We start from the raw sequence: 57,179 nt of genomic DNA on the forward strand, positions 1-57,179 counted from the left end.
CGGGGTAATGATACAGGAAAAATATGGCAGCGCAGGGCACAATAGGCCCAACGGTTTGTTTGGACGCCAATCCGTTACTTTGGGCTATGGCTGATTTTCTGCGTGAACTGATTCGCCCGGCCGCCGAGCTACTCGTTGCCGACGTATGTCTGGTAGGTCTACCGCTCGATTTCGGGACGGTGCTGGAAGGCGGCCGGGGCGGGGCCGCGCACGGCCCGAACGCCATCCGGGCCGAGCTGCGGCGCTACCACAAAACCTACAACCTCGAACACAACACCGACCTGCGCCGGCTGCGGATAGCCGATGCGGGCAACCTGCCGCTGCGCGCCGCCCGTCACGCCGACAACCACGAAACCATTGCCACCGAACTGGCCCGGCTGCTGGTGCAATATCCGCGGGTAGTGGTGCTGGGTGGTTCGCACGATGGATCTTACAGCAGCGTACGGGGCCTGCACGCCGCTACCGGCAGCCAGCCGCTGGGCGGCATCAACCTCGATGCCCACGCCGACGTGAAAGACCGCCCCGGCCTGCTCAGCAGCGGTACGCCCTTCGGAAAGCTGCTGCGCGAAGGTCTGGTAGTCGGGGCCCGCTTCACGGAAATCGGGCTGCACTCCAACCTCAATACGCAGGCCGATAGTAGCTTTCTGCGCCAACAGCAGGCCCATGTAGTGCCGCTGGCCCTATTGCAGGCCGAGGGGATGCCCGCGCACATGGGCCGGGCGCTGGCGCGGGCTACGGCAGCCGGCCCGGCCTTCGTGAGCTTTGATATTGACTGTTGTGCCCAGGCCTATGCGCCCGGGGTAAGCGCGCCCAGCGCCGACGGCCTGACGCCACGCCAGGCCACCGAGGCTGCCTGGCTGGCCGGTAGTACCGCTGGTGTGCGCCTGTTCGAGGTAATGGAACTCAATCCGCTCTTCGACCGCGACCAGCAGACGGCGCGGCTGGCAGCTACCGTTGTGGCGGCGTATCTTACGGGAGTGGCCGCCGCACTGGTCCGGTAGTACCCGCTCCTCCGGCTTCCCTGTTGCCTTTGTCTGCTCTCCTCTTATTATATGAAAACGACCCTGCTATTCCTGCTGCTGGCTGCCGGCCCGGCTATGGCCCAGAAAACGACACCGCCGAAAGCCCCGGCCGCCAAAAAAAGCTCTCCTACAAAAGCTGCCCTGCCGGCCGGGCCCGCTCCCATATTTTCGCTCGATTGCGCCACCGACCTGCCACCCGCTGGCCCGTTGCAGAAAACGCACTGCGAAATCCGCCACCTGACGCTGCCCGCCCCACCCGCCGACATGCCCCTGACGGTGGATGCGCGCACCAACGGCAGCATTAGCGTGCGGGCCTGGGCCGGGGCAGATGTGCGGGTGCGGGCGCGTGTTACGGGCAAGGCAGCCACCGCCGAAACCGCCCGGGCCCTGGCTGCCGCCGTGCGCCTGATTGCCACCGCCCATACGGTGCGGGCTGCGCTGGCCAATGGCTCGGTAGAGGGCTGGGCCGTGAGCTACGAAGTGCTGGTGCCGGCCCAGACCAACCTGGTACTGACGGCCGTGAACGGGGCGCTGACGCTGGAAAACGTACGTGGCCAACTGCGCCTGACTACCACCAACGGGCCACTCGTGCTACGTGGCGTGTCCGGCGACGTGCGCGCCCAGACCACCAACGGCCGCATCGACCTAAGCCTGAGCGGCGACACTTGGACTGGTCCGGGGCTGGACGTGAGCACCGTGAATGGCGACATCAGCTGGCAGCTGCCGGCCGAGTATACTGCAACGATACTGGCCCGCACTACCCGCGGCCGGGTGGCCGCCGAACTCAATACCAAGCGCCTCAACCTGCTGCCCCACAACTTAGCCGCTACGCTGGGCAAAGGCGGAGCGCAACTTAAAGTGAGTACCGTAAACGGCAATGTGCGGGTAACGCAGCCGCAACCCGCCCCCGCCGCTGCTCCCGACACCCTCGACGTGGAGTAGGCCTGCTGGCTGTTCGCAATGTAACCGACCAGCAGGTTTACCTATTACTCTTCGCCGGCCATTACCTGAACGTGGCTGAGCACGGCGACCAGCGTAACGCCGCCGATAATGTTGCCCAGCAGAGCCGGAACTACAAAATTGCCCAGCACCTGTCCCCAACTGGCCCCGCCCACGGCCGCTACACTGAACACTTCAATCGAGCCCGCAATAATGTGGCTGAAATGTGCCAAGCCTACCAGGTACGTCATCAGGATAATAACCCACACTCGGGCCGATTCGGCGAACGGTAGCAGCCAGACCATCAGGGCAATTATCCAGCCGGCGAAAATGCCGCGTAGCAGCGTAGTGCCAAAACCAAAGGCCATGGCCTTCTCGCCCATCCGCACAAATTCAGTCTTAACATCGTCATCAAAAGCAGTGCTGTGCATAGCTACCAATGAGAGAATTAGGGCCCCAAGCAGGTTGGAAACCAGCACCACGCCCCAAAGCCGCAGGACGTTGAGCAGGGTGTCAACGTCCTTTTTGGCCAGTAGCGGCAGGATGGGGGTCAGCGTGTTTTCGGTGAATAGCTGCTGGCGAGCCAGAATTACAATCAGAAATCCAAAGCTGTAGCCAAACTTAGCAACCAAGGGCCGCCAGGGAGCATCGGGCAGGTAGTGGTTGAGCAGGCCTTCGCCAATCATGGAGAAACCCATCGAAAGGCCTGCCGCGAGTCCCGACCAAAACAGGGCTACCGTCGGGCGCCGCAACTCCATCTCGCCCTCCTGCATGGTGGTGCGGTAAAGCACTTTGCCCGTGGGGGCCTTGCGCTCATTCACCTCGCGCTGCTCGGCACGCTCTTGCTTGATTTCCTGCTGTTTGATTTTCTCGTCTTCTTCTTGCATGGCAAGCCTTAAACGCAGCCGCTTAAATTAGGCCGAAACAGGCAGCTGAAATAAACTGGTCGCACAAATAATAACTCCGCAACCGCCTGAATACATGGTGTAAACGGAAAGTCGCGGAGTTGTTATTTTTCGCTGCTGGTAGCGTTGGCAGCCGAATCAACTATGAAAGGGAGCGAACTATACAACGCAAAAGCCAGCTGGAAAGCGCCATTGGCTCAGGGTTCAGCGAGCTACCTCCTCGGTGCGGAAGCGCTTGGGTTCACCGGCTTTGGGGCGCGGGTATTGATTCTGCTGCTTTTTCTGGTACGATTTCACCAGCCAGGCTGCACCTACCAGCCCCACTAGAGCCGCAGCTGCAAGGCCAAATTTAGCCTGAATCGGGTCGTTGGGTGCGGGGGGCAGGTAGGCTACGCCGTTGGCATCGAGGCGGGCGGGGTGCTGCACGTAGCGGCCGTGGGCTGGTACGCAGAACTCATCGGCCAGCCGGCGCAGGCCCGCGCCTGCACCAGGGCCTGGCATGGCAGGGCCGTGGCCGCAGCCAATGGCCTCGGGCCGCAGGTCGGCCAGCTGCCGGATCGATTCGCCTACCTGCTGCCAGTCGTAATTAAACGGAGCTCCCGCGATGCTGATGTCTTCCAGCTGCAGCAACACCGCCGGCACCGACTCGTGGTTGCAGGTGGCAAACGCGTCGGCTCCCAGCAGCGTACGGTCTTTCTCGCGGAACAGCGCTACCTGGCCCGGAGCGTGCCCGGGTACGTGGTGCCACTGCCAGTCGGGCAGAAAGGGTGGGTCGAGGTCGTTGGCGGGCAACTGTTGCACGTAGTCGGAGAGCTGAAACGACTGGGGCGGGAAGAACCGGGCCGCGAAGGCCAGCGAGCCACCGCCGGCCACTGTTGGGTCGGCGGGCGGATACACGGCCCGGGCCGTGAGAAAGGGCAGTTCCAGCTGGTGTGCCAGTACCGGTACCTTCCAGTGCTCGGCTAGCGCCTGCGCCGAGCCGGCATGGTCGAGGTGGCCATGGGTGAGGATGATGGCCTCGGGGTGAGTGCCAGGATAAAACAGCTCGTCGGCAGCTGCCACTATGGCCTGCTCCGACCCCGGCAGGCCGGTATCAACCAGCACCCACTCGCCGGGCCGGCCGGTTTCAACAAAATACACGTTAACAAAGCGCTGAATAGTAAGCTGATTAACGCCGGGAGCTACTTGTTTCATAAGAAGGTAATGAGGTAGAAGGATGCAATCTGTACGCGCCCGCCCCCTATTTTGATTTGCCTTGCTGACACCGCCAGCCCGCCAGCATAATGATTCAGATCGGACAATCCGCTACTTTAGCGCCTTCACCCGGCCGTCAGAACCTCATATTGGCGGCTTTAAGGCATCTATGGTTACCAGCTCCGACAAAACTGCCCGCTTTCTGGAAACCCGCCAGCAACTGGAAATTGATGGTTTCCGAATCAGACACGAGGACCTGGCCCGGCCCTGGGGCGGTTTCTTTGTGCTTGATGAAACGCAGACTCAACGATTCGCCAACCAATACTTTGCCGGCCTGGCTATAGATGAACTGCGGATTGCCGGCCAGCTGAGCCCCAAAATTCTGCTCGTAGCCCCGCAGCAGCGTCTTTCGTGGCAGTACCATTACCGGCGGGCCGAAATCTGGCGCATCGTCAGCGGCCCGGTAGGAATTATTATCAGCGACACCGACCAGGAAGGGGAGCTGAAAACATACAGCGCCGGTGAGCAAATCACGCTCCGGCAGGGCGAGCGGCACCGCCTCGTCGGCCTCGATAGTTGGGGCATCGTGGCCGAAATCTGGCAGCACACCGATGCCGCCCATCCCTCCGATGAGGAGGACATCGTGCGCGTGCAGGACGACTTTAACCGCTAGAACCAGGGCGAAGGCCGGCCACCCGAATCAATAAGGCAGCACGCAAAAGCGCCCCAACTACTACAGCCGGGGCGCTTTCGTTTAACAACAGCAAGCCGTCTAAGCCAACACTTGGTTCAGGCGCTTCAGCAACTCGGCCAGGCCGGCCTCGGCGTTGCCGCCGCCCAGATGCACCCGTAGCGTGCGGCGGCCATAGTCCTGTAGGGCCTGCAGGTCGCCGGCCGCCTGGGCGTTCTGGAAGGTGCCGAAGGTGTAGGGGCGGCCGGGCAGGGGTAGGTCGTGGGGATGGTCGGTGGTGAGCTGCAGGAACAGGCCGGTATCGGGGCCGCCCTTGTGGTACTGGCCCGTAGAGTGAAGAAAGCGCGGGCCGTAGCCGGCCGCCGTAGCCAGATGGAGGCGCTGCTGCACAAGGGCACGCAGCGCATCGAGTTCGGCGTTGAGGGCCGGTGTTTCCATCAGGTAGGCCTGCACACAGAGGTAGTCGCCCGCCTTAGCCTGCCCAAAAAAGGCCTTTAACACAGCTTCGGTGCTGGTGCCGGTTACGCTGGCGTAGTAGTCGAGGCCGTTTTCAGAGGCGTTGGGGTAGCTGGTCTGGGGTAGCTGGCCCTGCTGCTCTACCACTTCCATGAGGCGGTTGGTAGCGGTTTTGGCAGCCTGCACATTAGGCTGGTCGAAGGGGTTGATGCTCAGCACCGCGCTGGCTACGGCCGTGGCCACTTCCCAGCGGAAGAATTCGGCTCCCAGATCCAGCGCATCGCGCAGTAGAATAGTGATGATGGGGTGGCCGGCGGCTTGTAGCGCGGCTACTTTCTGGCGGTTTTCCTCATCGGGCTGGTTTTCGTAGCCCACATACACAAACACCCGGTCGGAGCCGTACACGGCCGGCGCGCTGAGTGGGTCGCCGGCCAGCGGCAGGATGCCAGTGCCTTGCTTACCGGTGCTTTCGGCCACGAGCTGCTCCAGCCACAACCCGAAATCCGAAAGGTTTTCGGGTACCACCAGCGTCAGCTTGTCGCAGCCCTGCTGGGCTAATACACCTAGGGCCGCGCCCAGCTCCAGGCCGGGATTATGGTCCGCCGGGCCTTCGGCTCCGCAGGCTCGCATCATGGTTTGGGCGCGCTCCAGCAAGGTTTTAATATCGATGCCGAGCAGCGCGGCAGGTACCAGGCCGAAGTAGGAGAGGGCCGAGAAGCGGCCGCCCACATCGGCGAAGTTGAGGAAGATACGGCGGTACTTCTGGGCCGTAGCCTGCGTTACGAACTGCGAGCCGGGGTCGGTAATGGCCACAAAATTCTCGCCGGCCCTGTCGCCCTTCAACTCCTGCATCCGGGCGAAGAAATAGTCGCCGAAGGCCAGCGGCTCGGCCGTGGTGCCCGATTTGGAGGCTACTACAAACAGCGTTTCAGCCAGCGGCACGGCCGCTTCAATCTCGCGCACCGAGCCGGGGTTGGTGGTGTCGAGCACCGACAGTGGCAGGCCGCCGGCCAGCTGCCCGAACGCTTGGCGCAGCACAATGGGCGTCATCGAGCTGCCACCCATGCCCATTACCACCACGTGGCGGAAGCCGGCGGCTTTCACTTCCTCCACAAACTGCTCTATTTCGGGCACGGCGGGCAGCATATCGTCTACTACCCGCAGCCAGCCCATGAAACTACGGATACTTTGCTGCCCCTCAGCATCGGAAACCCACAAATCGGCCTGTTTCTGCCAGAAGCCGGTGGTGAAGTTCTGCGTCTGGAACTTGGCCAACTGGGCGTCGGCGGCGGACTGGTAAGAGCCGAGCTGCAGGGTTTGGGAGGCAATGGAGGAAGTGGACATCGGCAAAAAAACTAAACGAGCAAAAACAAGGGCGGCCAACCAACCGGCTGGCCGTGGAACGGGCAAAGATATGGAAGCCCGCTTACCCGACACATCGGCTGCTAGCCGCCCAAGCCTCGTCCCATTCCTGCTCCAAAGCAAGTTGGGTGCTAGGGTCCTGGAAGCTGAGCAGCCAGTCGAGGGCGGCATGCGGCGTATGAAAAAACTGCACTTCGCAACTGATAAAGTGCCGGGCGGCCCGGTGCAGCATTTCAACAGTCATCTGATTGTAGAGGCCATTCTTGGGGATGATAAACGCGGCGTGCTGTACCGCCGGCACCGCTATCCGCGGCAGCCAGTGCGTGGCTATCCACAGCTGCTGGGCGATGGTGAGGTCGGGCAGGCCGTGCAGGTCGATAAGGCTCTCGGCCACGGTGTTTTGCTCGATCAATTGCGCAACGCCCTGCACGCTGCGCTGAAACGCCGCCATATCGGCTGGGGGGCGATGAAACTGTAGCCGCACCAGCGCTGACTCCGGCACGTATTGAAGGCAGATGTCGTGCAGATGAAGTAGCATGGTGCTTGTGGGGCAGGGTGTGGCGGAGATATGGCTCGGCTAACGGGATGAGACAGGCAGTGGTTCCGCGGCCGCAGGGATACGAAAGCGAGCTGGCCTCTAACATTTCACAACGGTCTTTCTTCTGATCGGGTAAATCAACGCTTCCCCGCCGAAGTACGTAACCGCTCCTCGCCCGGCAAAATGCCGGATATTTGTACCCATGACTTCGCCTACAACCACAATCCGACCCGCCGAGGCATCTGTTATTCCGGCGCAGCCGCTTGGCCTGGCGCTGCTGCGCCTGCAGTTCCGGCTGCAGGCCGCGCTTTCCACCCAATGGGCCTTTCGCTCGGCCTGGCGACTGTTTACCACGCCGCGCCGTCTGCCCGAAAAGGCCTGGGAAGCCGCCGTGCTGGCCGAGGCCCGCCGTTTTGCGGTGCCCGGCCCCACCGGCGCGCTGGCTGCCTACGAGTGGAATCCGACCGGCACGCGCACGGTGCTGCTGGTGCATGGCTGGGAGCATCGGGCCAGCTTCTGGGGGGTGCTGGTTCGGGCATTGGTGGCGGCCGGCTACCGGGTGGTGGCCTTCGATGCGCCGGGCCACGGTGCCTCGGCGGGCCACCGTCTGACGCTGCCGGCCTACGTGGGGGCCGTGCAGGCCGTGGCCGACATGCTTGGCCCGCTACACGCCGTGGTGGCCCACTCGCTGGGTGGGGCTACGGTGGTGGGCGGGCCAGTCCATTTCAATACTGATACCACTGCAACCTTGCCGCGGCTGGTGCTGCTGGCCGTGCCCGCCAGTACGCCCGCCGTAGCCCGCCGCTTCGCCGAGATGCTGGGCCTGCCGCCGGCCGTAATGGCCCGCATGGGCCGCTACATTCGCGAGCAGCACGGCCGCGACGCCGAAAGCTTCAGTCTGACGCAGGCCGGGCCGGTTTTCCCGGTGGGGCGCGCACTGCTGCTGCACGACGAACACGACGAGAGCATCCCGTTTGCCGAGGCCCGGGAACTGGCCGCCGCCTGGCCCGATCTGGAGTTCGGGGCTACCAGCGGACTGGGCCACAACCGTATAATGCGCGAACCAGCTGTGTTGACCCGCATCGTAACGTTTCTGAGCTGAGCTGGCATACCCGTTGGGCAGGAGCCGGGCAGCAGGGAAAGCCTCAGATTTTCGACAGAATTAGCAGCTACCTTACCTGTGAATCAGCAAGTCTGTTTCAGGAATTCTGAAGATTTGAATTATAGTAGTCTATCTATACTTGCTGACTTGCCAGACAGCCTCAGCGGCTCACTTCAGTTTTATTCATTCACTTAGCTGTTCCCATCCGGTGCTTAAATCGTTGTTATTCCGTCTGGTGCTGGTCCTCTCGTTGGGTAGCGCCACGCTGCCGGCCGTGGCGCAGGTGCCGCTGGCCACCCCTGCCGATACCACCCTCAACAAGTACCAGACCCCGGCCGGAGCCGCTAAGAAAGCCTGGTACAAGGGCAAGCTGGTGCGAGCCAGCCTCGTGCCAGCGCTGCTTATCACCTACGGAGCCATTACGGCGCAAGGCGACGCGGGTATCAACCGCGAGATCCGCACGTTCGTCCGGCAGCAGTTCCGGCCGGTGAGTACCCGGTTTGATGACGCGCTGCTGCTTGCGCCCTATGCCGAACTGGGCCTAGTGGCGCTGGCAGGGGTGGAGTCGCGCTCCGACCGCATCAACACGCTGCTGGTTATTGTTAAAGCTGAGGCTATTATGCTGGCCAGCGTGTATGCGGTGAAAAGCCTAAGCCGCGAAACCCGTCCCGATGGAGATGATAATTACTCGTTTCCGTCGGGGCACACGGCGCAGGCGTTTCTGGCGGCCAGTATCGTACACACCGAGTTTCGCGACAAAAGCCAGTGGTACGGTGTGGGGGCCTACACCATTGCTACCAGTGTGGCGGCCCTGCGCATGATCAATGACAAACACTGGCAGAGCGACGTGGTAGCCGGGGCCGGCTTCGGTATTTTATCGGCTCACCTGGCTTACCTCACCCACCGCAACCGCTGGGGCCGCCAGCCCCGGCTTCTGCGCGAAACCAGCCTCTCGCCCACCTACGTGCCCGGTGGTGGCATGGGCCTGGGGCTGGTATGGCGGCCCCGCCGATAGCGCCCAGCTGTCTACTGCTATTGTTAGGCGGGCTTCCAGCCGCCTTTAGGCCTCTATTTCTTCCCCCACCACTTCGCCCCGAATAAAACGGGCTACCAGATCGGGCTGGGTAATGGGTAGCATGTGGCCGCCTTCAACCAGCTGCAGGGTGGCACCGTCTACCTGTTCAACTAGTGCCCGGCCATTAGTGGCCCAGTCGAGTACGGCATCGTGGCGGCCGTATAGTACGCGCACGGGCAGCTGTAGCTCGGGCAGGCGGGCCGTGAGGGTGGGCAGGTAGGTGGGCAGGGCTTCCAGATCGGCAATGGTGGCCAGAAACTGGGCGGGCTGCAGGCTGAGCATACCGCCCGCTCTGGTGGCGTAGTCGTGGGGTGGGGTTTCGGGCCCGAACAGGGCCTTCATTACCTGGGGGCTGCGGCGCATGGAAAGCGGCGTGGCCACCGTCCAGGCGACAAGCTGCTGCTGCCAGCGCGACGTAATCATCAGGCGCTGAAATATGGGCGGCACCGTTTCGGGCAGCGCCGACAGCGGCGCAACCAAAGCCAGACCCGCCACGCGGCCGGGGTGGTTGAGGGCCAGCGCCAGGGCCACGGCCCCACCCAGCGAGTGGCCCACTACCAGCGGCCGCCCTAGGTCCAGCTTGTCAATCAGGGCCGCCAACGTGTCGGCTTGGCTAAGCAAATCGGCGCTGGCGGGCCGCTGCGAGTAGCCCGAGCCCGGCCTGTCGACTACCACCACTCGATAGTCAGCCGCCAGCTTTTCCAGCACCTGGTAGGTGAACTGGCCCATCTGGCCACCCAACCCATGCACCAGCAGCAGCACCGGCCCCGCGCCCTGCTCGCGCACGTGCAGTCGCCCGCCCGGCAAATCCACGAACGAGCCGCTGGGAGGCAGCGCCGCCCGCACCTTGCGGGCCGTACGATGCGTGAACAGCACCAGCCCGCCCAGCGTTGCGCCGCCCAGGGTTAGAATCGAGTAAGCAGTAGTCCTGAGGTGCTTCATGTTGGTGTCCTAAGAAGAGGGAGATTTGGTAAAAGGAAGCTGTTTAGAAAGTTATGAACAGCAATGAGCTCGTCATGCTGAGCGGAGTCGAAGCATCTCTACCGCTTCGTTGTAGTAGTAATGCAACGAAGCGGTAGAGATGCTTCGACTGCGCTCAGCATGACGTTCTTTTGGCTTTCTAAACAGCTTCAAGATCTTAACTTAAGCGCTAGTTGACCGGCATTCGCCCGGCTGGCCCTAGTTGCAGCGTGCCGTCGTTGATGCGGGTGTAGCGAATATTGAGCAGGTCCTTGAGGTAGTTCTGATGAACGAACCAGGGGCGGCGGGAGCCCTGCCGGGGCAGCTCGCCGCCCGCCCGCTGTACGTAGCCCGACGAGAAGTCGAGGAGCGGCCGGGCCAGCAGGTCGGTGGGACGGCGCGGTACGGCAATGGCCAGCTGGTGGCGGTCGAGGTAGCGCAGCAGGCGGCAGAAGTAGTTGGCCGTCAGGTCTACTTTCAGCGTCCAGGAAGCATTGGTGTAGCCGAAGGCCATCAGCAGGTTGGGTACGCCGCTCAGCATCATGCCCCGGTAGCTAAGCGTTTCCGATGGCTGCACTGGCTGGCCATCGACCGTGAGCTGAATGCCGCCCAGTAGCTTGATTTTGAGTCCGGTGGCCAGCACCACTAAATCGGCGGGCAGCTCTCGGCCCGATTTCAGCTGCAGGCCGTTGGGCGTGAACCGCTCAATTTCGTCGGTAACCACCGCGGCCCGGCCCTTGCGAATGGCACGGAACAAGTCGCCGTCGGGTACCAGACAGATGCGCTGGTCCCAGGGGTTGTAGCGCGGCGTAAAATGGGTGGCAACATCGTAGTCGGGGCCGAGCTGGCGGGCCGCCAGGCGCACGAGCTGCTGCTTAACCAGCGCGGGCCGGCCCCGGGCAATGGCATACTGCACAATGCCTAGCAGCACGTTTTTCCAGCGCGTAAGCCGGTGGGCCAGGCTGCCGGGTAGCCATCTCCGGAGCCGGTTGGCCAGCTTATCTTCGGAAGGCTGGCTGACCACAAACGACGGCGAGCGTTGCAGCATGGTAACGTGGGCGGCCGATTTTGCTATGGTAGGAACCAGGGTAACGGCCGTGGCCCCGCTGCCCAGCACGACCACTTGCTGGCCGTCGTAGTTCAGGTTTTCGGGCCAGAACTGGGGCTGCACAATGCGGCCCCGAAAGTCGGATTCGCCGGCGAATTCGGGCCGGTGGGCCTGCTCGTAATCGTAGTATCCGCTGCAGGCATACAGAAACCGCGCCTTTAATTGCTGCTGCTGCCCGTTGTGCGCAACCGCTACGGTCCAGCAGGCTTCCGCACTCGACCAAGCGGCACTTAGCACTTTGTGACCGAACCGAATATGCCGGGTAATGCCGCCTTCCTCAGCCGTTTCGCGCAGGTAGTCGAGGATGGCCGGACCGTCGGCAATGGCCTTGGGGTTGGTCCAGGGCCTGAACGAGTAGCCCAGCGTGTGCATGTCGGAATCGGAGCGCACCCCCGGGTAGCGAAACAGGTCCCAGGTGCCACCCAACGCCTGGCGGGCCTCCAGAATCTGGTAGGTTTTGCCGGGGCAGCGCCGCTGCAGCACATGCGCCGCCCCAATGCCCGAAAGGCCGGCCCCCACAATCAGCACATCAAGCGGCTCGTTTTCTGTTGTCATGAGTGCTGATTTTGACTTTTGTTCTAGCCCCTGGCAGGCAGTGGGCTCAATAACCGAAAAAATAAACCGGCCCGTCTACCGTCGTGTTCAGGCAGGAAAACGAGTTGATACGGTCCTCTGCCAGCTAACCCAAATTGCGACGTAAGGGTGTTGCACGCTGTAGGGGCGGGGCTTGTCCCCGCTCGCCGCTATAACGTGCATTATGGGACCTCCAAACAGCTGTTCAATACATACGTGCTGACGGCGGGCGGGGGAAAGCCCCGCCCCTACAGCGTTTTACGCAACTTTAGCTGGCTATACTGTGTCGTGGCCCTCGGTGGCCAGCTCGCGCAGCAGCTGGCGCAGGCCGGCCGGCTCCTGCAGCAGCAGCAGTACTTGGGCCAGGTACTCGGCCTCCGCTTTCAGGTGGCGCTTAAGCTGCCTGATTTCCTGTTCGCGCTTTTTGCCGGTGGTAGCGCCCAGGCCGTTCTCGCCGTATTGCAGCGCCTGAATCTGCTGCTTTAGCTCGTTTTGCTGCTGTTGCAGGGCTTGGGTATAGCGCGTCAGCAGCGTGTCATCGGTCTGGTCGGAGGGGGCGGTTTCGGACAGCAGCTGCAGCAGGGTGTACAGGTCGTTGGCTTCGTAGGCCTCCGTGATGCGCTGCATAAGCTGGGTGCGCTGCCCATGGGTGCTTTCGTCGCGGCTCAGGTCGGGATGATGGGCGCGGGCCAGCTGGCGGTACAGGGTTTTGGTGTTGGCCAGTAGCGCCTGCTCCTGGATGCGCGCGGCCTGGGCGGCCGCTTCCTCGGTTCGTTGTTGCTTGGTTTTGCGCCGGGCCCGGGCTGCCTCGGCGGCCTGCTCGTGCGGGGCCTGACCGGTTGTGTTGGCTGGCGGCGGCACGGATGCTTCCAGGGGGGGCTGCTGCTCGTCCTCGTCCGCATCAGCGGCGCTGCGACGCGGGGCGTATTTGCGCAGCATCTCGGCGGCATCTTCCCCAAACCGGTCCTGCAGGGTGCGGGCGTTGCCCAGCAGCAGGGCCGTAATCTGCTGCTGCTCCAGTCGGCTGAAATAGCCCAGCAGCAAGGCCTCTTCCAGGGGCGCAAACAGCGCCTGCCGGGCCTGCACTACGGTTTCGGCGGCCGGGCCTACCTGCTGCCAGTAGCGGCGGCGCGCCTCGGCCTGTGCTTCCTTCAGCTCCCGTAGCCGCTGCCGCAACCCTTCTACCCGCGCTACGGCTTCGGCAAAGGCCTGTTGCGCCGGTGTACCGGGGGCCACCGAGGCCAGAGCAGGCAGCGAGTTGGCCGCGGGGAGGTCGGTATAGGGGTTGTGCAGGTGCATGGTGGGCGAGTAGTGGAGTGAGCCGGGCAAAGATACGGTCAACCCTTCGCCGCCTCAGCCCCATAGTTCATACGCCACCCGGAACGTATTGCAATGTGCGTCTACAATGTCGGCCAGTCGCTCGGAGTAGCCGCCGCCCATGCTTACGGCCACAGGCAAGTGGTGTTGGTAGCAGAGGCCGAGCACGTACTCGTCGCGCTGGCGGCAGCCGGCGGCAGTGAGGGCCAGCTTGCCGAGCTTGTCGGTGGCCAGCACATCCACCCCGGCCAGGTAAAATACGAAATCGGGCTGCACCTCGGCCAGCAGCCGGGGCAGCGTGGTGCCCAGCGTCCGGAGATACTCGGCGTCGGTGGTGCCCAGGTCCAGGGCTACGTCAAGGTCCGACTGCTCCTTGCGCAGCGGATAGTTGGCCCCGGCGTGCATCGAAAACGTAAATACGCGCGGCTCATCCCGGAAAATGCTGGCTGTGCCGTCGCCCTGGTGCACATCAAGGTCCACAATCAGCACCTGCCGGGCCAGGCCGTGCTGAAGCAGGTGGGCGGCGGCAATGGCTATGTCATTGAGCACGCAAAACCCCTCGCCCCGGTCGCGGAACGCGTGGTGGGTGCCCCCGGCGAGGTTAAGCCCGATTCCCTCACGCAACGCCCGCTTTGCTGATTCGAGGGTGCCGGCCGAACTGCTCAGCGAGCGGCGCGTTAGCTCGGGGCTTTGCGGCAGGCCCAGGCGGCGCACCTCGGCCGCGCTCAGTTGCTGGTCGCGCACCTTGTGCCAATAATCGGCCGAGTGTACGCGCAAAATATCCTCTTCGGAGCAGAAGCCGGGGTCGTAAAAATCAGCTTCGGCCGCTATGCCCTGCCACAGCAGCTGCTCCCGAATCAGGCCGTATTTGGCAATCGGGAAGCGGTGGCCGGCAGGCAAGGGTAGCGTGTAGCGGTCGGAGGTAGCAAGGTGCATACAGGATGACTGACTCCGGCCGCAGTTAGACCTTAGGTAACACGGCCACCCCGTCCCCAACCCGAACTAATCCGCCCTGGAGAATGCGGGCCGTGAGGCCGCCGTGGCCGCGCATGGCGTTGTAGCCGCCGGGCCCAAGCTCCTCTTCCATACGTGAGCAGGGGTGGCACTCCCCCGTAATTTCGAGCACAACTTCGGACCCGATGCGGATCTGCCGGTTTTTCAGGGCCAGCAGGTTCAGGCCGCTCACCACCAGGTTACGGCGTAAACGGGCCGGATCGAGCGACCCGGGCAGACCCAAAAAGCCTGCTACGGCGGCCAGGTGTTCATGCTGAATGAGGGTGATTTGCCGCTTGCCGCCGGGGCGGGGGCGGGCATGGTCGCCCAGCAGATGGCGGTCGGTTTCCGCCTCAGCTTCGGCTACCACCTGCATGGCTTCGCGGCGCACCGGGCGCAGGCCAATCCACTCGATGCGGCCTTGCTGGGGCAGCGTGCCCAGCAGCCGGGCAATGGTCGATTTATCGTCGCCGAAGTAAGGAAAGGGCATTTTGTAAACTCAGAAATTGAATACTCAGAATGATGGACGGCTTTACCTCGCAACCCAATCTACAACCCTAAAAAATCCCAGCCCACAATTAGCCTGGCTACCCCGTAGGCTGCCCCGGCGGCCAGCGAGCCAACGCCGGCCATTTTGAGTGCCCCCCACACGGGCGGCTGGCCAGTAAGGCGGCTGCGCAGGTAGCCGAAAATCAGCAGGCACACCAGCGTTATCAACGCCGACCAAACCAGGCCTTCAGCGGGTGTAGGCGTGAAAAAGTAGGCGCTCAGCGGAATCAGCCCGCCCACTACGTAGGCCCCGGCAATGGTATAGGCGCTTTTGGGAGCTTGGCGCGGGTCGGGCTTTTCGAGGCCCAGCTCGTATTTCATCATGAAACGCACCCACTGGTCGGGGTCGGCGGTCAGCTCGTGCACGGCTAGGGCGCGGGTGCTTTCCGACAAACCGATTTCAGCCAGCAAATCGTCTACCTCGGCCCGCTCTACCTCGGGTACGGTGGCTACTTCGGCATACTCACGTTTCAGCTCAGAATCGTAATGTTCCACTTCGGTGCGGCCGGCCAGGTAGCCCCCCAAGCCCATGGCAATGGAGCCGGCCACAATCTCGGCCAGCCCGGCCGTAATTACCAGGCCCGACGAGTTCACGGCCCCGCTAAGGCCGGCGGCCAGCGCAAACGGCACCGTCAGCCCGTCGGCCAGCCCGATAACAATATCCTGCAGCACTGCCGAACTGCTCAAGTGGTTTTCGTCGTGTGGGTGGATGTGCGGGTGTGCCATACGCAACGTCTGGAAAGTGGATAAAACGTGCACCGGATAACTAACCTACGCCAGTGTCCTACGTATGCTAAACCAACCGGACGGATTCGTGCCGGCATTATTTTTCTGATTTTTTCTGACCTCTCTACTTATGGCTAAGTCAAGCGCCACTACCAAAACAAAAGACACGCAAACCAGCGGCCCTGCGTCCAGCATCCAGCCCATCATGAATCAGCAGTTCGATGCGCCCAAGCCGCTCCAGAAGTACGGAACTGTATCGCAGCGGCTGCCCATCGGCCTCGATGAAAAAACGCGTCAGCAGAGCGTAACCCAGCTCAACCAGCTGCTCGCCGATACCATGACGCTGCGCGACATGTACAAGAAGCATCATTGGCAGGTGGTAGGCCCCACGTTCTATCAGTTGCACCTGCTCTACGATAAGCACTACGAGGAGCAAAGCACGATTGTAGATACCATTGCCGAGCGCATTCAGATTCTAGGCGGCGTAGCTATTGCTATGGCCCACGATGTAGCCGAGCTGACCACTATCCCGCGTACGCCCCGCGACCGGGAGGAGGCCCCAATTCAGGTGTCGCGCCTGCTGGAAGCCCACCAGATTATCCTCAAAAACTGCCACGACTATGCTAAGCAGGCCGATGAGGCTGGCGACGACGGCACCAACGACGTGGTAGTAAGCGACGTAATGCGGACCAACGAACTACAGGTGTGGTTTGTATCGGAGCACGTGGTAGACACGCAACTCGTTCGCTCTGAATAGGTAATTCCTGCTGAATAAGTAGAAAAGGCCTCTTCCCGCAGCGGGAAGAGGCCTTTTCTACTTATTCAGCAGGAAGTGTAGCTTGGCCACCTCGATGGTGACGGCGGTGGCGGCGCTTTTTTAAGTGATTTTCCTCGGCTTCCTCTATCGAGTGCGTCCGGCCGAGGTTGTGGTCCCGACGGGCCTTTTCAGCCAGCAGGCAGAAGTAGTTGTGGAGCATGTGGATTTCTTCCTCCGAGAAATCCTGCGCGTTGATGAGCCGGTTGCTGGCTCCTTTATGGGAAGCCAGCAGCTCATTAAGTTTGAGGTGAAGCACCAGCGAATCTTTGTTCTGAGCCCGCTGAATGAGAAACACCATCAAAAAGGTGACAATTGTGGTGCCGGTGTTGATGACCAGCTGCCAGGTTTCGGAGTAGTGAAACAGTGGCCCTGTAACGGCCCAGGCCAGTATGGTAGACAGCGCCAGGCAAAAAGCCGCCGTACTGCCCGACCAAGTGGTGACCCGGGCGGCAAACCGGGCAAAAAAGGGCGTGGTGCCCGCCAGCGCTACAGAAGAGAGGGGCTGCATACGAGAGGGGGGTAGGAGAGGCGGCAGAAGCGGGAGTTACTACTAAATATAAGTCCATTAAATGAATGCGGAACGAAATTTTTACGCCTGACAATGAGCCCTAACCAGTGTGCCGACGCATTATCTGACGGAAAAACGTGCCCCGTGCTTGCACCCTGACTTCCGACCCCCTACTTTTGTCATCGATTCGCCGCCTCAGCGAGTCCGGAGGCTTCGGCTTTTGAACAAGAAAGAGTGCTTGCCAACAACTGCGCACGTGGTGAAACTGGTAGACACGCCATCTTGAGGGGGTGGTGCCTTCGGGTGTGGGAGTTCGAATCTCCCCGCGCGCACTCTTGCAGGAAAATCCGCTTCGGCCTTGGCCGATGCGGATTTTTTGTTTTTAGGCATATTTCGTTTTCTGGCGCAGGCAGGAAACTTTGGCTTTCTTGGCGCGGCAAATAACGCCTATCCTGCCCCTGCTATGCAATTGCCCTCCCTGCACACTTGGCCGCCGAAACGGCCCGAGTGGCCCGCCGCTTCCCGCTCACGCTGCTGTGCGCCTTCGTACTGTGCGGCGCGGGCTTCTATCTAATCCAGCGCGATACATCTGCAGGTCCGTAGGAAAACGAATTATTATGGCTGTTTCCATTGCTGTCGGCGGCGGGGCTGGGGCTGCCGCTCACGCTGGCCCTGGCCCTCACGGCCGAGCGGTATAGCTGGCGGCCGGGTATGCTCATGGCGGGGCAACTGTGGGCATTAGCGCTGCTGGGGCTCTGGTACGCACTGGCCCCCGCCGAGCCCAATATCGTTTGGGCGCTACGGTTAGTGTTACTACTACTGGCGGCCCATTTGGCCGTGGCGGCCGGCCCTTACCTGGCCGAGCTGCGCGGCACGGCCGATACGCCGGGCTTCTGGCGCTACAACAAAACCTTGTTTCTACGGATTCTGACAGCCGGGCTCTACTCGGGTGTGCTGTTCGGGGGCTGCGCGCTGGCGTTGCTGGCCATCGATAACCTGTTTGGCGTGGAGCTGGACGGCCGCTGGTATGGCTACCTGTTTGTGGGGCTGGCCACGGTGTTCAATACCTGGTTTTTCCTGGCTGGCGTGCCCATTAGCTTTGCAGCTCTGGAGCAGCCAACGCCCTACCCCAAGGGCCTGAAGGTTTTCACCCAGTTCGTGCTGCTGCCGCTGGTTGTGCTCTACTTCGCGATTCTCTACGCTTACCTGGGCCGCATTCTGCTCACCTGGATACTGCCGCAGGGCTGGGTTTCGGTGCTGGTGCTGGCATTGGCGGTGGCCGGCATCTTCGCGCTGCTCCTCATTCACCCCATCCGGGAGGCCGTCGAAAATGCCTGGATTAGCACGTTTGCCCGCTGGTTCTACCGGGCGCTATTCCCGCTGCTGGGGCTGCTGGCCGTAGCCATCGGCACCCGCATCAGCGAGTACGGCATCACGGAGGAACGCTACTTCGTGCTGCTGCTGGCCGGCTGGCTGCTGGGTATGGCGACCTACTTTCTGTGGCGCCGGGGCCAGGGCATCATCTGGATTCCGGCCTCGCTGGGGCTGCTGGCCCTGCTGGCTGCCGGCGGGCCCTGGGGCGCGTTTGCCGTGGCCGAGCGCAGCCAGCTCGGGCAGCTGCGCGAAATCAGCCAGCAGTTCAACCTGCTGCAAAATGGCCACCTCGACAGCGCCGCCCAGCGGCAGCCGAATCTCCCTTTTAAGGCGCGGCAACGTTTAAGCTCCGTTTTCGATTTTTTTGCTGACCGTGACGCGCTATCTACCCTGCAACCGTTGTTCGTAGCCTCGCTCACGCCGCCCGATTCGGTGCGCCGCAAGCCCAATAGGCTGGAAAGCAACTGGCGTCAGAACCGTCTGTTTACCCTCACGGGCTACGACCGGGTTTCGCGCTATGTGACCGAAAGCAGTTCCCGCGAGTCAGCCCAGCGGGTAAATTTTGGGACGGAAAGAAATGACGATACCAGCGAAGTGTACGACTTGGGCAACGGCCGCTACTGGCTCAACGATATCAATGTGCACGAATATAACGGGGGTACTGCTGCAGGTAAGGTAGTAGCCCGAATTCGGGTGGCCGGGGCCGATAGTTTCCGGTTACGGGCGCTCCGTTACGGGCAGCAGTTGTTAGTAGAGCAGCGCCAGGGCATGGGCCGCTGGCAGCCGCGCTTGTCGGTGTCGCCGGGTGCGCTGGCCGATTCGCTCGCTGCCGTCCATGGCCGTAGCCTCGTCGATTACCGCGTCAATTTGACCGTGAAAGACCTTAACCTCCGCGCCGCCAGCTCCACCCTCAGCCTGCAGCTTTACCTAACCGATTTAACCCGCGAGCAGCAGGGCGACACGGTACGCTACAACTACCAGGCCCGCGCGCTGCTGGAGGTGAGGTAAGCCAGTGCCGGGGCGGCGCGAAAACCAAGCTGTTGAGTACGCTGGGCTTGGAGCCATATTTTTCAAGCCTTTTTTTACTCATTATCCGCTCGTTAATAAGCTGATAATGTCTCTGATTTTTTGGACGTTAGCTTCTGCTTCGGCACGTAGGTGGGGCAGGAGTTGGGGCCCATAATTGCGCTGGCAATCCGCAGCCGCATAATGGTCGTAACTTTCGCTGGACAGTGCGGAATTAGACGCCAGCTGGCCGTTGGGACAGTGGCACCTTTTACGCTGGCGCTTACCTGAAAACCATTCGCCTATTCCCGTGCTTACCAGCGCATTCCTCCTTTCATTCGACTTCCTCTCTCATGGAGCAAAATATTCAGCAGCAGGTACAGGACTATTACGGCCGCGAACTGACCACCAGCCAGGACCTGAAAACCAACGCCTGCTGCACCGATGATATTCCGACCGCCCACAAGCGAATTCTAGCCACGCTGGAGTCGGAGGTGCTGGAGAAATACTACGGCTGCGGCGTGTGCGTGCCCTCGGCCGTGGAGGGCCTCACGGTGCTCGACCTGGGCTCGGGCTCGGGCCGCGACGTGTACTTGCTCTCGAAGCTGGTGGGCGAGCAGGGCCGCGTAATCGGGGTGGACATGACGGAGGAGCAGCTGGCCGTGGCCAACCGCAACATTGCCGCCCACACCACCAAATTCGGCTACGCCAAGCCCAACGTGGAATTCCGCCACGGCTACATCGAAGACCTGGCCTCCGCCGGCATCGAGGACAACAGCGTGGACCTGGTGGTGAGCAACTGCGTACTCAACCTGAGCACCGACAAAGCCGCTACCTACCGCGAAATTTTCCGGGTGCTGAAGCCCGGCGGCGAGCTATTTATTGCCGACGTATTTGCCGACCGCCGCATTTCCGAGAGCCTGCGCCAGGACCCGGTGCTCTACGGCGAGTGCCTGAGCGGTGCCCTCTATACCGAGGATTTCCGCCGCCTGCTGCGCGATTTGGGCGTGAATGATTACCGCCTCATGAGCCAGCGCCGCCTCACCATCGACAACGAGGAAATCGAGCAGAAAGTGGGTAACATCAAGTTCTACTCGCTCACGGTACGCGCCTTTAAGCTGGCCCTGGAAGACCAGTGCGAGGACTACGGCCAGGTGGCCACCTACCTCGGCACCCTGCCCGACGAGCCCAACGGCTTCACCCTCGACGACCACCACCACTTCGAAACCGGCCGGCCTATGCTGGTGTGCGGCAACACCGCCGACATGCTCGCCCTCACCCGTTTCGGTGCCCACTTCCGCCTCGACGGGGCCAAGGACCGGCACTTCGGCTTGTTTCCCTGCGGGCCGGTAGCCACCACGGCCAGCAGCTCCTCCGACGACACCACCGGCAGCTGCTGCTAAGCCGGCTGCGGCCGGCGGCACGTTGCTGCGGCGCTTCCAACTTTTTCTCTCCCTGAGTCTATGATTAAGTCCCTCAAGGCCACCGGCAACCAACTGGCCGACTCTGCCTTCCAACTCACCGTGCTCAGTCGGGAGGAAGCCGATACGCACCACCAACCGCGCTTTCACGAGAAGCTGCGCGGTGCTGGATTTTTTCCGCTGCGGCCGGTGGCGCCCGCCGTAATGCAAATCAACGTGGGCAAAATGTGCAACCAAGTGTGCAACCATTGCCACGTAGATGCCGGCCCCGACCGCAAGGAAATCATGACCCGCGAAACGATGCAGCTCTGCCTCGATGCGCTGGCCCAGACCGACATTGCCACGGTAGACCTCACCGGCGGCGCTCCGGAAATGAACCCCGATTTCCGCTGGTTTGTGGAGCAAATCAGCCTGCTGGGCCGCAAGGTGCTGGTGCGCTGTAACCTCACCATCATCGTAGCCAACAAAAAGTACCACAGCCTGCCCGAGTTCTTCAAGCTGCACGGCGTAGAAGTAGTGAGCTCGCTGCCGTGCTACACCGCCGAAAACACCGACAAGCAGCGCGGCGACGGCGTGTTTGAGGATTCCATCAAAGCGCTGAAAATGCTTAACGCCGTGGGCTACGGCCAAGAGGGCTCAGGCTTGGTGCTGAATCTGGTGTACAACCCCGTTGGCGCGTCGCTGCCCGGCCCGCAGGCCGGTTTGCAGGCCGATTACAAGCGGGCCCTGTCGCGGGATTTCGGCATCGTCTTCAACGAACTGTATGCCATCACCAACCTGCCCGTGAGCCGCTACCTCGACTACCTCATCGAGTCGGGCCAGTACGCCGGCTACATGGAAAAGCTGGTGAATGCCTTCAATCCGGCGGCGGCGGCCAGCGTGATGTGCCGCGACACCATCTCGGTAAGCTGGGACGGCGGCCTCTACGACTGCGACTTCAACCAGATGCTGGACCTGCACGTGGCCAGCCCCTCGCGCCACATCCGCGACTTTGATGCCGCCGCCCTTGCCGGGCGCGCCATCGTGGTAAACCAGCACTGCTACGGCTGCACCGCTGGTGCGGGCTCCAGCTGCGGCGGCACCGTGGTATAAGCAACCAGTTGCATTAATTGGTATGAGAAAGGCCGACCAGTTCTACTGGTCGGCCTTTCTTTTTTACGGGTATTGGCGGCGGCGCTAAAAACCCAAACGACCACAAACCAGAACGTCATGCTGAGCGGAGCCGAAGCATCTCTATCGCTTCGCTGAACAACTGTAACGAAGCGGTAGAGATGCTTCGGCTCCGCTCAGCATGACGTTCTTTTTGCTGCGGATGCTTTCGCCTGAGAACCGCGCTAATTAAACGAGTAGCGCAGGCCCAGCTGCCCCTGCCAGCGCGAGTTGATGGGGTCGGTTTGCCAGGGCGTGCTGGTAGGCTCTTTGAACTGGTACACCGGCTTGTTGTTCTCGATGCGCAGGAAATTGAGCAGGGCGTAGCCCGAGTTGTTGATGTTCGGCACGAAGTACTGACGGCCCCAGTCGTTGCTTAGCAGGTTGCCCAGGTTAAGCACGTCGAGGGTGATTTCCAGGCGCTGGGTGCCGGCTTGAGTGAGGGGCAGCTTGGCGGTGAGGCGCAGGTCGAGCTGCTGGACCCAGGGCGTGCGGGCCGCGTTGCGCTCGGCGTAGCTGCCGCGGCGGCCCGACAGGTAAGGGCTGTTTTTGATATACTGGTCGAGCTGGTCGTATTGCTGCGCCGCCGACACCGGCGCGGAGCCCGTGATGGGTGCCAGCACGATGTCTTCGGGACTGCGTGGAATAAACAGCAGGTCGTTTTTGGCCGAGCCGTCGCGGTTCACGTCGCCCTCATACACGAAGGAAAACGGACTGCCCGAGCGCGCAATGTACACCAGGCTGGCCCCGAGGTTGACCCTCCGCACGTTCAGATTATAATACACGTTGCCGATGAACTTGTGGCGCAGGTCGAAGTTGGAATAGGCCAGGGCGGGGCTGTTGGCCACCAATGATTGGTTCCACTCGTAGTTGGCGGCCGGCGACACGCGCACGCCGTTCACCAGGTCCTTGCTCTGGCCATAGCTGTAGCCGGCGTAGGCTTCCAGGCGGTTCTGGATGCGCTTGCTGAGCGTGAAGGTGGCGTTGTAGTTGTAGCCTTGGTCAGTGTTGCGCATGACAAAGACGTTGGTAAACGCGGGGTCGATTTTGGCCGCGCTGCCGGTGTTGGTGAAGTAGGGCCGGTTGTCGGCGCCGGCGAAGGTGGATTTGGCATCCTTGAAATTGATGGACTGAAACAGCATGCCCGCCACCACTTTCGAGTACAGGCCCTCGACTGTGAAGGTGAAATCGTAGGGCAGCTTGACATCAAAGGCCAGCGTGGATTTCCAGTCGCGCGGCAGCTTGAAATCGTTGTCAACCAGGTTGATTTCGGCAATGCCGGGCTGCACCGACTGCAGCGCCGACAGGTCCTCGGCAATGGGCAGGGCGCCGGTGGGGCGGAAGTCGATGTTGTTGTAGCGGTTGCCCGACACGTAGTGCGCGTAGGCGTACCACACAAACGGAATGCGCCCCGTGAACAGCCCCGAGCCCCCGCGCACCTGCACGGTATTGGCCTCGTTGAGCTGATAGTTGAAGCTGAGGCGGGGGTTGAACTGCGGCACGCCGCCAAACTTGTTCTGGTACTGCGCAAACTCCGGGTTCCGGGCCACGGCTGGGTTCACGGGTATCTTATCGGGGTGCAGCTGCATGTCGAGGCGCAGGCCCAGCTGCAGGCTCAGGCGGTCGGTTGGGCGGTAGTCGTCCTGGGCGTAAGCGCTGAGCAGCAGCACCCGGTAATCGGCCGAGGGCTGGGTTTTGTTGAAGGCCGCGTCGTTGTTTTCGGTGTTGTACACGCCGCGCACGCGGTTGGGGCGGTTGGCCAGGAACGCATCTACCGAGGGGTATTGCCAGCGGCCATTGAAGGCCGTCAGGAAGCGGTATTCGATGTTGTTAAGCTCGTTGGAAGTGCCGAAAGTGAGCGTGTGCTTGTCCTTGAAAATCGTCAGGTTGTCGGTCAGTTGCGTGGTGCTCACGCTGGAGCCGTAGATGGCCGCCTCGCGGTAGGTGCCCGCGTAAATGATGGTGGAGGCGTTGTAGTTGATTTCGAGGTGCGGAAACAGGCGGTTCTGGTAGCTGCGGTCTTCGTTCACGGTGTTGTAGCCGGCAATCAGCTGGTTCGAAACCCGGTTGTTGAACGTACTTTTCAGCTCGGCCACCAGGCTGTTGGTGCGGCTGTTGTGGCGGAAGCCCTGGTTGCCGTAGTTGAGCACCGTGGGCGAGCGTTCGAGGTTGTCGGCGAAGCCGGCCACGTAGTTGTCGCGCAGCGTGAGACGGTGCTTGTCGGAGATGTTGTAGTCGAAGCGCAGCAAAAACTTGTCGCTGTTGCGCCGGATAGATGCGCGGCCAAACGTGCCGGGGTCGTAACCGTATTCCGACTTCAAAAAATCGCTCACCTGCTGGGCCACCTCCAGCGGCACGCCGGCGTCGGGGGTGCCAGGCGCGAAGGATACCGGCTCCTCGCGGCGCTGCAGCTCGTAGTTGCCGAAGAAAAACAGCTTGTTTTTGATGATGGGCCCACCCAGGCTGGCGCCCGACTGGATGTCGTAATACTTGTCGATGGGCGTGCGCAGGCCGTCCACGCTCCGGCCCGTGAGCACTTGGTTGCGGCCGTAGCTGTACACGCTGCCGGCAAACCGGTTGGTGCCGCTCTTGGTCACGGCGTTGATGTTGGCCCCCGTGAAGTTGCCCAGTGTGACGTTGAAAGGCGAAATCACGACCGAAATTTCGTCGATGGCATCGAGCGAAATGGGCTGGGTACCAGCCAGCGCGCCGGGCGTGCCCGCCGCTACCGAACCCGCCGCGCCGCTCGACGGCTCCTGAAACCCGAGCACGTCGTTGGTGGCCATGCCATCAATGCTCAGGTTGTTGAAGCGGTAGTTGGAGCCGCCGAAGGAGTTCTTGTTGCCCTGCGGCATCAGCTTGGTGAGGTCGCCGAGGCTGCGGTTCACCGTGGGCGTGTTCTGGATGGCCGTCTGCCCCAGGTGGTAAGCCTGACCGTTTTTGTCGGTCGTAAAAGGGTCACTTTTGTTGGCTGTCACCTGCACGTCGGCCAGTTCGGTGCTAGTTTCGCGCAGCGTGAACGTCTGGCGGGCCACTTTGCCCAGGCTCAGGTATAGCTCCGTTTTGGTTTCGGTGGTGTAGCCCACGTAGCTCACCTGCACCTGGTAGGGCCCGCCGGGTTTGAGGTTGTTGAGCTGGAACTTGCCGCTCGGGTCCGACTGCGTGCCGCTACGGGTGCCCGTGGGTACGTGCGTCAGCACCACCGTGGCGCCGGGAATACCGCTTCCGTCCTGGCCTTCCACCTGGCCCTCAAAAGCACTGGTTGTGAGTTGGGCGAACGTGAGCAGCGGTAGAAAGGCGGCCAGCAGCAGGAGTAGGAGTGTTTTCACGCGAAAGGGGTAAGTAGGGGAGGGAATTGAGTCGGCGTGTCATGCTGAGCGCAGTCGAAGCATCTCTACCGCTTCGTTGGATTACTACCGCAACGAAGCGGTAGAGATGCTTCGACTGCGCTCAGCATGACGTTCTGTTTTTGGTCTTTAGAAGGCCCATCACTGGCCCAGCGTGTGGAAGGCGTAGTAGAAGCCCGCGCTCAGCAGCGCGGCCACCGGCAGCGTGAGCAGCCACGACAGCCCGATTTTGGCAATCTCGCGGGAGTTGGCCGTGCCGTTTACCAGTCCGATGCCATAGATGCTGCCCACCGATACGTGCGTGGTGGATACCGGCAGGCCAAATTTGCTGGCTGCAATCACCAGCAGGCTCGTTATCAAATTGGCTGTGAATCCCTGGCCGTGGTTGAGTTTCGATATCTTCTTGCTCATGGTGTCGGCCACTTTCCGCGCATTCAGCAAGCCGCCAATGGCCATGGCCACGGCCAGAATAAGGACGTTGACGGGCATGGCGAAGAACTTGCACAACAGCAGCAGTCCCACCAGCTTGGGCGTGTCGTTGAGGCCGCGGGCAAAGCTCATGGCCGCGGCGCTGGCGTAGTGCAGGTTGTTGATCAGGGGCTGAAAGTTCAGGCCGATGAACTGGCCCTGGTAGAGGTTCTGGCATTCGGCCTGGGTGCCCGTGCCGGCTCGTAGCGTGGGCAGCGTCGTGAAGGCCGCAGTAGGCACCGAGGCCACTGGCACCCAGGCGTCGCCCACGCACACGCACGATGCTTCGGTGATGCCCGCCGCCCGGCGGCCCTGCCGAAACAGCACGTACACCAGGCTACCCAGCACCACGGCCAGTACCGGCCCCAGAATGAGCGGCAGAAAAAAGCTGGCCCCCAGCTTGGCAAAATTCACCGCCGTGCCCACTGCCACCAGTCCGGCCCCCACCAACGCGCCCACCAGCCCGTGCGTGGTAGAAATAGGAAAGCCAAACCGCGTGGCCAGCAGCACCGTGACGCCCGCCGCCAGCGCTACCGACAGCGTGAACTCAACCGACTGAATAATATCGTCGGGCACCAGCCCTTTGCCCGAGAAGTTCTTAATCAGCTCCTCGGCAAAAAAATACGAGCAGATGGAGCCGGCAAACGTAGCCACCGTGGCCAAAATCAGGGCCGGGCGGTAGGCCATTGTACCGCTGCCCCACAGCGTAGCTACGCCCTTAAAGTTGTCGTTGGCGCCGTTGGAGTACGTGAGCAGCAGAACCGCCAGAAACAGGAACAGAAGCAGCATAGGGAGCGGTACTAAAAAGCCTAAGCAAAAGCCCCACGCCAGATACCGGCGTGGGGCTTATGGGGCAATCTACGGCGGTATTCCGACCGTTGGTTTCACCGGCTCAGGAAATAGTTTCCGGCTGGCTCGTGGCGCAACACCAATCGAAGTACAGCGCAGCTACACCTCGCCCTTCGGGCCGAATCAAGGCGTGCGGTTTCCGCTTATTCCCACTCAATAGTAGCCGGCGGCTTGGAGCTGATGTCGTACACCACGCGGTTGATGCCGCGCACCTGGTTGATGATTTTGTTGCTGACTTCGGCCAGGAACTCGTAGGGCAGGTGCGACCAGTCGGCCGTCATGCCGTCCACGCTGGTTACGGCGCGCAGGGCCACCACCTGCTCGTAGGTACGCTCGTCGCCCATTACGCCCACGCTCTGGATGGGCAGCAGCATCACGCCGGCCTGCCACACCTCGTCGTAAAGGCCGTGCTCTTTGAGGCCGTTGATGAAGATGGCGTCGGCGCGCTGGAGCAGGTCTACTTTATGGGGCGTGATGTCGCCCAAGATGCGGATGCCCAGGCCGGGCCCGGGGAAGGGGTGGCGGTGCAGGATATGGCCCGGCAGGCCCAGTGCAGCACCCACTTCGCGCACCTCGTCCTTGAACAAGGCCCGCAGCGGCTCCACAATCTTCAGGTTCATCTTCTCGGGCAGGCCGCCCACGTTATGGTGGCTCTTGATTGTCACGGCCGGGCCGTTTACCGATACTGACTCGATTACATCGGGGTAGATTGTGCCCTGGGCCAGCCAACGGGCGCCATCTACTTTCTGTGCTTCCTGATCGAACACCTCGATGAACGTGCGGCCTATGGCCTTACGTTTCTGCTCGGGGTCGGTGAGGCCTTCGAGGGCCGCGTAAAACTCGGCGCTGGCGTCCACGCCGCGCACATTCAGGCCCAGGTCTTTGTAGGAGTGCAGTACGTCTTCGTACTCATCCTTACGCAGCAGGCCGTTGTTCACGAAAATGCCGTGCAGCCGCGAGCCAATGGCGCGGTGCAGCAGCAACGCCGCCACACTCGAATCGACGCCGCCCGAAAGGCCCAGAATTACCTGATCCTGCTCGCCAATGGTGGTTTGTAGCGTGGCCACCATGCTATCCACGAAGTGCTCGGGCGTCCAGTCCTGGGCGCAGCCGCACACGTCTACCACGAAGTTGCGCATCAAGCGCTTGCCGTCCGTTGAGTGCGTTACTTCAGGGTGAAATTGGATGCCGAAGGTTTGCTGACCTTCGATTTCGTAGGCCGCCACCGCTACATCGGGCGTGCCGGCAATGGCCAGAAAGCCCGCCGGTAGCTCATTGATAGTGTCGCCGTGCGACATCCAGACCTGCGAGCCGGGCTCCAGGCCATGCAGTAGTGGGTGGTGCTGGTTGATGTGGCTGAGGCGGGCGCGGCCGTACTCGCGGATGGTGGCTGGCAGCACCTCGCCGCCCTGCTGGTGGGCCAGCAGCTGCGCGCCGTAGCACACGCCCAGCACCGGCACCCGGCCCAAATAAGCGCTCAGGTCGGGGTTGGGCGAGTCGGCGTCGCGCACCGAGCAGGGCGAGCCCGAAAGCACAACGCCCCGGATATCCTCAGTGAGGTCCGGGGCGTGCGTAAACGGGTGGATTTCGCAATAAACATTCAGCTCCCTAATGCGCCGGGCAATGAGCTGGGTGTATTGCGAACCGAAATCGAGGATGAGAATTTGTTCAGGCATAGGCAAAATTAGTGTGCCGAATCCATACCAACCCTACTTTCTGGCTTTTTTCTGCCGTCGCCCCGCCGGGGCTGCGGCCGCCGCCGGCCAAACGGCGGCTTCTGCGGGGCCAGGGCAGGCGTTGGCCGTAAATGCGCCCTGCCGGTTTGGCGCCCGTTCCGAAACAGGGTACTTATGCACTAGCTCACTCCTGAAATCACTGCCCCGACCCGAGATGCTGAACTATCAGCAGCGGCTTCGGTCGTCTGGTCTTTAGGCTCTCGCAAAGCAATGTTTTCGTTCTCAACCTTCCTGTTATGCTACTTTCTTCTCTGATTTGGTCGCTGCTCTCCTGGAGCATATTCGCATGGCCCGGGGCTCCGTTGCCGGCCACGCCGGGGGGGCAAGGCCCCGCTACCCGCGAGGTATACGGCAACGTCACCGACCTTAAGGATACTCCCGTAGCCGGTGCCTCAGTCTCGGTCGGCACCGACAGCAGGACCCTGGTTGTTACCAACTCAGAAGGCCGGTTTCTACTTAAAGGCAGCGCGCTGGAATTCCGCCTGCTCATCACTTCCGCGGGCTACCACGATACCAGCGTGGTTGTGCCAGCTGCCAGCACTGCCTTCAATGCCCGGTTGCGGCCCATTGCCAACTACAAACGCCAGTTCAAGCGCCAGTACAAATCAGCAAAGCGAGCCTACAAAAATTAAGTCCTCTGGCGAACAAGATAAGTGCTTCAACGCAAAGTAATTGCTGCCGGAAAGCCGCGTAAACCGCATTTATTTTAGCTGGCATGCCGAATTCCTGCTAACTGTGCCTACCTTTGACCCGGCGAGTCAGAACGACCAGCTCCTGCTGAATTCCCCCAGGACCGGAAGGTAGCAAGGGTAGGTGGTTGAGCGGTGCGATTTTGGCTCGCTTTTTTTTGCACCACGGAGTAGCGCGAATTTTTTTTGGATTGCACGGATTTTGTAGCCGGACCAATCTGCTCGTCGCTGACCTAAGTATACAGTTTGAAGAAAACATAAAAGGCGGCCCGTTTGGGCCGCCTTTTTGTTTTTGCGTACTTTGCGCCGCCGGCCGTTGCCGGCTTCCGGAGGCAGAGCGGCCCGCTCAACGGCTCGTTCCTGAAATCCGTGAAATCCGATAAAATCTGCGCTAATCCGTGATCTGATGAAGTTTTTTCTCGATACCGCCAACCTCAAGGAAATTCAGGAAGCCGTAGAGCTGGGCGTGCTTGATGGCGTGACCACCAACCCTTCGCTGATGGCCAAAGAGGGCATCAAAGGCACCGATGCCGTGATGAGCCACTACAAGCAGATCTGCGAACTCGTGGACGGCGACGTGTCGGCCGAGGTAATCGCCACCGATTTTGAGGGCATGATCCGTGAGGGCGAGGCGCTGGCCGAGCTGCACCCCAATATTGTGGTGAAAGTGCCCATGATCAAGGAAGGCGTGAAAGCTATCCGCTACTTCTCCGATAAAGGCATCAAGACTAACTGCACGCTGATTTTCTCGGCCGGGCAGGCCCTGCTGGCCGCTAAAGCTGGTGCCACGTACGTGTCGCCCTTCGTAGGCCGCCTCGATGATATCGGGCACGACGGCCTGCAGCTGGTGCAGCAGATTGTGGACATCTTCAGCAACTATGGCTACCCCACGCAGGTGCTGGCCGCCTCGGTGCGCCACGTACCGCACCTGCTGCAGTGCGCCGAGCTGGGTGCCGATGTGGTTACCTGCCCGCTGAGCGTAATTATGGGCCTGCTCAACCACCCGCTCACCGACAAAGGCCTGGCTACTTTCCTGGCCGACCATAAGAAGGTGAATGCCTAAGGGATTTTAGGGAATTGGTTTGTTGAGGTCCTGGATGACGTTCAACGGCTTTCTGCAGGAACGTCATCCAAGGCCCCACCAAACCACGACCGCAAGTTCCCGCCATGTACATCATCAAAGTAAAGGGTAAGGCCAAGATTCCGGACTACATTCAGTTGCGAGACCAGGAGTTTGTGCTCATTGCCTACTTCCGGGCCGACCGCCCGTTGAAGGATCTGCACCGCTACGGCCTCGAAGGCAAAGAAACCGAGCTGGCCGGCGTCATTAGTGACCTCGAATTTGGCAGGCTGCAAAAGCTGGAAATATAGGCTTCGGATCAGAGGATTTTCTGTCATTTTGAGCGAAGCGAAGGACTTGGGAAGCAGGTAACTACTGATAGCTTTTCCAGGTCCTTCGTTCTTGCTCAATGCGCAACATGCTCAGGATGACAGGCTTTTTCGGACAAAAATGCCCCATAACCCCACACTATGACCGTTATTGAGCTGCACGACGCCTACATAATGCAGGACGTGAACACCGTACTGCAGAAGGTAACGTTTGCACTGGAAAAGGGTGAGTTTGCCTACCTGGTCGGCCGCACGGGTTCGGGTAAAAGCTCGTTGCTGAAGACGCTGTACGCCGATTTGCCGCTGCCCGCCGGTACCGGCTCGGTGGTGGGCTTCGGGCTGCCCCGCAACATGGGCAGTAGCGGCAGCGACAAAGTGCCCTACCTGCGGCGCAAGCTGGGCATCATCTTCCAGGATTTTCAGTTGCTTTTCGACCGCTCGGTGGCCGACAACCTGCTGTTCGTGCTTAATGCCACCGGCTGGAAAGGCAAGGCCCGCAAGCAGCAGCGCATTTCGGAAGTGCTCATGCGCGTGGGACTGGCCAGCGTGGCCGGCAAAATGCCCCACCAGCTTTCGGGTGGCGAGCAGCAGCGGGTGGTAATTGCCCGGGCGCTGCTGAATGAGCCGCTGCTGCTGCTGGCTGACGAACCCACCGGCAACCTCGACCCCGACGTGTCGGACAGTATTATGAAGCTGTTCGTGGAAATCAATAATGCCGGTACGGCCGTGCTCATGGCCACCCACAACTACCAGCTCATCGAGCAGTACCCGCACCGGGTATTGAAGTGCGAGCAGGGCCAGCTGATTGACTCGGCCATTACGCCTTTTGCCCTGAGCTAAGCCCGCGCGGTCCAAAAAAACTGGGCGCTGCTGACAACCAATTGGCTCGCCTGAGCCTCCAGGTGTAGGCAGCTGTCCCGCCCAACGCTCCTTTCCCATCCGCAAGCCCCTACCCGTCGCGCATGATTGGGCTCTCCGTGCTGATTCCGGTATTTAACCACGACGTGCGGCCGCTGGTGCGCGCGTTGCTGGCGCAGGTCGCCGATTGGCATGGTCCTGTCGAAATCCGCTGCCTCGACGATGGCTCACAGCAGTCGTTTCGGGTGCTGAACCGGGAGCTGGACGGGCTGCCCGGCGTGGTATATGCCGAACTGGAGCGCAACGTGGGCCGGGCGGCCATCCGCAACCAGCTGGCCGCTACTGCCCGCTACGCGTGGCTGCTGCTGCTCGACAACGACAGCCGCCTGCCCGACGACCAGTTTTTGGCGCGCTACCGGGCCGGCCGCTACCTGGCCCCGGTACTGGCTGGCGGCACCGTCTACGAAACCACCCCTCCCGACAACGACGCCCTACACCTGCGCTGGCTGTACGGCTGTAGGCGCGAAGCCCGGCCGGCCGCCGTGCGCCAGCGTGCCCCGCATGGCCAGCTCACGCTCAACAACCTGCTTATTCAGGCCGGCGTTTTCCGGGAGTTGGGCCTCGACGAAAGCCTGACGCGCTATGGCCACGAAGACACCAAGTTCGGCTGGCTGCTCCGGCGCTCCGGCATAGTGGTGCAGCACCTCGACAACCCCGTGTTGCACGATGGCCTGGAAGCGGCCCCCATATTTCTGCAGAAAAGCCACGATGCCGTGCGCAACCTCGTGCAGCTGTACCGGGCCGAGGGCCTGGGCGCCGAAACGCGCCTGCTGGGCGCTGCCCTGCGGTTGCAGCGCTGGGGCCTGAGCGAGGCCGTGCGCACCACCTTCAGCCTGCGCCAGGCCCAGGTGCAGCGCAACCTGCTCTCGGCTCGCCCCAGCCTGCGCCAGCTCGACGCCCTCAAGCTCTACTGGCTGCTGACGGAGTTGCGCTAAGGTGCAACCAGTGCCGGCCGAGTAGCGCGCCTCTCGGTGAGGGTACGCAAAAGCGCCGGCTCTTCCAGAGAAGAACCGGCGCTTTCAGCGGTTTTGCAGACAGTTTGCAGGCTAGTCGTTGTCGGTGTTTTTCACTTCCGACTTCACTTCCTTGTAGGCACCTTTCACGGCTCCACCTACTTTACTACCTACTTTGGCGGCTCCCTGGCCAACGTCCTTGCCGGCTTCCTTTACATCGGAGGCAGTGTTGCTAGCGGCCCGGCCCACAGCCGAACGCTCGTCCTGGGTTTCGTTGGCTACTTCGTTGGCCGCGCCTCCAATAGCGTCGGCTCCCTGCGCGGTGCGTGCTTCGGCCTTATCGAACGATTTGAAGGCGGCGTATTTCAGCTTTTCCTTCTGGATCTCGGCCAGATCATTAACCGGAATGTCGCCTTTTACGTTGTCGTAGGCTTCGTCGAGCGCCCGCCACTCGGCGTTGATGTTGCGCCAGTCGTTGATGTCGTATTTATCCTCGTTTTGCTTGATGTCGTTGACGAACGACTCGTACGTCTGGCGGGCGTTGGCCGCCGTTACGCGAGAGGCCGGCGAGCTAGGTTTGTAATACTTGCCCAACTGCATTTCTCCCGCCGAAGCCATGCCCGAACGGTTGGTCCAGGAGGCCTCGCGCTTATCGTAAGCCGTAGTGTAACGGTTACGCAACTGCTCGATTTCCTGACGGCGAGTGTCGTCATACTGGTCGGCGTATTTGTCTACGGCCGCCACCCGGCTGTCAAAGTCGGCCTTCATCTGGGCCGTTTCGCGGTTATAGTCCTCCTCAGTTGCGTTGGCCGCGGCTTCCGCTCTGGTTTCGGCGTCGGAAACGAAGGTCTGAAAATCGTTGTAGGCCTGGTCTTTATCGGCGGCCATTTCGGTTTGCTGAGCGTTGCTGCAGCTGGTTTGCGTGAACATACCGCCGGCCAGCAGCAGAGCCGAGAGAGCCGGGATGGTGAGGGTTTTACGAAGCATAAGAAGGGGGTTAAAAAGGAAAGGGGAGTTGCTGGAGAGAGCAAAATTGGCCGGAGCCTTTGGGGTCTAACGCAAACCTGCAACTTGCGGTTGCGGTAGCTTAGGGTGCGGGTACGTAGGGTACAGCCCGGTGTGGCGCGCTGTATATTTGCCGTTCTGGTTGCTTTCCTTTTCGATTTGTCCGTGTCTGTTTCGCCCTTGCCTGTCGCGCCGCCTGCGCCTATCCAGCTGCTCGATTTACCGGCCCAGCATGCTCCGCTGCAGGCCGAGCTAAACGCCGCCGCTGCCATCTGCCTGCACGAAGCCGCTTTCATTCAGGGCCCGGCCGTGGGGCAATTTGCCGCCGAGCTGGGCCAGTACTTGGGCGGCCCGCACGTGGTGCCTTGCGCCAACGGCACCGACGCGTTGCAGCTGGCCCTGCTGAGCCTGAAGCTGCCGGCCGGAGCCGAGGTAATAGTACCGGCCTTCACCTACGTGGCCACGCTGGAAGCCGCCGCCGTGCTTGGCCTGCGCCCAGTGCCGGCCGATGTGATGCCCGGCACTTTCAACCTCGACCCGCAGGCCGTGGCCGCCGCCCTCACGCCCCGCACCGGGGCCATTATGGCCGTACACCTGTTCGGGCAGTGCGCCGATTTGCAGGCCCTGCGCCAGCTGGCCGACCAGCACGGCGTGTCCCTCATCGAGGATAATGCCCAGGCCATCGGGGCCACGTTTCAGGCTGAAGACGCGGCCACCTGGGTGGCCGGCACGGTAGGGGAGGTAGGCACCACTTCGTTTTTCCCCAGTAAAAACCTAGGCGGCTTTGGTGATGGAGGTGCGCTATTTACGCGGGATGCCGAACGGGCCGACTATCTGCGTCAACTAGCCAACCACGGCCAGACGCGCAAATACCACCACCAGCATATCGGCCTGAATTCGCGCCTCGATACGCTGCAGGCCACCCTGCTGCGCGTGAAGCTGCCGCACCTGCCCGTCTGGACGGCCGCCCGCCAGCGCGTGGCCGCCCGATACGATGCGCTGCTCGCGGGCCTGCCGGGCGTTGCGGTGCCGGCCCGCGACCCGCGCAGCACCCACGTTTTTCATCAGTACACGCTTACCATAGCCGACGAACCCGGCCGCCGCGACGCGCTGCAGCAGTTTCTGGCGGCGCGCGGTGTGCCTACGGCCGTGTACTACCCGCTGCCAAACCACCTGCAGCCGGCCTACGAGTACCTGGGCTACCGGGCCGGGCAGTTCCCGGTGGCCGAGCGCCTGTGCCGCACCGTCCTCTCGCTGCCCATCCACCCCACGCTTACCGATGAGCAGGTGGCCTACGTAGCAGCGCAGGTGCGGGCGGGGCTGGAATAGGGGCTTGGCCCGGTTTTTTCTTTTCGCCCTCGTAGTTCTGTTTTTCTCCTCCTGATTCCCTCATCTATGCGCGTTTCCTTCCTCACCATTCTGCTGCCGCTGGCCGGCGTTGCGGCACTTACCACGGCCGCTATAACCAAGCCCGCACAAGGCTTCAACATCTTCTCGGTGCAGCAGGATATTGAGCTGGGAGCCCAGGTAGCGCGCCAGACTGATTCGCTCTACCGGGCAAAAGGCCAGCTGATGAGCCGCAGCAGCAACCCCCGCGCCTACCAGTTGCTCGACGGCGTGGTGAAGCGCGTGCTCGACAGTGGCCAGCTCAAGTACCGCAAGGAGTTCCCCTGGGATGTGCAGCTCATCAAAGACGACAAAGTGCAGAATGCCTTCGCCACGCCCGGCGGCCATATTTACGTGTTTTCGGGACTGATTAAGTATCTCGACAACGAGAACCAACTGGCCGGGGTGCTGGGCCACGAAATTGCCCACGCCGACCGCCGTCACAGCACCCAGACCATGCAGAAGCAATACGGTACCAGCATGCTGCTGGGGCTGCTGCTGGGCAACCGTTCCAACGGCCAACTCGTGCAGATTGCCGCCGGCCTGGGCCAGCTCAAGTTCAGCCGCAGCTACGAAATCGAGGCCGACAAATATTCCACCGTCTACCTCAACGGCACCCGCTACTACGCCTGCGACGGTGCGGCTGGCTTCTTCATCAAGGCTGAGAAAGAAGGCGGTGCCCGCTCCCCGGAGTTTATGAGCACCCACCCTAACCCGGGTTCCCGCGTCCAGAACATCCAGAACAGCGCCCGGCAGCTGGGCTGCACCGGCCGCACCGTGAGCAACAAGAATTTCGAGGAGTTGAAGCGGGTGTTGTAGCGCACGGCAGTAACGCCGAAGCCGCCGAGTAGGGCATGGCTGTCCTACTCGGCGGCTTCGGCGCTACTGCCCGTTTCGGACATTTGGTATGGGGATAATAGTGATTTGGCCGCCCGCTTTGGCCGAAACGCGTACTTTCGCCGGCTCTTGGCTTCCTCACTCCAACTCCCTTGCTTATGGCTACTCCGCTCGTAACGCCACTTGCCCCCGATGCTAACCCTGAAGTGGCAGAGATGGCGGCTTTCTTCAACGAAACGCTGGGTTTCTGCCCCAACAGCGTGCTCACCATGCAGCATCGGCCGGCCATTGCCACGGCCTTTATCCAGCTCAATAAGGCCGTAATGGCCAACCAGGGCCGGGTAACCAGCGCTCTAAAGCGCCTTATCGGCTACATCAGCAGCCACGCCGCTGGGTGTCAGTACTGCCAGGCGCACACTATTCTAGCGGCCGAGCGTTACGGGGCCGAACAGCAGCAGCTCGACCATATCTGGGAGTACCCTACGCATCCGGCTTTTTCGGAGGCCGAGCGGGCCGCCTTGGCATTTGCCGTGGCTGCTTCGGCCGTGCCCAATGCCGTGAGCGAGGCCGTTGGCCAGACGCTGCGCCAACACTGGACGGAGGGCGAAATCGTGGAAATTCTGGGAGTAATTAGTCTTTTTGGCTACCTCAACCGCTGGAACGACTCGATGGGTACCCACCTGGAAGAAGGTGCCGTTGCTGCTGGGCAGCAGCACCTTGCCGGCCGCGGCTGGAGCCCCGGCAAGCATGCCTGATCCGTTAGCCTAAGCACGAAAATCAGCAGTTGTTCGACCTGATCCGGGCGTAGCGCTTAGTCGGCGTCGGGGGCGGCAGTGGGGGCCAGCAGCACTCGGTTTAGTTCGTTCCGGTGCGTACGCCAGTCGGGCATGAACTGGTCTACCAGGCCCCAGAAACGGGCGTTGTGCAGTCGCTCGTGCAGGTGGGTCAGCTCGTGTACCACCACGTACTCCAGGCAGGGCAGGGGCCGCTTGATGAGCTCTAGGTTCAGCCAGATGCGGGCCGCCCCGATATTGCAGGTGCCCCAACGGGTCCGCATCTGCCGGATGCCCCAGGCCGCCGCCGTGCGCCCTACTATCGGCTCCCACTTGGCCAGCAGCCCGGGCAGCCGCTGCCGGAGCTGCTGGCGGTACCAGGCCGCCAATATGGCCTCGCGCTGAGCGGCAGTGCTGTCGGCGGGCGCGTAGAGGTGCAGTTGCTGGGTGTCGGGCTGCAGCTCCACGCGGGGCCGGATGGCGGGGCGCACTTTTAGCGCGTAGGGTTGGCCGAGAAAGGGCACGGCATCCCCTGTTTCATAGTGCAAGGTTGGGGCCGGCTCGCGGGCGGCAAACCGCTGTTGGTGCTGCTCAATCCAGGCCCGGCGGGCCTGCACGAATGCCTCGATGGCCGCCGTAGGCGTGTGCAGCGGCACCGCCACCCGGATGCGGCCGCCGGCATACACCGTCAGTCGCAGGCTGCGCATGCGCTGGCGCACGAGGTCAATCTGGAGTCCGGCAATTTCCATGTTTGAAAGTTTCAGGCCGCAAGCTACAAGCTGCAAGTCTTTCTGTTACGCCTATCTTTCTGAGGCGCTAGTTTCTCGGACTACCTGATGGAGGCTTGTTGCCCGAAGCTTGTAGCTTGCGGCCTGAAGCTTGCAGCTCACTATGGAATCAGCCGTTCGTTTTGTTATCTGCGGAGTGGGCCACATCGGCCGCCGCCACGCCGCGCTGGTGGCCGCCCACCCCGAGGCCCAGTTGGTGGCGCTAGTCGATAGCCGGCCCGAGCTGGTTCCGGCGCTGGCCGACGATTTTCCCGGCGTCCCGTTCTTCGCCTCCCTCGACGACTACCTCAGCCACGGTCCCGCCGCAGACGTGCTGACGGTAGCCACGCCCAACGGCTTGCACGCGCAACAGGCCATTCAGGGCCTGCGGGCGGGGTTGCACGTGGTGGTCGAGAAACCGCTGGCCCTGCACAAATCCGACGCCGAGGACATCGTACATACGGCCCTGCAAACCGGCCGTTTTGTGTTCGGAGTGATGCAGAACCGGTACTCGCCGCCCGCCGCCTGGCTTAAGCAGATAGTGCAGGAAGGCCGGTTGGGAAAGGTGTTTCTGGTGCAGCTCAACTGCTTCTGGAACCGCGACGAGCGGTACTACACGCCCGGCAGCTGGCACGGCACCCGCGTCGCCGACGGTGGCACGCTCTTCACGCAATTCAGCCACTTCGTCGATTTGCTTTACTGGGTGTTCGGCGACATCACCAACATCTCGGCCCGCTTCCGCGACTTCACCCACGAGCACCTCACCGAGTTCGAGGACTCGGGCCTGGTGACGTTTGACCTCGTGCGCGGCGGCAGCGGCACGCTGCAGTACAGCACCGCCGTCTGGGACCGGAACCTGGAAAGCTCGCTGACGGTGGTGGCCGAGCGTGGCAGCCTGCGCCTGGGCGGCCAGTACATGGACAAAGTAGAGTACTGTCACCTGCAGGATTACACGCTGCCCGCGCTGCCGCCCACCAACCCCGCCAACCAATACGGCCCCTACCAGGGCTCGGCCGCCAACCACGTCCACGTTATCGACAACGTAGTAGAAACCCTCCGGCAACGCGGCGTAGCAACAACCAACGCGCTGGAAGGCCTGAAAGTAGTAGAAATGATTGAGCGGATTTATGCGCTACGGTGAGCGGCCCTTGTGCTAGCTGAAATGTATATTCACCTCTGATGCTAACCCCCGACCCTTACGACCAGCAAGCCCTTACTGACCTGCGCTCTTGGCAGCAGCGGATGCAGCGCAAGCCCAGCCTGCTGAACCGCTTTACGCGCCAGCTGCAGTCCCGGCTCAATGCCCTGCTGCCCGAAAAGCTACACCGCGCCCTCACGGCTACCATCCAGAAAATGGTGGAGGGCGTGCTGTTCGGCTCGCAGCATACCACCCGCCAGCCGGTGCAGCAGGGTACGCTGGCCGAGCGCGAGGAGCAAGTGCGGGCCCGCATCCGCAACTACCGCAACGCGGCGGCCGTGGAGGGCGGCGCTACCGGGGCCGCCGGCTTCCTGCTGGGCCTCGCCGATTTCCCGTTGCTGCTCGGCATCAAGCTCAAGCTGCTCTTCGATATTGCCGCCCTCTACGGCCACGATGTGCGCCAGCTTTCCGAGCGGCTCTACCTACTGCATATCTTTCAACTGGCCTTCAGCAGCCAGCACACCCGCCGCGAAACCTACCACCAACTGGCCGACTGGCCCGCCACCGGGGCCACTGCCACTGCCGAAACCTTCGATTGGCGCCAGTTTCAGCAGGAGTACCGCGACTATATCGACCTGGCCAAAATGGCCCAACTGCTGCCCGTGGTGGGGGCGGCTGTGGGGGCGGTGGCCAACTATCGTTTGCTGGCCCAACTCGGCGAAACAGCCATTATGGCCTATCGTATGCGCTTGTTCGCTCAAGCACCCGAGTCGCAGCCGACTATCCCGCCGGCCGCGTTGCCCGAATAGTCCCGGTCTGCTGAGGAATAATATCAAAAATGCCCCGACGGTTGCCATCGGGGTATTTTTTGTGTGTATTGAATAGAAGGAAGAACGAGTTAAAATGCGCTTTCTGCCGCCGTTTACGGCACAGGCCGCGCGGTAAATGGGTGCTGAGAAGGTAGCGCAGACGGGCGGGTAGTTGCCGGGGCAGCAATCTGGTTCTACCTTTGAGGCATCAATTCTTTCTTCCCCGAAGGATTGTTTTTATAAAGAGGCGCTGAGAGACAGGCTCGATGAAGCGTCGGCAACCATCCGCAACCGCGGGCACGGTGCCAAGTCCTGACCATATAAAAACAAGTTACCGTGGACGCCTCCAACAACGCCCTGCTTTCTTCCGCCGCCCTTATTGCTACGCCCGCCGTGTTCCGGCACCGGGCTGGTATGTGCTGCTGTTGGGGCTGTTGTTGCCGGGCCTAATTACCGGTCGCGGGCCACTGTGCCCGCCTAGCCGCTGAGTAAGCGCGAGCCCAAGGCCCGCCGCTCCGCTGGCGTCCCCTCTTCCCTTTTTGCTGGATTATCCGCTTGGCCTGCGCAGGTCTGGTCGGGCCGTTGGGCTCGTCTGGGTTTGGGGCGTTTGCGCCATAATATGGGCTGGGGAGCGTCCGGCTGCGGGCCGGCAGGGGTGGCGTTGGCTGTGCTCAGGGGTTTTCTGCCTGCTTTTTCACCCTTTTTTTTCCTGGATATGACTGCTGCCACCAAGCCTATTGGCATCTACTTCGAGCACCCCGAATGGTTTAAGCCACTGTTTGCCGAACTCGATCGGCGCGGGCTGGCCTACGAGAAAATCGACGCCGCCCACCACCTTTTCAACCCCGCCGAGCAGCAAAGCCCCTACAGCTTGGTGGTGAACCGCATGAGCTCCTCGGCCTACCTGCGAGGCCACGGCCAGGGCATTTTCCACACGGCCGGCTACGCCACGCACCTCGAGCGCATCGGCACGCGCATCATCAACGGCTCGGCGGCTACGGCCATCGAAACCAACAAGGCCCGGCAGCTTTCCCTGTTCGAGACGCTGGGGCTGGGCTACCCCGCTGCGCGGGTGATAAACCACGCCAGCCGGGCAGTAGAGGCCGCCCGCGAGCTGCGCTTCCCAGTGGTAGTTAAGGTGAACATCGGGGGCAGCGGGGCCGGCATCATCCGCTTCGATACGCTGGCGGGTCTGCAAGCCGCAGTGGAGGCCAATCAGCTGGATCTGGGCCTCGACCAAACGGCGCTGGTGCAGGAGTACGTGACGCCCCGCGGGGGCCACATTCACCGGGTCGAGACGCTCAACGGCAAGTTTCTCTACGCCATGAAGGTGTACACGACCGGCGAAAGCTTCAACCTGTGCCCGGCCGAAATCTGCCAGATTCCGGAGGAGCAGTCGGCCGAGTTTTGCCTGACCGAAGCGCCTAAAAAGGGTATTCAGGTAGAAGCCTTTACGCCCCCGGCCGAGGTAATCGAAGCCGTGGAGCGCATCGTGGCCGCCGCCAGCATTGATGTGGGCGGCGTGGAGTACCTGATTGATGAACGCACCGGCCAGGTGCTGTACTACGACATCAACGCGCTGTCCAATTTCGTGGCCGACGCCGTGAACGTGGTCGGCTTCGACCCCTACGCCCGCTTCGTGGACTACCTCGAAAGCCAGCTCCCGGCCGAAGCAAATACGCTGAAGGCCCCGTTGGCCGCATTAGCAGTCTGATTGCCTGTTTTCCTGAAAACCCGAAGCCCCAAGGCTTCTTAACCACTCTGCAACTATGAAATTTGGCTATTGGATGCCCGTTTTCGGGGGCTGGCTGCGCAACGTCGTCGACGAGCAGATGCCCACCGACTGGACTTACGTGAAGGAGCTGGCTCGCCGCAGCGAAACGCTGGGCTACGACCTGACCCTTATTGCCGAGCTCTACCTCAACGACATTAAGGGGCCCGAGGCGCCCGCGCTGGAGGCCTGGAGCACGGCCGCCGCGCTGGCCGCCGTAACCGAGCAGCTGGAAATTATGGTGGCCGTGCGGCCCACGTTTCATCAGCCGGCGCTGCTGGCCAAGCAGGCCGCCAACATCGACCTAATTGCCCCCGGCCGCCTTTCGCTCAACGTGGTGAGCTCGTGGTGGCGCGATGAGGCCACCAAGTACGGCCTGCACTTTGAGCAGCACGACGACCGTTACGCCCGCACCCGCGAGTGGCTCGACGTGGTGAAAAACGTGTGGGAGCACGACCACTTCAGCTACGACGGCAAGTATTACCAGCTCACCGACAACGTGCTGCAACCCAAGCCCGCCAAGGCCCCGTTCCTGTACGCCGGCGGCGAATCGGAGGCGGCCAAAGACTTGATTACGACCCAGTGCGACGGCTACGTGATGCACGGCGACTCGCCTGCCCATATTGGGGCCCGCATTGCCGACATGCGCCGCCGCCGCGAGCAGAAAGGGCTGCCACCGATGAAATTCGGGGTGGCTGGCTACACCATTGTGCGCGAAACCGAGCAGGCCGTCAGCCGGGAACTGGCCCGCATTACCGACGTAAAAGCCACGGCTGCTGGCTTCGGCAACTACCAGCAGTGGCTGGCCGGTACCCAGCTCGAGCAGCAGGTGTCGCTGCAGGATTACTCGGTTTCCAACCGGGGCCTGCGCACCGGCCTCACCGGCACGCCCGCCCAGCTCCAGGACCGGATCGGCGAGTTCGAGCGGGTTGGGGTCGATTTCTTTCTGTTGCAGGCCAGCCCGCAGCTCGAAGAAATGGAGCGCTTCTCGGAGTCGGTTATTCGGGTGCTGGCTTGAGTGCTGGTCTGATTTTATTACCCCAGTGGGCCGCTACCGGCCCGGTTCATTTTTACCCGGATGCGCGCTGCGGCAAGCGGCGCGCATCCTTGCTTGTTGTATGCTTAAAAAATCATTGGAACTGCTGCGGCAGGAAGCGGCCGAAACAGGCAGCAACACCCTCAAACGAAGCCTCAACGGCTTCAACCTCATTACCATCGGTGTCGGCGTAATTATCGGGGCCGGGCTGTTTTCGCTAACCGGCATTGCTGCTGCCAACAACGCCGGCCCGGCCATCACGCTCTCGTTTATCGTGGCGGCCGTGGGATGCGCGTTTTCGGCCCTATGCTACGCCGAATTTGCCTCCATGGTGCCGGTGTCGGGCTCGGCCTACACCTACGCCTACGCCACTATGGGCGAGCTGTTTGCCTGGATTATCGGCTGGGACCTAGTGCTCGAATACTCGGTGGGCGCGGCTACGGTGGCCATCAGCTGGTCGCAGTACCTGCTCAATTTCCTGGCCAAATACGGTATCCACCTGCCCCCGCAACTGGTTATGTCGCCATTCGAAACGGCCACGCTGGCCGGCGGCGGGGGCGAGGTACACGGGCTGGTGAACGTGCCGGCCATGCTCATCGTGCTGGCCATTACGCTCATCATCATTCGGGGTACGGCCGGCTCGGCGTGGTTCAACGCCCTAGTCGTTACGCTGAAAGTGGCCGTGGTGCTGGTGTTCATCGGCCTGGGCTGGCAGTACATCGACCCCGCTAACTACCAGCCCTATATTCCGGCCAATACCGGCACGTTCGGCGAGTTTGGCTGGAGCGGAATATTACGCGGGGCAGGCGTCATTTTCTTCGTGTTCATCGGCTTCGATATCGTGGCCACTATGGCGCAGGAAACCAAGAACCCGCAGCGCAACCTGCCCATTGGCATCCTCGGCTCGCTGGCGGTCTGCACCGTGCTGTTCGTGCTTTTCGGCTACGTGATGACGGGTTTGGCCAACTACACCGAGTTCAAGAACAGCGCCGCGCCGGTGGCCATTGCTATCGAAAAAACACCCTATGCCTGGCTGTCGGGCGCGGTTATTCTGGCCATCATCATTGGCTACACCTCCGTCATTCTGGTGGATTTGCTGGGCCAGAGCCGGGTGTTCTTCAGTATGGCCAAGGATGGGCTGCTGCCCCCGGTGTTTGCCCGCATCAACGAGCGGTTTCGCACGCCGCTGCAATCCAACCTGCTGCTGGGCCTGTTCATTGCCCTGTTCGCGGGCTTTGTGCCCATCTCGGTAGTGGGCGAAATGACGAGCATCGGCACACTGCTGGCCTTCGTGATGGTGTGCGCGGGCGTGCTCATAATGCGCAAGCGCGAGCCCGACGCACCCCGGCCTTTCCGCACGCCCTGGGTGCCGCTGGTACCCATTCTGGGCATTCTCACCTGCGTAGTGATGATGGTGTCGATGCCCTGGGAAACTTGGCTGCGCCTAGCCGTTTGGCTGGCCATTGGGCTGGTCATTTACTACGGCTACGGCCGTAAGCACAGCAAGCTGGGCCAGCAGGCCCGGGCCGCTGCCGCACGGCCGGTGCTATGACCCCAACGTCGGCTGGCACCACCAGCGCAGGCCGGAGGGAGCATTAGAATTCACATAAGCGACAGGGCCCCGACGATTAATCGTCGGGGCCCTGTCGCTTATGTGGTTGCTAAAATGGTCTTGTTTAGCCCTTGTTCTGACGCTTCGCTTGGTGCTTGGCCTTTTTGTCGGCCTGCATCTGTGCGTATTTGGTGTACTGGTCGGCGCTCAGGATCTGCTTAAGCTGGGCGTCGTATTGGGCCCGCTGACCTTTCATGGCCTGATGGCGCGCCTTTCTATCGGCTTTGGCTACCGTGCCGGCCTGGCCTTTGTTGGCCTGCTGCTGCTGAATACGGGCCAGTTGCAACTGGCGCACCTGCTGGCTCTGGGCGGCCGAGAGGTTGAGGCTTTTAGTGAGCTTCTGCGCGGCGCGGTCGGCACGCTGCTCAGGAGTCAGGTCTTGCTTCTGGCTCTTCTGGTACTGGCCACGGACGGTTTTTACCGGAGTGATCTGGGCCGAAGCGGCCGCTGAAATCGAGAAGGCGGCAAGAAGGATGAGGAGCTTTTTCATGGCGTATGTATGGGGAAAGTGCTGTTTGCAGAAATGGTGTCCGACAGCCAGCCAATCCGGCTGCGGGCTTCTGATAGAGCAATTGCAACTCCGGTGCCAGTTTGTGCCGATGTTGCCCTAAATACACAGCTTTTAAAATTTAAATTTTCCCGTTAAACCTTTGGTTATATTTTCTATCGTTTATGCTAATTTATTGAATAACAGGTATTTATATTTTTACGGACAATATAATCTGCTCAGGGTGTTATTCAACCAGCAGCAGATTTCTTCGTCGGATATAGGCCTCCCGGTCCTGCCAGCGCACCCGATACCACAGGTCCTGCCGGCCCACCACCTCAAACCGGTCACCGGCGGCGGCGGTGGTCAGCCAGGTAGCCCCGGCGCTGGGGCCGGCCATAAGCGGGGCGCGGGCGCGCGCTACAAGCCCTACCCGAGCGGAGGCCAGCACGTTTAGCGCCAGGCCCACGCCCAGCAGGTAGCTGCCGTACACGGCCCACCAGACCCGGTCGGCGGTGCGGCGGCGTAGCAGCAGAGCTGCCCCGGCCACTATGGCCAGCAGCAGAAGGCCCTGCAGCAAGCGGTAATAGTAGCGTTGCAGTGTGATAAACAGGCTTTGCCGCCAAGTGTCGGGGTAGCCCGTCAGGCGGTGTTCCTGGGCCAGGCTCACCATTTTCTGCCAGGTAGCGTAGCGCGGCTCCAGATTCTGAGACACACTTAAGTAATAGAGAGCGGCCGGATAATGGCCCAGCACCTCCTGGGTGTAGGCCATGCGCAGCGCCTGCCGGCCCGATTGCAGGCCGTCGGAGTCGCGAGCCTGCCGGTACCAGGGGTACGCCTGGGCCACCTGCCCGACCCTGTACAGCGAATCGGCTTTTTGAAGCGCCGGACTAACTTTTTGGGCCTGAATCGGTTGAGCGAAACTCAGGAGGAGCAGGAAAAAAAGGGGGGCTTTTTTGAGCAAAACAGTTGCACAGTTAAATCCGGGACTCTACTTTTGTGCCACAATCAGCCACAAGGGCTTATTGCCAGCACAAAGAAACTGATTCTGTAGCTCAGCTGGTAGAGCAATACACTTTTAATGTATGGGTCCTGGGTTCGAATCCCAGCGGGATCACCAAAACCCTTCCTACGCTTTGTAGGGAGGGTTTTTTCTTTTAGCACGATTGGCAGCGGTGCCACCTGACCGCGCCGGCTCCACCCGGCCTAGCTGCCCAGTCGACCTTTTTGCACGCTATATTTGTTGACTCCCCGCTGACTCTCGCATCGGTTTAGTCAGCGCCTAAAATCAGCGTAATCTGTGATTGTTTGCATTGCCGAAAAGCCCAGCGTGGCCCGCGAAATTGCCAACGTGCTCGGCGCCGACCGCCGGATGGACGGCTATTATGAGGGCAACGGCTATCAAGTAACCTGGACGTTCGGCCACTTCTGCCAGCTGCGCGAGCCCGAGGACTACCGCCCCGAGTGGAAGCGCTGGAGCATCCACGATTTGCCCATGGTGCCCGAGCAGTTCGGTATCAAGCTCATGCTGCGCGATGATGGTGTGGTGCGCCAGTTCGCCGTTATCAAGCGTTTGCTGGCCGCCGCCGATGAGGTGGTGAACTGCGGCGACGCCGGCCAGGAAGGGGAGGTGATTCAGCGCTGGGTGCTGATGGAGGCCAAGTACCGCAAGCCCACCAAACGCCTCTGGATTTCCTCACTCACCGAGGAAGCCATCCGCCAGGGCTTCCAGAACCTGCGGGAGGGCTCCGAGTTCGACTCGCTTTACCAGGCCGGCAAGAGCCGGGCTGTGGGCGACTGGCTGCTGGGCCTGAACGCGACGCGCCTGTTCACGCTCAAGTACGCGCCCGGCCAGCGCCAAGTGCTCAGCATCGGGCGGGTGCAAACGCCCACGCTGGCCCTGCTGGTCGACCGCTACCACGAAATCCAGAACTTCCGGCCAGAGCCCTACTGGGTGCTGCGGGCTGAATACCGGAGCACTATGTTCAGCCATGTGGCCGTGGTGAAACCGGGCAAAGACGACGACGAGCCCGACGAAAAGGCCCGCCTCAAGGCCCGCGGCTACTTCGTGACCCAGCAGGAAGCCGACGAGGCCCTGGCCCGCGTAACCGGCCAGCCGCTCACGGTGACGAGCGTCATCATCAAAAAGGCCCTGGAGAGTCCGCCCGCACTGTTCGACCTGACGTCCTTGCAGGTGCAGTGCAACAACCAGCTGGGCCTCTCGGCCGAGGACACGCTCAAAACGGTACAGGGTCTCTACGAGAAGAAAGTAGTGAGCTACCCGCGTGTCGATACCACGTTTCTGCCCGACGACCAGTACCCCAAAATTGCCGGCATTTTGCGCGGGCTGGGCGGTTACGCGGCCCTCACGGCCCCGCTGCTGGCGGCCCCCAAAATCCGCAAGAGCGCCAAGGTTTTCAACAACAACAAAGTCACCGACCACCACGCCATCATCCCAACCGGAGCCAGCGCGGGCGGCCTTGGCGGCAACGAGCAGCGGGTGTACGACATCATCGTGCGCCGCTTCCTGGCCGCTTTCTACCCCGATTGTGAGGTGTCGAATACGACCGTAACGGCCGACGTGGCGGGCCTCACGTTCCGCGTCCGGGGCCGGCAGATTCTCAGTCCCGGCTGGCGCGAAGTGTACGGCGACCCCGAGAAGCAGACCGTAGCCAACGAAAAGAGGAGCAGTAGTAGCAGCAGCGACGACGACGACGTAGTGGGCACCGTGCTGCCGGCCTTCGTGAAAGACGAAAGCGGCCCCCACCAGCCCCGCCTCGACGCCAAGCAAACCCAGGCCCCACGCGATTACACCGAGGCCATGTTGCTGCGCGGCATGGAAACGGCCGGCCGCAACGTGGACGACGACGAGCTGCGGCTGGCCATGAAGGAAAACGGCATCGGTCGCCCCTCCACCCGCGCGGCCATCATCGAAACGCTATTTAAGCGCGGGTACATCATCCGCGACCGAAAGAAAATTGTGCCCACGCCCACGGGAGTCGAGCTGATTGGCCTCATCCGCAACCCCACACTGAAGTCGGCGGAACTGACGGGGCAATGGGAGAAAAAGCTGCGCCAGATTGAGGGCGGCGAGCTAGACCAGGAGCAGTTTCTGGGGGAGCTGAAGCAGCTGGTGCGCGAAATGGTGCAGGAGGTGAAGCAGGATGGTTCCGGCCGCGCTATCAGCACCACGGCTCCGCCTGCTGGCTCCGTTTCTGCTGGGAAAGCGGGAGCCCCGGCCGGCAAAACAGCGGCACCAGTTCCCAGAGCGGCAGCTACCCCAGCCATACCCGGAGCACTTGGGACTTGCCCGGCTTGCGGCAGCGGCCATGTGCTGCGGGGCAAATCGGCGTTTGGCTGCTCGCGCTGGAAGGAGGGTTGCCAGTTCCGGCTACCGACTGAATTCGAGGGCAAGAAAATCACCGACAAGCAGGCCGGCGACCTGCTCAAGAAAGGCCGCACCCAGGTGATGAAAGGCTTTCTGGACGACGACGGCAACAAGTTCGATGCCGCCGTTCTGCTCACGCCCGCCCGCACCCTGGAGTTGGCCCGCGCCGCCGAAAGCAAGCCCACCACCGCCACCGACCCCGGCCAGATACCCTGCCCCGTCTGCCGGTTGGGCCAGATGCTGCGCGGCAGCAGTGCTTGGGGCTGCTCCCGCTTCCGCGAAGACTGCCAGTTCCGGGTCCCCTTCGCCTGGGGCGGCAAAACCCTGACGGATGCCCAAATGAACCAGTTGCTGCGCAAGGGTAAAACCGGCGTCATCCGCGGGTTTGTATCCAGCAAAACCGGCAAGAACTACGAGGCCGTGCTGCAAATTGGGGCCGAAGGGCGCATTGAGCCGGTGTTTGGGCAGGGGTGATATTATAACCAGATGGGCAAACCGCACGTCATGCTGAGCGGAGCCGAAGCATCTCTACCGCTTCGCTGAACGAGTGCAACGAAGCGGTAGAGATGCTTCGGCTCCGCTCAGCATGACATTATTCTAATCCTGATAAACCTATTCCCCATGTCTCCCCAATTCGGTAAAACCCTTTTCCTGCTGGGCCTGGGCCTGATGCTGCTTGGGTGCCTGCTGTGGCTGGGCGGTGGCTCGGGGTGGTTTAGCTGGTTTGGGCGGCTGCCGGGAGATGTGCGGGTGGAGCGGCCGGGCTTTCGGCTGTACGTGCCGTGGGTGTCGATGCTGCTTATTAGCGCCGTGCTGAGTTTGCTGCTGGCGCTGTGGCGGCGGCTGGGCGGGTAGGGGCGAAGCTGAACAAAGGAGCGGCCTCGCGGCTTTTAACAGCCAGCTGGCTCTTGCCGGTCGGAACCGCGTACCTTATTGACCCGGAGTTGCGGCTTCGGATGCTTCCTTTCGCCATCCAACCCCTTCTTCTCCCATGCCCAAAATCGTTTCTCCCCAGGTCGAATTCGACCACCTGCTGGCCCAGACCAAAACTGCCGCCCCCGAAATATTTGCGCCCGACGGCACCGGCTACCTCAACCTGATGGAAGGCCGCTGGCAGGAGCCAGGCAAGCCCCGCGACTTCGTTTCGCCCATTGATGGCAGCATTATCGGCCGCCTGCCGATGCTCGATGAGACCACCGCGTTGCGCGCCGTGCAGGCCGCCAAGGCCGAAGCCGCCGCTTGGGCCAACACCGACCTGGATGAGCGCAAGCGCCGGGTGCAGGATTGCCTGACCCAGCTGCAGCCCCACGTCGAGCTGGTGGGCAAGCTGCTCATGTGGGAGATTGGCAAAACCTACAAGCTGGGCTTCACCGACATCGACCGCGCCATCGACGGCGTGCAGTGGTACGTCGATAACATTGAAAGCATGCTGGGCAAGCGTACCCCGCTGGGGCTCGTCAGCAACATTGCCTCCTGGAACTACCCCATGTCGGTGCTGCTGCACGCGGTGCTGGTGCAGGCGCTGTGCGGCAACGCGGTCATCGCCAAAACGCCCACCGATGGCGGCTTTATTTCCTTGAGCCTGACCTTCGCCATTGCCCGCCGCTGCGGCCTGCCCGTGACGCTGGTGAGCGGCTCGGGCGGCGAACTGAGCGACGTGCTGGTGAAGCACGCCGCTATCGACTGCCTCAGCTTCGTGGGGGGGCGCAAAAACGCCCGCAATATTTCCGATGCCTTGTCCACTACCGACAAGCGCTACATGCTGGAGATGGAGGGCGTGAACACTTACGGCATCTGGGACTACTCCGACTGGGACGCCATGGCCCAGCAGCTCAAAAAGGGCTACGACTACGGCAAGCAGCGCTGCACGGCCTACGTGCGCTTCGTGGTGGAGCGCCGGCTGTTTCCGCAGTTCCTCGAAACCTACTGGAACACCGTCCGGGACCTGAAAATCGGTAACCCCACACTGGTGGACGCCCCCGATGACGCGCTGCCTAACCTGGCGTTCGGCCCCGTCATCAACGCCCAGCAGGCCCAGGACCTGGACCGCCTCTACCAGGATGCCCTCAAAACCGGGGCCACGCCCATCTACGAGGGCCAGCTCGACGACGCGCTGTTCCTGCCCGGTCAGGACCGGAGCGCCTACCGCGCCCCGCGGGCGCTGGTGAACCTGCCGCGCCAGAGCGAGCTGTACTTCAAGGAGCCCTTCGGCCCCATCGACAGCATTGTGCTGGTGGATCGGGTGGAGGAGCTGGTGGGCGAGATGAACATCAGCAACGGGGCGCTGGTGGCCGCCATTGCCTCCGACGATGCCAAGCTGGCCGCGCGCACGGCCAAGGAGGTGCGCGCCTTCAAAGTGGGCCTCAACCAGCTCCGCTCCCGCGGCGACCGGGCCGAAGTGTTCGGCGGCTTGGGCGAGTCGTGGAAGGGCGCTTTCGTGGGCGGCGCGCTACTGGTCGAAGCCGTAACGGAGGGCGACAAACCCATCCTCGGCAATTTTGAGGACGCTATCCGGCTGCCCGAGAACATCTAGCGCTCCGCTGCTGAACTGCGGCGGCAATTGCTAGAAACAGAAAGCCCCGCCTGAAGCTACGTGCTTCGGGCGGGGCTCTATTACAGCTGTTATAGTCTACATTCACAAAACATGTAAGCAGGAAATATTTCCCTATCAAGCTCGTAAGATTAAGTAGACCTGCTTACACTTTGAAATAATCTAGCTCTATTTCCTCTTTATGCCAAACAACGAGAGCATTCATTGTTTTTTATATTTCAGCCCTGCTGGTATAAATAGCGGCCCTTTATTATATATATCAACATAGATTACTAAAGTATCTTTTGTGGTTGACGTAATAAAATAATATTTGTCAAGCAGTCCCAACTTGCCACTAATAGGCAAGCCTGTTTGTCTGCTATTTATTCTAACCGCCGTTTTCTTATATATTGGATTGTTTACAGTTTTTCTCAGTAAGATTTCCAGACTTTGATTATCAGAAGTTTTAAGCCCTTTCAAAAAAATATGCGAATTATAAATACTTGAATTTGGATCTCCTTTCTTAAGAAGAAGAGGATTATGAGCATTATATCCAAAAGTACTATCTGCTGATGTTGCTAAATTTGCAAAATCGTTTTGCCCGTATGATATCCTTGCAAGAAGAATAAAAATCAATAATGCTAGACAAAACTTCATGTTTTTAGATTATGTATTTTATGAAAAAGTTAATAAAGTTTATTTTTTATTATTCGCTCATGCGATGAAAAATTTACCTAATTTAATGCAATTTGGTGTCTAATATCATTCTCTTTAAATTACACAAGCTTTAAATTACACAAGATTTTATCTTAGAATCAGTTAATTTTCAGTGATTTGTATATGTAAAATTTATTTCAGTAGATGGTGACGATAATATCCTATTGCTAATAACGTCCGCCTGAGTACCGCTAGGCATGCACATTATTCACATCAAAACCGGTCGCCGGGTTATTCATCTTAGAAATTTTATTCTGCTTTAATTCTCATAATCTTGCCGTCCCGTATCACTACAAGGTCCGCGTTTTTAGACTTCTTGAATTCAATCAACCGCTGATAGGCTAAATCGAGCCCGGCTAAGATTTTGCCTTCTAGTTCCAGTTGCTTTTTAATCGTGGTCATATTGCTTCTTTAATTGTTTAAACTCTGATTTACTCAATACATCAAGTTTCCCACTGATGGTTTGACGGGCAATCAGCTTACGTTTACCGAAAGAATTATCAAACAGTGACGCTCCGTCAACTATCGGCAAGTAGATATCAAACAAATTTTTGATTCCTCTGCTATATCTCCTTTCGATTACTTCCGGTTCGATGTTATGTCCGCCCTCTAACACTCTGAGCTTCACCCGCTCCTTCGCGAGTTCTACGTTCTGAAGCCAAAAGAATAGCAAAGTAGTGGTGTAACCCTGTCGTTTGGCCTGCTCTATTTTCTGCTTGAAGCTTTTGGTTGCCAGCGTAGTTTCAAACGCGAAAGTTTCATCGTTAGCCAGGAGCGTATTCATCCGTCCCAACATTATCCTTCCCGCTTCAAAAGCCACTTTCTCGGGCTGAAACGGAGAAAGACCTCTGGCAATTTCATCGGCATTCACGAACTCTTTGCACTCCAGTATTTCGGGTAGAATAGTGAACGAGGCTGTCGTCTTGCCTGCGCCGTTACAACCCGCTATAATGAAGAGATTCTTGTCTGGCATAACTGCGAATCGGTGGGTCTGGCTGGTGGAATGTCAGAAGTGAGTGAGCTGAGAGGCTGAGTTGTCCCACCAAACGCCGCCGGCCCCAAAAGCCCCACCACGGCACCCAAGATACTGCGTTGGCCGTATCTTCGCATCATGCGCCTACTTTCCCGCTTCCTTCCGCTGCTGGGGCTGCTCCCGGTGGCCGCCTGCGTGCCGTTGGGTACGCCCATCACCGACCCCAACGCCGCCCGCCGGCCCGCCACGCCCGGCCAGGTGGGCACCGAGTACTACGTTGATAAAAAGCTGCGCTACGAGGACTACATCTACGACCCCAACGTGCGCACCGTGCTCTGCTACGTGCCCACGGGCCAGGCCGGGCAGGTGTTCAACCCGCCGGTGGTGCCGCTTAGCCAGGGCCAGTCGCCGGTGCTGGAGTTCGATGTGCTTGGCGGCTCGGGCCAGCGGCTCACGGCCAAGCTCATCCACTGCGACCTGAACTGGCAGCCCTCGATGCTGACCGACATGCAGTTTCTGAGCGAAATCAACGAGCAGCTCATCAACAACTACCGGCCCTCGGTGAGCACCAAAGTGCCTTACCAGCACTACCAGGTGCAAATGCCGCGCGTGAAGCTGTCGGGCAACTACCTGTGGGTGGTGCAGGGCACGAGCGGCACGCCGCTGCTGAGCCGCCGGGTGCTGGTGTTCGAAGATGGTGCCGTGCAGATTGCCATGAAGCAGGGCATTCTGGTGGCCGGCGAGGAGCGTTTTCGCTGGCAGCAGATCGACTTTGGGATTCGCTACAATATGGCCCTTGTCAATCCGGCCCAGGAAGTGAAGGTGGTGCTGCGCCAGAACTTCCGCTGGGATAACGCCCACTATAACCTGCGGCCCACCTTTGTGCGCGACGCCGAGCAGCAGCTCGACTACCAGTATTTCAACTTTGAAAACGCCTTCCCCGGTCTGAGCGAGTTCCGGTTCATGGACCTGCGCACCTTCCGCTCGGCGGGGGCCGGGGTGGCTAGTCTCGATGCTACCACCACGCCCCGTAGCGTGCTGCTGCTGCCCGAAGCCTCGCGGCTGGGCGAGCGGTACACCCAGTACGACGACATCAATGGCCAGCGCCTGATTGAGAGCCGCGAGTACCCCGGCGACCCCAGCACCAACACCGAGTATCTCGACGTAACCTTCCAGCTAAATGCCGAAGTGCCCGCTGCCGGCCCCGTATATGTGCTCGGCGCCCTAAGCGACTGGCAGCTACGCGACGAGTTCAAGCTGACCTATGACGCTGCAAACCGCCAGTACCGGGGCCACGCGCTGCTCAAGCAGGGCTACTACAACTATTACTACGCCACCCAAACTCCCACCGGAGCCAACAGCATTCCGTGGGAAGGCAGCCACCAGGAAACCGAAAATCAGTACGATTTGCTGGTGTACTACCGCCCGCCCGGTACCCGCACCGACCTGCTCATCGGCTACCAGCGCTTGGATGTGAACAGCCGGCGGCCGTAGGGATTACAGGGAACTCAGGGGCCGGGTTAACGTAGGAACGTCATTCAGAGCGCAGCGAAGAATCTCGCGTGCAGTCGTTGAGATACTAATCCAGCGTCAGCACGCGAGATTCTTCGCTGCGCTCTGAATGACGTTCTTTTAGACTAAGAGCATGTTTGGGAATTGTTATGCTGAGCTTGCCGAAGCATCTCTACTGCTTCGCCAGCGGCTTCTCTAACGAAGCGGTAGAGATGCTTCGGCAAGCTCAGCATGACGGAAACGCTGTTTTAATAAATTCCCAAACACGCTCTAAGCTTCCCATCACCTAACTATGTACAACACCATCCTTGTCGTGCTCGGCGTGGCAATTCTGGGCGTGGCCTGGCTGCCGTCGCTGCTCAAAAAGTATCCGCTTTCGTATCCGATTTTGTTTGTGGGGCTGGGGATGCTGATTTTTACCCTGCCGCTGGGCCTGCCCGACCCCGACCCGGTGGAGTTCTCCACCTTCGCCACCCACCTCACCGAACTGTGCGTGACGGTGGCCCTCACCGGCACCGGCCTCAAAATTGACAAGCGGTTTTCGATAAAAGCCTGGCGCATTCCGCTGCTGCTGGTGCTGGTGCTGATGGTGCTGACTATCGGCGGCTTCGTGGGCGTGGCCTGGGGCGTGTTCGGGCTGCCGCTGGCCTCGGCCGTGGTGCTAGCCGCCACCCTCGCGCCCACCGACCCGGTGCTGGCCGGCGACGTGCAGGTAGGCGAGCCCGGCAAGGGCGGCGAAGACAACGTGCGCTTCGCCCTGACGGGTGAGGCAGGCCTCAACGACGGCCTGGCCTTTCCGTTCGTGTATCTGGCCCTGGCGCTGCTGCCTATTGCCAAGGAAAGTATGAGCGAGCGGCTCTGGCACTGGACCTGGATGGATATGGGCTACCGCGTGGCCATGGGGGTGCTGGCCGGTTGGCTGGCGGGCCGGCTGCTGTCGTACCTGATTTTTGATTTGCCGCGCCGCGCCCGCATCCGGCCCAATGCCTACGGCTTTGTGGCGCTGGCCGTAACGCTGGTGGCCTACGGGCTTACCGAGCTGGTGCACGGCTACGGGTTTCTGGCCGTGTTTGTAGCGGCCGTTACACTGCGCCGCCACGAGCGCAGCCACGAGCACCAGGACGAGATGCACGACTTCACCGACCAGTTGGAGCGCCTGCTGATTGTGATAATTCTGACCCTGTTCGGCGGCTCTATTGCCTGGGGGTTGTTCAATTACCTGAACTGGACGGGCGTAGCGCTGGGCCTGATTCTGCTGTTGGTGCTACGGCCTTTGGGGGGGCTGCTCACGCTTTGGGGTAGCCGCCTCGACTGGAGCGAGCGGCTGGTGGTATCGTTTTTTGGTATCCGTGGTATCGGCTCCTTCTTCTACCTGGCCTTTGCCCTCGATACCCGCTATTTCCCTAACAGCCGCGAACTGTGGGCTACTACCGGCTTCACGGTGCTCGTGTCCATCGTGCTGCACGGCACGCTGGCCACGCCCGTTATGAACTGGCTCGACCGGCGCCAGGGCCGCCCCACAGTAGAGGAGCAGGAAGAGCAGGATACGCAGCAGCAGCAGGAAGGGGAGTCCGCCAGCACGACGTAGGGGCTTGCCCCCGCCCGCCGCTGGAACAGGCCCCGTCGGGGATGTAACGCTAAACTCCCGCTTCGCGTATCGTTGCGCCATGTCGTTTAGCTGTCAGCAACGACACGCAAAGCGGGAGCTTCATGCCATATCCCAACACCAGCCGCCGCGTTGCGTTCAAGCATTATCTCTCACCAACTCCTGCTCCTATGCTTCTACGTTCTATTCCCTCCCTGCTACTTGCCGGCCTGCTGCTGACCGGTTGTGCTACCAACCCGGTAACGGGTAAAAAAGAAGTCATGCTCGTGTCGGAAGGGCAGGAGCTGGCGATGGGTAAAGAATCGGACCCGGCCATTATTGCGCAGTTCGGTTTGTACCAGAATGAGAAGCTGCAGAACTACATCAACACGATGGGCGACAAGATGGGCAAGGTGTCGCACCGGCCCGAGCTCAACTACCAGTTCCGCATCGTCGATTCGCCGGTAATTAACGCCTTTGCCGTGCCGGGGGGCTACGTGTACTTCACGCGTGGCATTATGGCAAACTTCAACAACGAAGCCCAGTTTGCCGGCGTGCTGGGCCACGAAATCGGCCACGTAACGGCCCGACATTCGGCCAAGCAGCAAACTACCTCCATCCTCAGCCAGGTGGGCCTGATGGGGGCCATGATTGCCTCACCCCGGTTTGCCCAGTACGGCGAGCAAGCCATGCAGGGCCTGCAGCTACTCAACCTCAAGTTCGGCCGCGACGATGAAAACCAGGCCGACGAGCTGGGCGTGGAGTACTCGACTAAAATAGGCTACAACGCCGCCGAAATGGCCGATTTCTTTCGCACCCTGGAGCGCGAGCAGCAGCAGGCCGGCGGCGAGGCCATCCCCGATTTCCTGAGTACCCACCCTAACCCCGCCGACCGCTACGAGCACGTGAACCAGCTGGCAGCCCAGTGGAAAGCCAAGCCCGGCACGCCCGCCAAGCTTGCCATCAACCGCGACGCTTACCTGCGCCTCATCGACGGCATTACTTATGGCGAAGACCCGCGCCAGGGCTTCGTGGAGAACAACGCTTTCTACCACCCCGAGCTGAAATTCCAGTTCCCGGTGCCCCAGGGCTGGAAGACCCAGAACTCGCCTCAGCAATTCCAGATGGCCGATCCGGCCGGCAAAGCCATGATGTTGCTCACGCTGGCCCCCGGCAGCTCGGTGCAGGAAGCCGCTCAGGCCGTGGCCAAACAGCTGAGCCTGCAGGTAGCCGAGTCGCGCGAGCTGACGGTAAACGGCTTCCCGGCCCTGGCTTTCGTGGGTACCCAAGTGCAGCAGGACCAGCAAACCGGCCAGCAGCAAACCGGTATGCAGGTGCTGAGCTACATTATTCAGGACGGTAAAACGCTTTATATGATGCTCGGCGGCAGTGCCCCGCAGGATTTTGCGGCCTATGCGCCCGTGTTCACCCGCACCATGGAAGGCTTCCAGCGCCTCACCGCCGCCGACAAGCTCAACCGCCAGGCCGAACGCCTGCGCATCCGCGCCACCACAACCAGCCAGACGCTGGCCCAGGCCCTGAGTGCCAACGGCGTACCCACCAAGCGGCACGAAGAAATGGCCATCCTCAACGGCATGCAGCTCTCCGACCGGCTCGGCCGCGGTATGCTGTTTAAAGTGGTGGGGAAATAAGAACTGGCGGGGTCTTTGGTTACTACCGGGTGGGCCGCCTCCCTATCGGCGCCGCTGCCCTGGCGGCGCCGCAGGGCCCGGCCAACTTTTCTACTTAGCGTTTCTGTCATGAAAAACTTCCTCTCGCATCCCTTCCTCCGTACCGGCGCCATGGCGCTGGCGTTGCTGCCGCTGGCCGGCTCGGCTGGTTTCCGCCCGCCGGCCCCAGCCAAGGAGCCCGACCCCCAAGTGCTGGCCCAGTTCGGCCTGCTCAATAACCCGGCCCTGCAAAAGTTCATCGACCTGAAAGGCCAGCAGATGGCCGCCGTGTCCAGCCGCTCCGATTTCGGTTACCAGTTTACCATTCTGGACTCGCCGATGATAAACGCCTTCGCCGCGCCCGATGGCAACATCTACTTCACGCGCGGCATTATGGCCCATTTCAACGATGAGGCGCAGTTTGCCGGCGTGCTGGGCCACGAGTTGGGCCATGTAACGGCCCGCCACGGTGAGAAACAGCAAACCCGCTCGACGCTGGCCTCCGGGGCGCTGCTGCTGGGCTCCATTCTCTCGAAGCGGGTGGCCTCCATTGCCCAGCCGCTGTCGCAGGGCGCGGGCCTGTTGTTTCTCAAGTACGGCCGCGACGATGAGCGTGAGGCTGACAAGCTGGGCGTGGCCTACTCGAGCAAAATCGGGTACGATGCCTCCCATATGGCCGATTTCTTCCTCACGCTCCAGCGCCAGGAGCAGGCCAGCGGAGCCGGTGGCACGCCCACGTTCCTGAGCAGCCACCCCAACTCGGCCGACCGCTACAGCACCGTGCGGCAGCTGGCTGCCCAGGCCAAGCAACAACAGGGCGGCCGGGCCCTCACGGTAAACCGCAGCGGTTATCTGCGCATGCTCGAAGGCATGCCCTACGGCGAAGACCCACGTCAGGGCTTCGTGGAAGGCGGCGTATTCTACCATCCCGAGCTGAAATTCCAGTTCCCCATTCCGCAGGGCTGGCAGAGCCAGAACTCGCCCCAGCAGTTCCAGATGGCCGAGCCCAACGGTAAAGCCGTGCAAATCCTGACGCTGGCTCCCGGCAAC

Annotated in this window: 49 protein-coding genes, 2 tRNA genes, 1 other RNA gene and 1 riboswitch (1 of these 53 running past the window's edge); of the genes, 32 read left to right on the forward strand and 20 right to left on the reverse strand. The window is 61.1% G+C overall.

Features of this window, described 5'->3' with window-relative positions; genetic code table 11:
• The first annotated feature begins 86 nt into the window (after positions 1-86).
• Both HW556_RS05330 and HW556_RS05335 read left to right on the forward strand, forming a co-directional pair.
• Positions 87-1,001, forward strand: a complete 915-nt coding sequence (locus tag HW556_RS05330; protein ID WP_176898698.1) for an arginase family protein — start codon at positions 87-89, stop codon at positions 999-1,001.
• A 51-nt stretch (positions 1,002-1,052) separates the two neighbouring features.
• Positions 1,053-1,964 (forward strand): DUF4097 family beta strand repeat-containing protein, encoded by a 912-nt coding sequence (locus tag HW556_RS05335; RefSeq protein WP_176898700.1) that lies wholly within the window; start codon positions 1,053-1,055, stop codon positions 1,962-1,964.
• A gap of 44 nt (positions 1,965-2,008) precedes the next feature.
• Here HW556_RS05335 and HW556_RS05340 read toward each other — a convergent pair whose 3' ends face one another.
• Positions 2,009-2,848, reverse strand: a complete 840-nt coding sequence (locus HW556_RS05340; protein ID WP_176898702.1) for a formate/nitrite transporter family protein — start codon at positions 2,846-2,848, stop codon at positions 2,009-2,011.
• A gap of 222 nt (positions 2,849-3,070) precedes the next feature.
• Complete coding sequence (locus HW556_RS05345) at positions 3,071-4,060, reverse strand: MBL fold metallo-hydrolase (RefSeq protein WP_176898704.1); 990 nt, start codon at positions 4,058-4,060, stop codon at positions 3,071-3,073.
• Positions 4,061-4,229: 169 nt separating this feature from the next.
• Here HW556_RS05345 and HW556_RS05350 point away from each other — a divergent pair, with 169 nt between their 5' ends.
• The gene (locus HW556_RS05350) at positions 4,230-4,733 is read left to right on the forward strand and encodes a cupin domain-containing protein (RefSeq protein WP_176898706.1); all 504 of its coding nucleotides are present in this window, start codon (positions 4,230-4,232) and stop codon (positions 4,731-4,733) included.
• Between the two features lie 99 nt (positions 4,734-4,832).
• Here the strand turns inward: HW556_RS05350 and HW556_RS05355 are convergent, their stop codons facing one another.
• Both HW556_RS05355 and HW556_RS05360 read right to left on the reverse strand, forming a co-directional pair.
• Complete coding sequence (locus HW556_RS05355) at positions 4,833-6,551, reverse strand: glucose-6-phosphate isomerase (protein ID WP_176898709.1); 1,719 nt, start codon at positions 6,549-6,551, stop codon at positions 4,833-4,835.
• An 82-nt stretch (positions 6,552-6,633) separates the two neighbouring features.
• Entirely contained in the window at positions 6,634-7,107 is a 474-nt protein-coding gene (locus tag HW556_RS05360) for a hypothetical protein (RefSeq protein WP_176898711.1), read from the reverse strand.
• A gap of 202 nt (positions 7,108-7,309) precedes the next feature.
• Between HW556_RS05360 and HW556_RS05365 the strand changes: the two genes are divergently transcribed.
• Together HW556_RS05365 and HW556_RS05370 are read left to right on the forward strand one after the other, a co-directional pair.
• The gene (locus tag HW556_RS05365; protein WP_176898713.1) at positions 7,310-8,209 is read left to right on the forward strand and encodes an alpha/beta fold hydrolase; all 900 of its coding nucleotides are present in this window, start codon (positions 7,310-7,312) and stop codon (positions 8,207-8,209) included.
• A gap of 220 nt (positions 8,210-8,429) precedes the next feature.
• Complete coding sequence (locus HW556_RS05370) at positions 8,430-9,224, forward strand: phosphatase PAP2 family protein (protein ID WP_176898715.1); 795 nt, start codon at positions 8,430-8,432, stop codon at positions 9,222-9,224.
• Between the two features lie 45 nt (positions 9,225-9,269).
• On the opposite strand, the gene HW556_RS05375 is transcribed toward HW556_RS05370, so the two are convergent.
• The 6 genes from HW556_RS05375 to HW556_RS05400 all read right to left on the reverse strand — a co-directional run bounded on the left by HW556_RS05375 (position 9,270) and on the right by HW556_RS05400 (position 15,510).
• Complete coding sequence (locus HW556_RS05375) at positions 9,270-10,226, reverse strand: alpha/beta fold hydrolase (RefSeq protein ID WP_176898718.1); 957 nt, start codon at positions 10,224-10,226, stop codon at positions 9,270-9,272.
• A 208-nt stretch (positions 10,227-10,434) separates the two neighbouring features.
• Positions 10,435-11,907: a flavin-containing monooxygenase gene (locus HW556_RS05380; protein ID WP_176898720.1), complete on the reverse strand. Its 1,473-nt coding sequence runs from the start codon at positions 11,905-11,907 to the stop codon at positions 10,435-10,437.
• Between the two features lie 294 nt (positions 11,908-12,201).
• Positions 12,202-13,254 carry a J domain-containing protein gene (locus HW556_RS05385; protein WP_176898722.1) on the reverse strand — a complete coding sequence of 351 codons (1,053 nt, stop codon included), beginning with the start codon at positions 13,252-13,254 and terminating at the stop codon, positions 12,202-12,204.
• Positions 13,255-13,278: 24 nt separating this feature from the next.
• Positions 13,279-14,178, reverse strand: coding sequence for a histone deacetylase family protein (locus tag HW556_RS05390; protein ID WP_176898724.1), 900 nt, complete (start codon positions 14,176-14,178; stop codon positions 13,279-13,281).
• Between the two features lie 25 nt (positions 14,179-14,203).
• The gene (locus HW556_RS05395) at positions 14,204-14,725 is read right to left on the reverse strand and encodes an MOSC domain-containing protein (RefSeq protein WP_176898726.1); all 522 of its coding nucleotides are present in this window, start codon (positions 14,723-14,725) and stop codon (positions 14,204-14,206) included.
• A 59-nt stretch (positions 14,726-14,784) separates the two neighbouring features.
• On the reverse strand, positions 14,785-15,510 hold the full coding sequence (locus tag HW556_RS05400) for a VIT1/CCC1 transporter family protein (RefSeq protein WP_176898728.1): 726 nt from the start codon (positions 15,508-15,510) through the stop codon (positions 14,785-14,787).
• 130 nt (positions 15,511-15,640) lie between these two features.
• Here HW556_RS05400 and HW556_RS05405 point away from each other — a divergent pair, with 130 nt between their 5' ends.
• Positions 15,641-16,267, forward strand: coding sequence for a Dps family protein (locus tag HW556_RS05405; RefSeq protein ID WP_176898731.1), 627 nt, complete (start codon positions 15,641-15,643; stop codon positions 16,265-16,267).
• 61 nt (positions 16,268-16,328) lie between these two features.
• Here the strand turns inward: HW556_RS05405 and HW556_RS05410 are convergent, their stop codons facing one another.
• Positions 16,329-16,835, reverse strand: a complete 507-nt coding sequence (locus HW556_RS05410; RefSeq protein WP_176898733.1) for a low affinity iron permease family protein — start codon at positions 16,833-16,835, stop codon at positions 16,329-16,331.
• A 250-nt stretch (positions 16,836-17,085) separates the two neighbouring features.
• Here HW556_RS05410 and HW556_RS05415 point away from each other — a divergent pair.
• The 4 genes from HW556_RS05415 to arsS all read left to right on the forward strand — a co-directional run bounded on the left by HW556_RS05415 (position 17,086) and on the right by arsS (position 21,727).
• Positions 17,086-17,167, forward strand: a tRNA-Leu gene (locus tag HW556_RS05415).
• A 298-nt stretch (positions 17,168-17,465) separates the two neighbouring features.
• Positions 17,466-19,217, forward strand: a complete 1,752-nt coding sequence (locus HW556_RS05420) for a DUF4153 domain-containing protein (RefSeq protein ID WP_176898735.1) — start codon at positions 17,466-17,468, stop codon at positions 19,215-19,217.
• 350 nt (positions 19,218-19,567) lie between these two features.
• Positions 19,568-20,617, forward strand: a complete 1,050-nt coding sequence (locus HW556_RS05425) for a methyltransferase domain-containing protein (protein WP_176898737.1) — start codon at positions 19,568-19,570, stop codon at positions 20,615-20,617.
• Positions 20,618-20,680: 63 nt separating this feature from the next.
• On the forward strand, positions 20,681-21,727 hold the full coding sequence (gene arsS, locus HW556_RS05430) for an arsenosugar biosynthesis radical SAM (seleno)protein ArsS (protein ID WP_176898854.1): 1,047 nt from the start codon (positions 20,681-20,683) through the stop codon (positions 21,725-21,727).
• Between the two features lie 242 nt (positions 21,728-21,969).
• Here the strand turns inward: arsS and HW556_RS05435 are convergent, their stop codons facing one another.
• The 3 genes from HW556_RS05435 to guaA form a co-directional block, all read right to left on the reverse strand.
• Positions 21,970-25,113: a TonB-dependent receptor gene (locus HW556_RS05435; RefSeq protein WP_176898740.1), complete on the reverse strand. Its 3,144-nt coding sequence runs from the start codon at positions 25,111-25,113 to the stop codon at positions 21,970-21,972.
• A gap of 159 nt (positions 25,114-25,272) precedes the next feature.
• Positions 25,273-26,388 (reverse strand): inorganic phosphate transporter, encoded by a 1,116-nt coding sequence (locus HW556_RS05440; protein ID WP_176898742.1) that lies wholly within the window; start codon positions 26,386-26,388, stop codon positions 25,273-25,275.
• A 203-nt stretch (positions 26,389-26,591) separates the two neighbouring features.
• Positions 26,592-28,124, reverse strand: a complete 1,533-nt coding sequence (gene guaA, locus HW556_RS05445) for a glutamine-hydrolyzing GMP synthase (RefSeq protein ID WP_176898744.1) — start codon at positions 28,122-28,124, stop codon at positions 26,592-26,594.
• Positions 28,125-28,420: 296 nt separating this feature from the next.
• On the opposite strand from guaA, the gene HW556_RS05450 reads away from it, so the two are divergent.
• From HW556_RS05450 to HW556_RS05475, 6 genes are all read left to right on the forward strand, one after another.
• The gene (locus HW556_RS05450) at positions 28,421-28,816 is read left to right on the forward strand and encodes a carboxypeptidase regulatory-like domain-containing protein (protein ID WP_176898746.1); all 396 of its coding nucleotides are present in this window, start codon (positions 28,421-28,423) and stop codon (positions 28,814-28,816) included.
• A 118-nt stretch (positions 28,817-28,934) separates the two neighbouring features.
• Positions 28,935-29,031, forward strand: an RNA gene (gene ffs / locus HW556_RS05455) — signal recognition particle sRNA small type.
• Between the two features lie 248 nt (positions 29,032-29,279).
• Positions 29,280-29,936 (forward strand): fructose-6-phosphate aldolase, encoded by a 657-nt coding sequence (gene fsa, locus HW556_RS05460; RefSeq protein ID WP_176898748.1) that lies wholly within the window; start codon positions 29,280-29,282, stop codon positions 29,934-29,936.
• A gap of 104 nt (positions 29,937-30,040) precedes the next feature.
• On the forward strand, positions 30,041-30,244 hold the full coding sequence (locus HW556_RS05465; protein WP_176898750.1) for a fructose-6-phosphate aldolase: 204 nt from the start codon (positions 30,041-30,043) through the stop codon (positions 30,242-30,244).
• A gap of 159 nt (positions 30,245-30,403) precedes the next feature.
• Positions 30,404-31,102 (forward strand): cell division ATP-binding protein FtsE, encoded by a 699-nt coding sequence (locus HW556_RS05470; protein WP_176898752.1) that lies wholly within the window; start codon positions 30,404-30,406, stop codon positions 31,100-31,102.
• 122 nt (positions 31,103-31,224) lie between these two features.
• Entirely contained in the window at positions 31,225-32,115 is an 891-nt protein-coding gene (locus HW556_RS05475) for a glycosyltransferase family 2 protein (protein WP_176898754.1), read from the forward strand.
• A 111-nt stretch (positions 32,116-32,226) separates the two neighbouring features.
• Here HW556_RS05475 and HW556_RS05480 read toward each other — a convergent pair whose 3' ends face one another.
• Positions 32,227-33,120 (reverse strand): DUF6565 domain-containing protein, encoded by an 894-nt coding sequence (locus HW556_RS05480; protein ID WP_176898756.1) that lies wholly within the window; start codon positions 33,118-33,120, stop codon positions 32,227-32,229.
• Positions 33,121-33,303: 183 nt separating this feature from the next.
• Here HW556_RS05480 and HW556_RS05485 point away from each other — a divergent pair, with 183 nt between their 5' ends.
• The 3 genes from HW556_RS05485 to HW556_RS05495 all read left to right on the forward strand — a co-directional run bounded on the left by HW556_RS05485 (position 33,304) and on the right by HW556_RS05495 (position 36,116).
• Positions 33,304-34,467 (forward strand): DegT/DnrJ/EryC1/StrS family aminotransferase, encoded by a 1,164-nt coding sequence (locus HW556_RS05485; RefSeq protein ID WP_317170478.1) that lies wholly within the window; start codon positions 33,304-33,306, stop codon positions 34,465-34,467.
• A gap of 66 nt (positions 34,468-34,533) precedes the next feature.
• On the forward strand, positions 34,534-35,343 hold the full coding sequence (locus HW556_RS05490; protein WP_176898758.1) for a M48 family metalloprotease: 810 nt from the start codon (positions 34,534-34,536) through the stop codon (positions 35,341-35,343).
• A gap of 176 nt (positions 35,344-35,519) precedes the next feature.
• Positions 35,520-36,116 carry a carboxymuconolactone decarboxylase family protein gene (locus HW556_RS05495; RefSeq protein ID WP_176898760.1) on the forward strand — a complete coding sequence of 199 codons (597 nt, stop codon included), beginning with the start codon at positions 35,520-35,522 and terminating at the stop codon, positions 36,114-36,116.
• Between the two features lie 56 nt (positions 36,117-36,172).
• Here HW556_RS05495 and HW556_RS05500 read toward each other — a convergent pair whose 3' ends face one another.
• On the reverse strand, positions 36,173-36,883 hold the full coding sequence (locus tag HW556_RS05500; protein ID WP_176898762.1) for a M48 family metallopeptidase: 711 nt from the start codon (positions 36,881-36,883) through the stop codon (positions 36,173-36,175).
• 142 nt (positions 36,884-37,025) lie between these two features.
• On the opposite strand from HW556_RS05500, the gene HW556_RS05505 reads away from it, so the two are divergent.
• From HW556_RS05505 to HW556_RS05525, 5 genes are all read left to right on the forward strand, one after another.
• Positions 37,026-38,042, forward strand: coding sequence for a Gfo/Idh/MocA family protein (locus HW556_RS05505; protein WP_176898764.1), 1,017 nt, complete (start codon positions 37,026-37,028; stop codon positions 38,040-38,042).
• A 38-nt stretch (positions 38,043-38,080) separates the two neighbouring features.
• On the forward strand, positions 38,081-38,848 hold the full coding sequence (locus HW556_RS05510) for an EcsC family protein (RefSeq protein WP_176898766.1): 768 nt from the start codon (positions 38,081-38,083) through the stop codon (positions 38,846-38,848).
• A 234-nt stretch (positions 38,849-39,082) separates the two neighbouring features.
• Positions 39,083-39,175, forward strand: a riboswitch (SAM riboswitch).
• 388 nt (positions 39,176-39,563) lie between these two features.
• Positions 39,564-40,562: an ATP-grasp domain-containing protein gene (locus tag HW556_RS05515; protein WP_176898768.1), complete on the forward strand. Its 999-nt coding sequence runs from the start codon at positions 39,564-39,566 to the stop codon at positions 40,560-40,562.
• A gap of 55 nt (positions 40,563-40,617) precedes the next feature.
• Complete coding sequence (locus HW556_RS05520) at positions 40,618-41,637, forward strand: LLM class flavin-dependent oxidoreductase (protein WP_176898770.1); 1,020 nt, start codon at positions 40,618-40,620, stop codon at positions 41,635-41,637.
• Between the two features lie 100 nt (positions 41,638-41,737).
• Positions 41,738-43,207: an amino acid permease gene (locus HW556_RS05525; RefSeq protein WP_176898771.1), complete on the forward strand. Its 1,470-nt coding sequence runs from the start codon at positions 41,738-41,740 to the stop codon at positions 43,205-43,207.
• A 124-nt stretch (positions 43,208-43,331) separates the two neighbouring features.
• Here HW556_RS05525 and HW556_RS05530 read toward each other — a convergent pair whose 3' ends face one another.
• Positions 43,332-43,757 (reverse strand): DUF4890 domain-containing protein, encoded by a 426-nt coding sequence (locus HW556_RS05530; protein WP_176898772.1) that lies wholly within the window; start codon positions 43,755-43,757, stop codon positions 43,332-43,334.
• A gap of 244 nt (positions 43,758-44,001) precedes the next feature.
• Entirely contained in the window at positions 44,002-44,718 is a 717-nt protein-coding gene (locus HW556_RS05535; RefSeq protein WP_176898773.1) for an SH3 domain-containing protein, read from the reverse strand.
• 80 nt (positions 44,719-44,798) lie between these two features.
• On the opposite strand from HW556_RS05535, the gene HW556_RS05540 reads away from it, so the two are divergent.
• The 4 genes from HW556_RS05540 (at position 44,799) to HW556_RS05555 (ending at position 49,675) form a co-directional block, all read left to right on the forward strand.
• Positions 44,799-44,874 (forward strand) — tRNA-Lys (locus HW556_RS05540).
• A gap of 180 nt (positions 44,875-45,054) precedes the next feature.
• Positions 45,055-47,616, forward strand: a complete 2,562-nt coding sequence (locus HW556_RS05545) for a type IA DNA topoisomerase (RefSeq protein ID WP_176898774.1) — start codon at positions 45,055-45,057, stop codon at positions 47,614-47,616.
• 147 nt (positions 47,617-47,763) lie between these two features.
• Positions 47,764-47,997 (forward strand): DUF2905 domain-containing protein, encoded by a 234-nt coding sequence (locus HW556_RS05550; protein WP_176898775.1) that lies wholly within the window; start codon positions 47,764-47,766, stop codon positions 47,995-47,997.
• A 136-nt stretch (positions 47,998-48,133) separates the two neighbouring features.
• Complete coding sequence (locus tag HW556_RS05555) at positions 48,134-49,675, forward strand: aldehyde dehydrogenase family protein (RefSeq protein ID WP_176898777.1); 1,542 nt, start codon at positions 48,134-48,136, stop codon at positions 49,673-49,675.
• Between the two features lie 219 nt (positions 49,676-49,894).
• Here the strand turns inward: HW556_RS05555 and HW556_RS05560 are convergent, their stop codons facing one another.
• Both HW556_RS05560 and HW556_RS05565 read right to left on the reverse strand, forming a co-directional pair.
• Entirely contained in the window at positions 49,895-50,329 is a 435-nt protein-coding gene (locus tag HW556_RS05560) for a hypothetical protein (protein ID WP_176898779.1), read from the reverse strand.
• A gap of 448 nt (positions 50,330-50,777) precedes the next feature.
• Positions 50,778-51,362 carry a zeta toxin family protein gene (locus HW556_RS05565; RefSeq protein ID WP_176898781.1) on the reverse strand — a complete coding sequence of 195 codons (585 nt, stop codon included), beginning with the start codon at positions 51,360-51,362 and terminating at the stop codon, positions 50,778-50,780.
• A gap of 138 nt (positions 51,363-51,500) precedes the next feature.
• Between HW556_RS05565 and HW556_RS05570 the strand changes: the two genes are divergently transcribed.
• The 4 genes from HW556_RS05570 to HW556_RS05585 all read left to right on the forward strand — a co-directional run.
• The gene (locus HW556_RS05570; RefSeq protein WP_176898783.1) at positions 51,501-52,856 is read left to right on the forward strand and encodes a type IX secretion system plug protein; all 1,356 of its coding nucleotides are present in this window, start codon (positions 51,501-51,503) and stop codon (positions 52,854-52,856) included.
• Positions 52,857-53,166: 310 nt separating this feature from the next.
• Positions 53,167-54,462: a cation:proton antiporter gene (locus HW556_RS05575; RefSeq protein ID WP_176898785.1), complete on the forward strand. Its 1,296-nt coding sequence runs from the start codon at positions 53,167-53,169 to the stop codon at positions 54,460-54,462.
• 188 nt (positions 54,463-54,650) lie between these two features.
• Positions 54,651-56,111 carry a M48 family metalloprotease gene (locus tag HW556_RS05580; protein WP_176898787.1) on the forward strand — a complete coding sequence of 487 codons (1,461 nt, stop codon included), beginning with the start codon at positions 54,651-54,653 and terminating at the stop codon, positions 56,109-56,111.
• Positions 56,112-56,219: 108 nt separating this feature from the next.
• On the forward strand, positions 56,220-57,179 hold the 5' portion of the coding sequence (locus HW556_RS05585) for a M48 family metalloprotease (protein WP_176898788.1). Its footprint extends 471 nt past the window's final position; only the first 960 of its 1,431 coding nucleotides appear in the window; it begins with the start codon at positions 56,220-56,222; its stop codon lies beyond the right edge, outside the window.

This window comes from Hymenobacter terrestris, assembly GCF_013377905.1.
GTDB classification, from domain to species: domain Bacteria; phylum Bacteroidota; class Bacteroidia; order Cytophagales; family Hymenobacteraceae; genus Hymenobacter; species Hymenobacter terrestris.

Excerpts from the sequence above, each read along its gene's own strand:
- HW556_RS05470 (WP_176898752.1), top strand. The coding sequence starts at position 30,404 with ATGACCGTTATTGAGCTGCACGACGCCTACATAATGCAGGACGTGAAC.
- HW556_RS05355 (WP_176898709.1), bottom strand. The coding sequence starts at position 6,551 with ATGTCCACTTCCTCCATTGCCTCCCAAACCCTGCAGCTCGGCTCTTAC.
- HW556_RS05335 (WP_176898700.1), top strand. The coding sequence starts at position 1,053 with ATGAAAACGACCCTGCTATTCCTGCTGCTGGCTGCCGGCCCGGCTATG.
- HW556_RS05475 (WP_176898754.1), top strand. The coding sequence starts at position 31,225 with ATGATTGGGCTCTCCGTGCTGATTCCGGTATTTAACCACGACGTGCGG.
- HW556_RS05375 (WP_176898718.1), bottom strand. The coding sequence starts at position 10,226 with ATGAAGCACCTCAGGACTACTGCTTACTCGATTCTAACCCTGGGCGGC.
- HW556_RS05480 (WP_176898756.1), bottom strand. The coding sequence starts at position 33,120 with ATGCTTCGTAAAACCCTCACCATCCCGGCTCTCTCGGCTCTGCTGCTG.
- HW556_RS05395 (WP_176898726.1), bottom strand. The coding sequence starts at position 14,725 with ATGCCCTTTCCTTACTTCGGCGACGATAAATCGACCATTGCCCGGCTG.
- HW556_RS05515 (WP_176898768.1), top strand. The coding sequence starts at position 39,564 with ATGACTGCTGCCACCAAGCCTATTGGCATCTACTTCGAGCACCCCGAA.
- HW556_RS05380 (WP_176898720.1), bottom strand. The coding sequence starts at position 11,907 with ATGACAACAGAAAACGAGCCGCTTGATGTGCTGATTGTGGGGGCCGGC.
- HW556_RS05400 (WP_176898728.1), bottom strand. The coding sequence starts at position 15,510 with ATGGCACACCCGCACATCCACCCACACGACGAAAACCACTTGAGCAGT.
- HW556_RS05440 (WP_176898742.1), bottom strand. The coding sequence starts at position 26,388 with ATGCTGCTTCTGTTCCTGTTTCTGGCGGTTCTGCTGCTCACGTACTCC.
- HW556_RS05510 (WP_176898766.1), top strand. The coding sequence starts at position 38,081 with ATGCTAACCCCCGACCCTTACGACCAGCAAGCCCTTACTGACCTGCGC.
- HW556_RS05560 (WP_176898779.1), bottom strand. The coding sequence starts at position 50,329 with ATGAAGTTTTGTCTAGCATTATTGATTTTTATTCTTCTTGCAAGGATA.
- HW556_RS05360 (WP_176898711.1), bottom strand. The coding sequence starts at position 7,107 with ATGCTACTTCATCTGCACGACATCTGCCTTCAATACGTGCCGGAGTCA.
- HW556_RS05505 (WP_176898764.1), top strand. The coding sequence starts at position 37,026 with ATGGAATCAGCCGTTCGTTTTGTTATCTGCGGAGTGGGCCACATCGGC.
- HW556_RS05550 (WP_176898775.1), top strand. The coding sequence starts at position 47,764 with ATGTCTCCCCAATTCGGTAAAACCCTTTTCCTGCTGGGCCTGGGCCTG.
- HW556_RS05390 (WP_176898724.1), bottom strand. The coding sequence starts at position 14,178 with ATGCACCTTGCTACCTCCGACCGCTACACGCTACCCTTGCCTGCCGGC.
- guaA (WP_176898744.1), bottom strand. The coding sequence starts at position 28,124 with ATGCCTGAACAAATTCTCATCCTCGATTTCGGTTCGCAATACACCCAG.
- HW556_RS05425 (WP_176898737.1), top strand. The coding sequence starts at position 19,568 with ATGGAGCAAAATATTCAGCAGCAGGTACAGGACTATTACGGCCGCGAA.
- HW556_RS05365 (WP_176898713.1), top strand. The coding sequence starts at position 7,310 with ATGACTTCGCCTACAACCACAATCCGACCCGCCGAGGCATCTGTTATT.
- HW556_RS05570 (WP_176898783.1), top strand. The coding sequence starts at position 51,501 with ATGCGCCTACTTTCCCGCTTCCTTCCGCTGCTGGGGCTGCTCCCGGTG.
- HW556_RS05405 (WP_176898731.1), top strand. The coding sequence starts at position 15,641 with ATGGCTAAGTCAAGCGCCACTACCAAAACAAAAGACACGCAAACCAGC.
- HW556_RS05555 (WP_176898777.1), top strand. The coding sequence starts at position 48,134 with ATGCCCAAAATCGTTTCTCCCCAGGTCGAATTCGACCACCTGCTGGCC.
- HW556_RS05500 (WP_176898762.1), bottom strand. The coding sequence starts at position 36,883 with ATGGAAATTGCCGGACTCCAGATTGACCTCGTGCGCCAGCGCATGCGC.
- HW556_RS05575 (WP_176898785.1), top strand. The coding sequence starts at position 53,167 with ATGTACAACACCATCCTTGTCGTGCTCGGCGTGGCAATTCTGGGCGTG.
- HW556_RS05520 (WP_176898770.1), top strand. The coding sequence starts at position 40,618 with ATGAAATTTGGCTATTGGATGCCCGTTTTCGGGGGCTGGCTGCGCAAC.
- HW556_RS05340 (WP_176898702.1), bottom strand. The coding sequence starts at position 2,848 with ATGCAAGAAGAAGACGAGAAAATCAAACAGCAGGAAATCAAGCAAGAG.
- HW556_RS05495 (WP_176898760.1), top strand. The coding sequence starts at position 35,520 with ATGGCTACTCCGCTCGTAACGCCACTTGCCCCCGATGCTAACCCTGAA.
- fsa (WP_176898748.1), top strand. The coding sequence starts at position 29,280 with ATGAAGTTTTTTCTCGATACCGCCAACCTCAAGGAAATTCAGGAAGCC.
- HW556_RS05345 (WP_176898704.1), bottom strand. The coding sequence starts at position 4,060 with ATGAAACAAGTAGCTCCCGGCGTTAATCAGCTTACTATTCAGCGCTTT.
- HW556_RS05490 (WP_176898758.1), top strand. The coding sequence starts at position 34,534 with ATGCGCGTTTCCTTCCTCACCATTCTGCTGCCGCTGGCCGGCGTTGCG.
- HW556_RS05410 (WP_176898733.1), bottom strand. The coding sequence starts at position 16,835 with ATGCAGCCCCTCTCTTCTGTAGCGCTGGCGGGCACCACGCCCTTTTTT.
- HW556_RS05465 (WP_176898750.1), top strand. The coding sequence starts at position 30,041 with ATGTACATCATCAAAGTAAAGGGTAAGGCCAAGATTCCGGACTACATT.
- HW556_RS05450 (WP_176898746.1), top strand. The coding sequence starts at position 28,421 with ATGCTACTTTCTTCTCTGATTTGGTCGCTGCTCTCCTGGAGCATATTC.
- HW556_RS05530 (WP_176898772.1), bottom strand. The coding sequence starts at position 43,757 with ATGAAAAAGCTCCTCATCCTTCTTGCCGCCTTCTCGATTTCAGCGGCC.
- HW556_RS05350 (WP_176898706.1), top strand. The coding sequence starts at position 4,230 with ATGGTTACCAGCTCCGACAAAACTGCCCGCTTTCTGGAAACCCGCCAG.
- HW556_RS05525 (WP_176898771.1), top strand. The coding sequence starts at position 41,738 with ATGCTTAAAAAATCATTGGAACTGCTGCGGCAGGAAGCGGCCGAAACA.
- HW556_RS05330 (WP_176898698.1), top strand. The coding sequence starts at position 87 with ATGGCTGATTTTCTGCGTGAACTGATTCGCCCGGCCGCCGAGCTACTC.
- HW556_RS05580 (WP_176898787.1), top strand. The coding sequence starts at position 54,651 with ATGCTTCTACGTTCTATTCCCTCCCTGCTACTTGCCGGCCTGCTGCTG.
- HW556_RS05565 (WP_176898781.1), bottom strand. The coding sequence starts at position 51,362 with ATGCCAGACAAGAATCTCTTCATTATAGCGGGTTGTAACGGCGCAGGC.